Genomic DNA, 54,646 nt, shown 5'->3' with positions numbered 1-54,646 from the left:
TTGAGTTCTCAAGGAACGGACGCTTCCTTTGTACTCACCCTCTCGGGCTTTCCTCCGGGCGCTTCCCTTCGGTCTTGCGTTTCCGACTCTATCAGTGTTTCCCACTCCCTCTGACCACCGTCTTGCAGACATGCAAAAGGTGACCCCGAGATAGGATCCTGACGAGTTGGGTGCTGCCAGGTCAGGACACTTGTCGCGTCGCATCTCCCTGAGCAGGGGTACGACTGTACATGCGGCCGCGGAGCCCGTGCAAATCCATTACCGTGGTGGTCTAGACCACCAACGTGAGCTGGCGTAAGCTCACGCTCGTTACCTGTACTTACCGTGACATCCTGCTGCGCAGCGCCGTCCGGGACAGGCAGTGACGGCCCATAGATCTCCACCCCTGGGAGGCTTCCCATGACCACCGTGACGTCCCCGCTCGCAGGACGCGCCATCGGGCTGGCGGCTGTGCCGGACCCCGTCTTCTCGGGAGCCATGGTCGGCCCCGGTACCGCGATCGACCCGGTGCGTGAGCCGTCCGAGGCCGTCGCACCGGTCGACGGGGTCATCGTCTCGCTCCACCCGCACGCTTTCGTCGTGGTGGACCCCCAGGGACACGGGGTGCTCGTCCATCTCGGGATCGACACGGTGCAGCTCAACGGCGCGGGCTTCGAACTGCTCGTCGCCAAGGGCGACACGGTGGCGCGCGGACAGGCCGTGGTGCGATGGAACCCCGCCGCCGTCGAGGCCGCGGGCAAGTCTCCGGTGTGCCCGGTCGTGGCGCTCGAGGCCACCGCCGAGTCTCTCTCCGATCTTCATGACGACCGTGACGTGAAGGCCGGCGACACCCTCTTCATCTGGAAGTGACACCAGTGCTGTCCTGAGAGGGACGGCCGACAGGAAGACCATCGCGGCGGCGGGACCCGCCGCACTATCGGGGACGGGTGAGATGGAGACAACGCTGCGAGGCGTCGGCGTGAGCCACGGAGTGGCGATCGGCGAGGTTCGGCACATGGGAACGGCGGTGCTCGAACCTCCTGCCAAGCGGATCCCGGCGGACGAGGCGGAGCGCGAGCAGGGGCGCGCCCGTAAGGCCGTGGAGGCCGTGGCGGCCGATCTGATGGCGCGCGGCAATCTGGCCGGGGGCGAGGCCCAGGCGGTGCTCGAGGCGCAGGCCCTGATGGCACAGGACCCGGAGCTGATCGCGGATGTCGACCGGCGGATCGCCGTCGGAAGCACGGCGGAGCGCGCGGTCTACGACGCGTTCGCCGCCTACCGGGACCTGCTGGCCGGCGCCGGTGAGTACCTCGCGGGTCGTGTGGCCGACCTCGACGACGTGCGGAATCGTATCGTCGCCCGACTTCTCGGTGTCCCCATGCCGGGTGTGCCGGACAGCGACCAGCCCTACGTGCTGGTCGCCCGTGATCTGGCGCCGGCCGACACGGCGCTGCTGGACCCGACCCTGGTCCTCGGCTTCGTCACCGAGGAGGGCGGTCCGACCAGCCACAGCGCGATCCTGGCCCGGGCGCTCGGTGTGCCGGCCGTCGTGGCGCTGTCCGGCGCCGGCGAGCTGGCCGAGGGCACGGTCATCGCCGTGGACGGCAGCACCGGCGAGATTTTTGTGAGCCCCGGTGAGGAGAAGAAGGCACAGCTTGAGGCCGCGGCAGCCGCGCGCAGGGCGGCGCTGGCCGCCTCGAACGGGCCGGGCGCCACCTCCGACGGTCACAAGGTGCCGTTGCTCGCCAACATCGGCGGCCCCTCGGACGTGGCGGCGGCCGTGGAGGCCGGTGCCGAGGGCGTCGGCCTGTTCCGTACCGAGTTCCTCTTCCTGGACGACCACAAGAAGGCGCCCTCCGCCGAGAAGCAGGTCGAGGCCTATCGGCAGGTGCTGGAGGCCTTCCCCGAGGGTCGTGTCGTCGTGCGGGTGCTGGACGCTGGTGCGGACAAACCGCTCGAGTTCCTGACGCCTGCCGACGAGCCCAACCCGGCGCTCGGTGTGCGGGGTCTGCGGACGCTGCTCGACCACCCGGAGGTGCTGCGCACCCAGCTGACTGCGCTCGCCGAGGCCGCCGAGGGCCTGCCTGTCTACCTCGAGGTCATGGCCCCGATGGTCGCGGACCGGATCGACGCGAAGGCGTTCGCGGAGGCGTGCCGCGAGGCGGGGCTTCGGGCGAAGTTCGGCGCGATGGTCGAGATCCCGTCGGCCGCGCTGCGGGCGCGTTCGATCCTGCGGGAGGTGGAGTTCCTGTCGCTGGGGACCAACGACCTCGCTCAGTACACCTTCGCGGCCGACCGGCAGGTGGGCGCGGTGGCTCGCCTGCAGGACCCGTGGCAGCCCGCGCTGCTCGACTTGGTGGCGCTGGCCGCCGAGGCGGCGAAGGCCGAGGGGAAGAGCTGTGGTGTGTGCGGTGAGGCCGCGTCCGATCCGCTGCTCGCCTGTGTGCTGACCGGTCTGGGGGTCACCTCCCTCTCGATGGGGGCCGCGTCGATTCCTTATGTCCGGACGACGCTGGCCAAGTACACGCTGGCGCAGTGCGAGCGTGCGGCCGCTGCCGCGCGTGCCGCGGACGGCGCCGACGAGGCGCGCCACGCCGCCCAGGCGGTGCTGTCCGGCGAGTGACCGGTCCGGTCCGTTCGCCGGCCGTTTCCGAGGGGCGTCCCACCCGTGTGCGGGTGGGACGCCCCTCTCGCGTTCAGTGCCGGTGTCCGGGTGTCGGTCCCTCCTCTCCGAGGTCGGGGGGTGTGCCGTAGTCGACGCCCGGCTCCGGTGAGATGAGGTCGCCGGATTCGATGTCGGTGCAGTAGGCGTCGAAGACCTCGCCCGCGGTGAGGGGTTCCAATGCGTCGCCGCGCAGGCGCCAGCCGTAGACGCGGTCGGGGGTGCCGGGGGCGCTGGTGCGCATGACGAGCCCGCCCGGGCTGCGGGTGGCGAGGCCGAGGGCGAGGACGGTGGTGAATTCGAGTGCTTCGGCCTCGTCGAGCTGTGCGGTCCGGGTGTCGTCCTTGTCCGCGTGGAGGACGGCGAGCAGGGTCTCCGGCGTGCCCCGGACGCTGCACACCAGGTGCCGGTTGCCCGGCGGGGCCGTGGCCAGGATGCGGGCGAGGAGGTCGGCGGCACGGGTGAAGGCGGCCCGGCCGATGTCCTCGCCGCAGGAGGCGCAGGGGCCGAGCCGCGTGAGGAGGGTGGAGGCGTACTCCCAGGTGGCTTGGCGGACGGCCTCGTCGACCAGTTCGGGGACGAGTTCGGCGAGGGGGCGGCCGTCGTAGGGAAGGGCGGGGCCGGTGATCGCGAGCTCGGCGGTGTAGCGGGTGCGGGTGGACGCGGCGTCGGGGTCGAGTCCGTGGTCGGCGCAGAACTCCGCGTATTCCGCGGGGTCGAAGAGGGCCACCGTGGTGTGGCCGCCCTGGGCGGAGCGGGTCCGAAGGAGCGCCTCGACCTGTTGGAGGTAGTCGGTGTGGTCGTCGAAGACGAAGCTGCGGTAGCGCCGCATGGCGCGGAAGTCGTGTTCGTCGGTCAGCAGGCCGATGGTGCCCGCGATCTCCCGGCGCAGGACGCTTCGCGTGGTCCGGTGGTCGGTGTGCGCCATGTTTCCCCCATGTGTGCGCAGTCGATCAATGCTCACTCACAGTAACCGGTGGCACTGACAACGCGGTCCGGTGGAGGCGGGCGCGGACCAGGCGGTGCTGGATCAGGCAGGTCGCGGCTATGACTGTCCCGAATGCCGTCCAGCCGCCGGGGCCGGTGGCGATGGCGCCGGTGACCGCGAGGGGGCCGAGGCTGCGCTGGGCCGACTGGGCGAGTCCGTGGACGCCGAGGTAGGCGCCCTGTGCGGTGTCGGGGGCGAGGGCGACGGAGAGTTCCCAGGAGACCGTGGCGTGCAAGATCTCCGCGAGCGTGAAGAGTCCGGCGGAGAAGATGAGGAGCAGGGTGGCGCTCACGGTGCCGCCGGTGGACGAGAGCGCCATGGCGGCGCCGCCGAGGGCGAAGGCGGCGGAGAGTGGGAGCAGCAGGGCGCGGGCGGCCCGGGTGGTGGCGCCGAACCGGGCCAGGGGGACCTGGAGGGTCACCACCATCATGTTGTTGAGCACCATCAGCAGCGGGGCGAGTCCGTGCGGCGCGCTGCTCGCGTGCGCGATCCAGAGGGGCAGGCCGATCTTGAAGACGGCATCGTCGAGGAAGAGGACGCTCTCGCTGGCGACGTAGGCGAGGTAGATGCGGTCGCGCCAGGGGTTCGCGGGCGGCCTGCGACGCCACCACACTGGCCCGGCACGACGGCCGGCTGCTGCTGACCTCCGGCTGGGTCAGCCACCTGCTCCAGGAGGCGGTGTACGGGCTGCTGACCGACGAGGGCACGCGCACGCTGGTGTCGCGCGCGCGGGAGACCTACGCCCTGCGCCGGACCGCCCTTCTACGGGAGCTGGGCGCACGGGGTTTCGAGGCGCACGGGGCGAGCGGGATGAACGTCTGGGTGCCGGTGGCGGACGAGTCCGCCGTGGTCAACGGATTGCGGTCGTACGGCTGGTGGGTCGCCGCGGGAGCCAGGTTCCGGCTGTCGTCGGGGCCGGGCGTACGGATCTCCGTCGCCGAGCTGGAACCGGCCGACGCGGCGCGGCTGGCCTCGGACTTCGCCGCCGTGCTCGGCGAGTCCGAGGCCACCTATGGCGGGTGAGTCGGTTCCTCAGGCGCGCTTGCGGGCCAGGTCCTCGTAGAACCGCAGCAGGTCGAGGTCGTCGATGGATCCCGGGTTGACCGCCTTCTCCAGCGGGGTTCCCTGGAGGAGGCGCTTGACCGGGACCTCGATGCGCTTGCCGGTGAGGGTGTGCGGCACGCCGGGCACCTCGATGACCTCGTCCGGGACGTGGCGCGGGGAGAGCTGCTCACGGATGGTCCGCTTGATCCGGTCGAGGAGACCGTCGTCCAGGACGGCTCCGGGGATCAGGTGCACGAAGAGGGGCATCCAGTAACCGCCGTCGGGCTGTTCGATGCCGACGACCAGGGACTCCTTGATCTCGGGCAGGCGTTCGACCGCTTCGTAGATGTCGGCGGAGCCCATCCGCACGCCCTGCCGGTTGAGCGTGGAGTCGGAGCGGCCGTGGATGACCACCGAGCCGCGGGAGGTGAGCGTGATCCAGTCGCCGTGGCGCCACACGCCCGGGTACATGGCGAAGTAGCTGTCGTGGTAGCGGCTGCCGTCGGGGTCGTTCCAGAAGTGGATGGGCATCGACGGCATGGGATTGGTGACCACGAGCTCGCCGACCTCGTCGACCAGCGGACGGCCGCTGGGGTCCCAGGACTGCAGGTCGGTGCCCAGCGAGGGTGCCTGCAGTTCGCCGATGTGGACCGGCAGCGTCGGCACCGCTCCCGCGAAGCAGGAGCACACGTCGGTGCCGCCGCTGACGGACGCGATCCACAGGTCGTCGCCGACCTCGTCGTGCAGCCACTGGAACCCGTCGGGCGGCAGCGGCGAGCCGGTGGTGGCGACGCACTGGACCCGGGAGAGGTCGAAGTCGCGGGACGGGTGCACGCCCGCCTTGCGGCAGGCCATGACATAGGCGGCCGACGTGCCGTAGAGGGTGGCCCCGGTGCGCTCGGCGACCCGCCACTGGGCGCCCGTGTCGGGGTACCCGGGGCTGCCGTCGTACAGGACGATCGTCGTGCCGGTGAGCAGGCCGGAGACGAGGAAGTTCCACATCATCCAGCCGGTCGAGGTGTACCAGAAGAAGCGGTCCTCGGGGCCGAGGTCGCAGTGCAGGCCGAGCTGCTTGAGGTGCTCGACGAGGATGCCGCCCTGCGACTGGACGATGGCCTTGGGCAGGCCCGTCGTGCCGGAGGAGTACAGCACCCACAGGGGGTGCTCGAAGGGCACCTCCTCGAAGACGGGCTCCACGTCCGCGGAGGTCAGGGCCGACCACTCCAGGGCCCCCTCCGGCGCCTCGGTCCCGAGGAGCGGGATGTGGACGACGGCGCGCAGGGTGGGCAGCTCGCGGCGCAGTTCGGCGACGACGTCGCGGCGGTCGTGCTCCTTGCCGCCGTAGCGGTAGCCGTCCACGGTGAACAGGACGACGGGCTCGACCTGCTGGAAGCGGTCGAGGACGCTGCGGGCGCCGAAGTCGGGCGCGCAGGAGGTCCACACGGCGCCCACGGCGGCCGTGGCGAGGAGGGCGACGACGGCCTGGGAGATGTTCGGCAGGTAGCCGCTGACCCGGTCGCCGGGGCGTACGCCGAGGGCGCGCAGTTCGGCGGCGAGGGAGCCGACCTGGCGGCGCAGGTCGGCCCAGGTCACCGGGCGCACTTCGTGTGTCTCGTCGACGTACAGCAGGGCCGGTTCGTCCGCGCGGGAGCCGGCCGCGCGCAGGGCGTGCTCGGCGTAGTTCAGGGTGGCGCCGGGGAACCACTGCGCCCCGGGCATCGATCGGTCACCCAGCACACGCGCGTAGGGGCTGGCGAACCGCACGTCGAACCACTCCGTGACGGCTTTCCAGAAGGTGTCCAGCTCGTCGACGGACCAGCGGTGCAGGGCCGCGTAGCCGCCGTCGGCGGGGGCTCCGTGGTGCTCGGCCGCCCAGGCCTGGAACCTGGTGATCCGGGCCCGGACGATGCGTTCGGAATCGGGCTCCCAGAGCGGCTGGGGGTTCTCGGTCGACATGGTGCGGCTCCCGGACTGTACGCGTCGTGTGCGTCGGTCGCGCACGGGCGGGGTGTGCGCGTGACGCGGCTGACACGGACGATGCCATGTGATCGACTTCCGCACCAGGGCGCACCCCACATAGTCGGTGTCGTGAAGATGTGGCCTTGGCACGGGTGAACGGCAGTTGAACGACACCCACGCGGAGGACTTTCGATGGCAGGCTGAGCAGCATGGAGGGTCGTGACCTGGTGCGTTCGGTGAGGGCGGTCGGTTCGGCAGGGGCGGCACAGGGGGTGCGCACCGTACGGGCCGCCTGGCGCAGGTGGCGTGCCGACGCCAAGGGCCTGCCGTCACGGGGGGCCGAGCGCGCGCGGGTGCCCGGCCCGGTGCGCGGCGTGGAGCCCGGGCCCGGGGGTGGGATCGTGCGCTTCACCCGCTCCGACCTGCGGATCACCGTGGCCGTGAACGGGGCGGTCTTCTGGGGCTGGGACGGAGCGGCACCGGAGCCGTCGTACGCGCTCGCGGGCCGCTGCCCCGAGCCGGATCCCCGCGCGGTGCTGGAGCCGGACAAGGACGGCGGCTGGCGGGTCGTGGCCGAGCGGGTGACCGTGACCGTCTCGCGGCACGGCGCGGTCGAGGTGTGCACGCCCGGTGGGGTGCCGCTGCGGCGCACTCTGCCACCCCGCTGGTGGGAGCCTGCGGGCGGCGGGGGCGCGGCGCGCTGGATGCAGCGTTCGGAGGTGGCGGCGGACGCCCGGTTCTTCGGTCTGGGCGGCCGGGCGTCCGGGCCCCGGCTGCGGGACGGCACGTACCGGCTGTGGAACACCGATCCCGGCCGGTCTTTCGGCCCCGGGGACGACCCGCTCTACATCACCATGCCGGTCGAGCTGGTGGTGGCCGACGCGGGCACGCACCTGGTGTTCCACGACAGCTCGTGGGACGGCTCCGTGACGCTGCGGGAGGGCGCGGAGGGGGCCGGCTCGGGCCACGACAGGGCGGGGACGGTCGAGCTCAGGATGGACGGGGGCCCGCTGCGCTGCTGGGTGGTCGTCGGCACTCCCGCGCGCGTGCTGCAGGTCTGGGCCTCGCTGACCGGGGCGGCCGCGCTGCCGCCCGCCTGGGCGCTGGGCCACCACCACGCACGGTGGGGCTTCGGCAGCGAGCAGGAGGTACGCCGGATCGTCACCGGGTACCACGAACACGGTCTGCCGCTGGACGCCGTCCACCTGGACATCGACCACTACGACGAGCACCAGGTGTTCACCGTCGACCACGACCGCTTCCCGAAGCTGCCCGTGCTCGCCGAGGAGCTGCGCCGGGACGGGATCCGGCTGGTGTCGATCGTCGACCCGGCAGTGAGGGCGGAGCGGGGCAACGCCGTGTACGACAGCGGGACTGCGGAGGACGTCTTCGTACGGGACGCGGCCGGGCGGGTCGTCCGGGGCGTGCTGTGGCCCGGTGAGACGGTCTTCCCGGACTTCACGGACGCGCGCGTGCGGCGGTGGTGGGGCGGGCTGTACGAGGAGCGGCTGGCCCACGGGTTCGCCGGCTTCTGGCACGACGTGAACGAGCCGACCTCCTTCACCGCCTTCGGCGAGTCGACACTGCCCCGGTCGGCCCGGCACGCCCTGGACGGCCGGGGCGGCGACCACCGTGAGGCGCACAACGTGTACGCCCTGTGCATGGCGAGGGCCGGGTACGAGGGGCTGCGCGGCCTGGCCCCCGAGGAGCGGCCGTTCGTGTTCTCGCGCTCGGGATGGGCCGGGATGCAGCGCTACGGCGGCACGTGGTCGGGGGACGTGGCCACCGGCTGGCCGGGGCTGCGGGCGTCGCTGTCGCTGGTGCTGGGCCTCGGGCTGTGCGGGGTGCCCTACTCGGGTCCGGACGTCGGCGGGTTCGACGGGAGCCCCTCGCCGGAGCTGTATCTGCGCTGGTTCCAGCTCGCGGCGTACCTGCCGCTGTTCCGCACGCACGCGAGCCTGCGGGCGGGGCGCAGGGAGCCGTGGGAGTTCGGGCCGGAGGTGCTGGAGCACGCGCGCGTGGCGCTCGTCGAACGCCGGCGTCTGCTGCCGTACTTCATGGCGCTGGCGCATCTGGCACGGCGCACGGGGGCGCCCTATGTGCGCCCGGTGTGGTGGGGAGCACCGGAGGACCGCGCGCTGCGGGACTGTGAGGACGCCTTCCTGCTCGGCGACAGCCTGTTGGTGGCACCGGTGCTCACCCCCGGCACGGAGCGGCGGGCGGTCCGTGTACCGCGGGGGCGCTGGTACGACACGGCGACGGGGCGTACGTACGAGGGGCCGGCGCGGGTGCTGGTCGACGCCCCGGCGTCGCGGATCCCGGTTCTCGCGCGCGCGGGCGCGGTCATCCCGGTGCGGGGCGCGGACGGCGGGCTGGAGCTGGAGGTCTGGGCGCCCGCGCGCGGGCGTACGGGTGGCGGGCTGGTGGTGCCGGACACGGGCGAAGGCTGGGACGAGCCGGAGATCGAACGCTACGGCGTCCGCTGGGAGGGGCGGCGGGTGGTCGTGGAGCGCGAGCGGGAGGACGGCGCGGGTGTGCCGCCCTACCCGGTGCGCATACGTGGGCTCGAGGAGCACTGACATCCGCCGGGGCCCGGCTGGAGGCCGGGCCCCGCTGGAGGCCGGGGCCCGGCGGAGCACCGGGCTCAGCCACTGCCCGGTTGCCCCGGGGAGCGCAGGCGCTCAGCCGCTGCCCGGTGGCCCCGGCGGGCCTCAGAAGAGCAGGGGCTCAGATGTACCGGCCCTCGAACCAGGCGCGGGCGGCCAGCGTGTGCAGCGGGAAGGCGAGTTCCTCCGCCCTGCGCAGCAGGTGCCAGCCCTCGGTCTCGTCCGTGGCGGCGGACTGCGGCAGGCCCTCGGCCGGGCGCTCGGGCAGCAGCCCGAAGAGCAGCAGATGGCCGTCGGGCGAGCTCATCGCGTCGGCGAGGCGCACGTCGCGGCTCGCCGCGTCGATGCCCGTCTCCTCCTTGAGCTCGCGCACGACGGCCTGCCGCCAGTCCTCCCGGTCGTCGATGTAGCCGCCCGGCAGGGCCGTGCCCCCGCGCGCGGGGGCCACGGTGCGGGTGATGACGACCAGGGCGGTGCCCCGGGTGTCGTACACGGGCTGGAGGGCCACCGCGACCGGGAGGGGGTTGCGGTAGGCGACGGCCCCGCAGGCCGGGCAGGTGCGGGGCCAGCCCGAGACGCCCTCTCCATAGGGCGCTCCGCAGCTCGAACAGTGGGAGTCCGGCACGGAGTTGACGATGGGGTGTTGGTTTTCGGACACGCGCGGACTGTATCCGATCGGAAGGCGTCCGTCCTCCGTCAGGATGCCGGGCGGCTGTCAGTGAGCCGGGCACCTGTCAGGACGCCGGGCAGCGCCTCCGGTGGCTCAGCGCCCGGCCGTCAGGGACTTGCTGGAGACCGGGAAGTCGAAGTAGGTGTCGGGGTACGGCTCGGGCTTGTAGGTGTAGTGCCACCACTCCTCGGCCAGGTTCACGAACCCGAGGTTCTCCAGGGTGTTCTTGAGGAGGAGCCGGTTGGCGCGCTGGGGTCCCTGGATGCGCGGGTCGAGGGTGTGGGCGAGGGTGTCGAAGCAGTCGAACCCGGTCCCCATGTCGACGGAGTTGTCCGGAAAACGCTGGTCCTTGGGCGCGTAGCAGGGCACCAGGGGCCGGCCGGGGACGTAGGGGTGGGTGGGCTTCACGGGGAGCTTCACGATCGTCAGGTCCATGGTCGACCCGCGGCTGTGCCCGGACTTCTGCGCGATGTAGCCGTCCTCGAAGAGCCGGGTTTTGTCGACGTTCGGGTAGAACTCGGCCTTCATGGCCTGGTCGTCGAGGTCCTCGGCCCAGCGCACGAAGTGGTCGACGGCGCGCTGTGGCCGATAGCAGTCGTAGACCTTGAGCGTGTAGCCCTGGCTGAGCAGCTTCTCCTGGGCCCGGTGGAGGGCCTGGGCGGCCGGCCGGGTGAGGAGGCAGAGGGGCTGCTCGTAGCCGTCGATGCGCTCACCGACGAAGTTGTGCGGCGTGAAGTAGCGCATCTCCTGGACGATCGTGGGATCCACGCTGCGCAGCGCCACGAAGTCCTTCGGCGCCCTGGGCTCGGGCGTCGCCCGCGCGGTGGCGGAGGCCGTGGTGACGGTCAGCAGGGCGGTGAGGGCGGGGACGAGTCCGCGCAGGGCACGGGAGAGTCGTGTCATGTCCCCTGCATCTATCAGGAGCGGGCGCGGTTACGGAAGCGATGACGCATCGGATCCCCCGTGGGGTGGCACGGCGACAGGCGGTACCGCCCCCAGCGTCACCGCATGCGAGCGACCGTGAACACGGCTCGGCGGTGACAGCGGCGGTGACGGGCCGACCGCCCGAAAGCCCTTTCCCATACGCTGTGTGACCGGCCGGGAATGCTGCGTGAACGTCTCATGAACCGGGCCTCGGCGGGATCGGCCGGCGACATCATGCAACCGTGCACTCCTGGACGGATACTCTCCGCTTCGCCTTCCAGCCGGTGGTCAATCTGGCCACCGGCGGGGTCACGGCACTGGAGGTCCTCGCCCGGCCGGAGACCGGTGACGTGCTGGCCGAGGCCCGCCGCGACCCGGACCTCGACAGCCGGCTGGCCGTGCTGGCGCTCCGCGCGGCCACCCGCCAGGCGACACCGCTGCCGCTGCACCTCAACGTGTTCGCCGGCACCCTCGCCGACCTCGGCGGACTCGGCCCGCTGCACGAGGCCGTACGCGCGGTGGGGCGGATGCCGTGGGAAGTCACCCTCGATGTCGTCCCGCCGTACACGCACGTACCGCACCAGGCCCTGCTGGAGGCGGTCGGCGCGCTGCGCGGTCAGGGCTTCCGGATCAGCGCGGACGGTGTCGGCGACGGGGACGCGCCCCTGCGCCTGCTCGCCGACCTCTCCCCCGACCTGCTGAAACTCGACTGTTCGATGCTGGCGCACCCCGCCGCAGTACGAGCGATGCGGACGCTGTGCGAGGGTTCGGGGGCGCTGCTGGCAGTGGAGGGCGTGGAGACGGAACGGCAGTACGCGGTCGCACTGTCCGCGGGGGCCCAGCTGGCGCAGGGCGAGCTGTTCGCGCCGCCCGCCCGGCTGCCGGCCGCGGACGTGTACGTTCCGCCGCGTTCCCCCGCGGTCGTGGCCACCTCGCGCTCGGGGCCGTACGTACGCGAGTTCCTGCGGCCCGCGGCACTGCTGCCCGCGGACGCCTCCGCGGGCCAGGTGCGCGCGCTGCTGACCGGCTCGCCCGACGTTTCGGGGGTGCTGCTCGTGGACCGGTGCGGGGTACCGGTCCGCTCGGTGCACCGCTCCCGCTTCCTGCTGACGATGTCCGGGCGCTACGGCCATGCCCTCTACGCCGACCGTCCCGCCGCCAAGCTGGGTGATCCGCCGCGCACGGTCGGCGCGGACGCCACGGCCTGGGAGGTGCTGGACGTGGTGGCGGTCGGGAGCCGGGACCGGACTTCGGACGATGTGGCGGTCGTCGACCGGCGGGGGCGGTGCGTGGGTGTCGTCCGGCTGGCGGACCTCGTGCGGGCACTGGCCGAGTCCCGGGTCGAGGAGGCCGCGGGCCTCAATCCACTGACGCGGCTGCCCGGCTCGGACGCGATCACGGCCGAGGTGGACCGACGGATCGCGGACGGCCGCACGTTCACGCTGAGCTGGCTGGACGTGGACGACTTCAAGCGGGTCAACGACAGCGCCGGGTTCGCGGCGGGGGACGAGCTCATCCGGTCCGTCGGGCGGGCACTGCAGCGCGCGGCGACCGGATCCACACGTGTGGGACACATCGGCGGTGACGACTTCCTCGTACTCGCCGATCCGGACGGCCTGGATCAGACGGCCGCCGCCCTGCTGGACGCGCGCTGGTCGGCCGACGGGCTTCCGGTCACGCTGTCCCTGGCCACGGTCGTGTGCGCCCCCGCGAGCGTGACCGACCACCGGCAGGCGGCCGCCTGCCTCGCCCCGCTGAAGCGGGCCGCGAAGGCCCTGCACGGCGCCGCCTGGGTGCTCGGCAGGGCGGGCCTGCCCGGCCACGAGATCCGCCGGGGTCCGGCGGTGACGGCCGTCCAGGCGGGCTGAGGGAGGGATCGGGGCACTCGCGGCGTGCCGCCGGCCGCCATCGTTGCCGCCGGCGCCTCGGCGTGGCGCCCTCACCCCTGCCGTCGGCGACCTCGGCGTGGCGCTGTCACGGTTGCCGTCGGCGACCTTGACGCTCTCTGTGCACAGGAGAACACTTCCCGTGTCAGCCGACATCGCCGTACATTCTCGGCGCAATCCGGCATGGAACGGTGCGGTGCGGGCCCCGTCCGCACCCCCCGGCCCCTCCCCCCACGGGCGATTCGGCTGCGACCGCACGCTCCGACGGAGGCGCCCCGCCGGGCCGGCCGTCCGGTGCGGTTCACGACAAGCAGCTTCCTGACAATGTGGCCAAACTGGTACCAGATCTGCCAAAGATCCGCTTCCTCGTCGCCGACCCGACCACGGAGAACGCCGCTCCACGCCTCAGCTTCCAGACCCTCGCCACCAAGGGGTAGCCATGACGGACAACGCCGAGAAGTACGTGGCCGCAATCGACCAGGGCACCACCTCGAGCCGCTGCATCATCTTCGACCACAGCGGCTCCATCGTCGCCGTGGACCAGCGGGAGCACCGCCAGATCTTCCCCAAGCCGGGCTGGGTGGAGCACGACGCCACGGAGATCTGGTCCAAGGTGCAGGCCGTGGTCGCGGGCGCGGTCGCGAAGGCGGGACTGCGCGCGGACCAGCTCAGCGCGCTGGGCATCACCAACCAGCGCGAGACGACGGTCCTGTGGGACCGCGCCACCGGCAAGCCCGTGCACAACGCGATCGTCTGGCAGGACACCCGTACCTCGGCGCTGTGCAACGAGCTGGGCGGATCCGACGGCCAGGACCGGTTCCGTGAGCAGACCGGTCTGCCGCTGGCCAGCTACTTCTCCGGACCGAAGGCCGCATGGCTGCTGGACAACGTGCCCGGGTTGCGGGACCGGGCCGAACGCGGCGAGATCGCCTTCGGCACGATCGACTCGTGGCTCATCTGGAACCTCACCGGCGGAAGCTCCGGCGGACACCACGTCACGGACGTCACCAACGCCGGGCGCACCATGCTGATGAACCTGGAGACCCTCCAGTGGGACCGGTCCATCCTGTCCGCCATGAACGTCCCCGAGGCCGTCCTGCCCGAGATCCGGTCCTCGTCCGAGGTGTACGGGACCGCGGTCGGCCAGCTCGCCGGCGTGCCCGTGGCGTCGGCGCTGGGCGACCAGCAGGCGGCCATCTTCGGACAGACGTGCTACGAGGTGGGCGACGCCAAGAACACGTACGGCACCGGCAGTTTCCTGCTCCTCAACACCGGCAACCGGCCGGTGCCGTCGAAGAGCGGGCTGCTCACCACCATGGGCTACAAGATCGGTGACGAGCCCCCGGTCTACTGCCTGGAGGGCGCCATCGCCATCACGGGCGCGCTGGTGCAGTGGTTCCGCGACCAGCTCGGCATCATCCGGACGGCGGACGAGATCGAGTCGCTGGCGTCGAGCGTCGAGGACAACGGCGGCGCGTACATCGTGCCCGCGTTCTCCGGTCTGTTCGCGCCGTACTGGCGCTCGGACGCGCGCGGAGTGATCACCGGTCTGACGCGGTACGTCACCAAGGCGCACCTGGCGCGGGCGGTACTGGAGGCCACCAGCTGGCAGACGCGCGAGGTCGTCGACGCCATGTACCAGGACTCCGGGGTGCAGCTGACCACTCTCAAGGTCGACGGCGGCATGACCACGAACAACCTGCTCATGCAGCACCAGGCGGACGTGCTCGACGTGCCGGTGATCCGGCCGAGGGTCTCCGAGACCACCTGCCTGGGCGCCGCGTACGCGGCCGGCCTCGCCACCGGCGTGTGGAACGACCTCGACGAGCTGAAGTCGCACTGGCAGAAGGACGCCGAGTGGACGCCCTCCATGGAGGCGTCGGTCCGTGACCGCGAGTACCGCAACTGGAAGAAGGCCGTGGAGAAGAGCTTCGGCTGGCTGGAGGACGGCGAGGGCTAGCCCGCGCGGTCGTCGGTGGGCCGCACGCGCGCGTGGCCGCCGTCGGCACGCACGCGCGCGTGGCGTGGGGCGCGGCCCGTACCCCAGTCGGTGGGGGTGCGGGCCGTGCGCGGGTCAGGTGGCGACGGTCCGGCGGCGGCTCGCGCCGTACGCCATCGCGTGCTGGACCACTCCGACGAGAACCTCCTTGACCGCTTCCCGGTCGCGGGCGTCGCACAGCAGCAGGGGCACGTCGTCGTCGAGGTCGAGGGCCTGGCGTACGGCCTCCACCGGATACCGGGCGGCCCCCTCGAAGCAGTTGACGCCGACCACGAAGGGGATGGACCGCCGCTCGAAGTAGTCGACGGCCGCGAAACAGTCCTCCAGTCGGCGGGTGTCGGCCAGTACCACCGCGCCGAGCGCCCCCTCGGACAGCTCGTCCCACATGAACCAGAACCGCTCCTGCCCGGGCGTCCCGAAGAGGTACAGCACCAGGTCCTCGCGCAGCGTGATCCGGCCGAAGTCCATGGCCACGGTCGTGGTGTGCTTGCCCTCGACACCGGTGACGTCGTCGACCGGGCGCCCGGCCTCGGTGAGCAGTTCCTCGGTGCGCAGCGGCCTGATCTCGCTGACCGCGCCGACGAGGGTCGTCTTGCCCACGCCGAAGCCGCCGGCCACCAGGATCTTGAGCGTGACGGGCTCGACCGGGGGCTTGCCGCGCTCAGAACGCCCGAAGATCATCGCTTTCTTCTCCTGCTCGATGGGGTTCGGGCGACGGTGGGCCGTAGCCTCCGCCGCCGGGGGTTTCGATGACGAGGACGTCACCCGGGGCGACGTCCGCCGAGTCGCTTCCGCCGAGTTCCACGACCGTGCCGTCCGCGCGCTCCACCCGGTTGGCGCCGAGCGCGCCGGGCTCGCCGCCCGCCAGGCCGTACGGCGGGACCCTGCGGTGCTGGGACAGGGTGGAGACGGTCATGGGTTCGAGGAAGCGGATGCGGCGCACCGCGCCGTCCCCGCCGCGCCACCGTCCGGTGCCGCCGCTGCCGCGCCGGACCGCGAACTCCTCCAGCCGGACGGGCAGCCGCCATTCGAGGACTTCGGGGTCGGTGAGGCGGGAGTTGGTCATGTGGGTCTGGACGACGCTCGCGCCGGGGAAGCCGTCGCCCGCGCCGGAGCCGGAGGCGACGGTCTCGTAGTACTGGTGGCGCTCGTTGCCGAAGGTGACGTTGTTCATCGTCCCGGAGCCCTCGGCCTGGACGCCGAGCGCCGCGTACAGGGCGCCGGTGACGGCCTGCGAGGTCTCCACGTTGCCGGCCACTACGGCGGCCGGCGGCTCGGGGCTGAGCATCGAGGCGGGCGGCACCACGATCCGCAGGGGCCGCAGACAGCCGTCGTTGAGCGGGATGTCGGCGGCGACCAGGGTGCGGAAGACGTACAGGACGGCGGCGTTCACCACGGAGAACGGGGCGTTGAAGTTGGTCGCGAGCTGCGGCGAGGTGCCGGTGAAGTCGATCGCCGCCGACCGGTCGACGCGGTCCACGCTCACGCGGACCCGGATGACCGCGCCCGCGTCGGTCTCGTAGGCGTACTCGCCGTCGTCGAGGGCGTCGATCACACGGCGGACCGCCTCTTCCGCGTTGTCCTGGACGTGCCGCATGTAGGCCTGGACGACGTCGAGGCCGAAGTCCTCGATCATGCGGGCGACCTCGTCGACTCCCTTGCGGTTGGCGGCGATCTGGGCGCGCAGGTCGGCGAGGTTGGTCCGCGGATTGCGGGAGGGGTACGTCGCCTCGGTCAGCAGACGATGGGTCTCCTCCTCGCGGAAGCGGCCGTTCTCGGCGAGCAGCCAGTTGTCGAAGAGGACGCCCTCCTCCTCGATGGTGCGGCTGTGGGCGGGCATGGAGCCCGGCGCTACGCCGCCGATCTCGGCGTGGTGGCCCCGCGAGGCGACGTAGAACAGGATCCGGTCACCCTCCGTGCCGAAGACCGGGGTGATGACGGTGACGTCCGGCAGGTGCGTGCCGCCGTGGTACGGGTCGTTGACGGCGTAGGTGTCGCCCGGCCGCATCCGGGGGCCGCGGCGCCGGATGACCTCCTTGACGCTGGTGCCCATCGAGCCCAGGTGGACGGGGATGTGCGGGGCGTTGGCCACCAGGTTTCCGTCCGGGTCGAACAGGGCGCAGGAGAAGTCGAGGCGCTCCTTGATGTTGACCGACTGGGCCGTGGACTCCAGCCGGGCGCCCATCTGCTCTGCGATGGACATGAAGAGGTTGTTGAACACCTCGAGGAGAACCGGGTCTGCTTCCGTGTCCAGATCGGAACTCTGCGTGACCGCCGCGCGTTCCATGACCAGATGCCCCTCGCCGGAGGCCGCGGCCCGCCAGCCGTCGTCGACGACGGTGGTCGCGCCGGCCTCGGTGATGATCGCCGGGCCGGTGACGGTCTCGCCGGGAGGCAGGTCCTCACGGCGGTGGTGGGGTACGTCGCGCCAGGCGCCACCGGTGTGGAGACGGACGGTCTCCGCGCCGACGGAACGGCCGGCGGCGGCGCGGTAGGGGGCGAGGGCGGAGAGATCGGGGGGTTCGGTGATGCCGGTGGCTTCCACGGAGAGGGCTTCGACGACGACGGGCCGGTCGAGTGCGAAGGAGTACGTGGCGCGATGACGTTCTTCGAAGGCGTGTTTCATCGCGTCGGGCTCGGTGAGCTCGACGGTCAGGGTGGTGTCCGTGCCGTCGTAACGGAGCTGGGCGCGCCGGGTGACGCGGATGCGGTCCGGGGGCACGTCCTCGGCCAGGAGTTCGGCGCGGGCCGCGCCCTCCAGGTCGTCGGCGGTCTTCAGGACACCCGGCATCGAGGCGGGTTCCAGGGGTGCCTCGACGGACTGTTCACGCATGGCGGTGGTGTCGGCGAGGCCGATGCCGAGGGCGGACAGCACGCCGGCCATGGGCGGGACGAGGACGGTGCGGATGCCGAGCGAGTCGGCGACCATGCAGGCGTGCTGCCCGCCCGCGCCGCCGAAGGTGGTGAGGGCGTAGCGGGTGACGTCGTGGCCCTTCTGCACGGAGATCCGCTTCACCGCGTTGGCGATGTTGGCGACGGCGATCTGCAGGTAGCCCTCGGCGACCTGCTCCGGTGTGCGGTCGTCGCCGGTCCTCTCGCGGATCTCACGGGCGAGGGCGGTGAACCGCTCGCGCACGAGCGCCTCGTCCAGCGGCTGGTCTCCGCCGGGGCCGAACACCGTGGGGAAGTGCGCGGGCTGGATGCGGCCCAGCATGACGTTGGCGTCGGTGACGGCGAGCGGGCCGCCGCCGCGGTAGCAGGCGGGTCCCGGGACCGCGCCCGCCGAGTCGGGGCCGACCCGGTAGCGGGAGCCGTCGAAGTGCAGGACGGAGCCGCCGCCCGCGGCCACGGTGTGGATGTCCAGCATCGGCGACCGCAGCCGTACGCCGGCGATCTGCGTGGTGAAGACCCGTTCGTACTCGCCCGCGAAGTGGGAGACGTCGGTGGAGGTGCCGCCCATGTCGAAGCCGATGACGCGGTCGTAGCCGGCGAGCTGGGACATGCGCGCCATGCCGACGATGCCTCCCGCGGGTCCGGACAGGATGGCGTCCTTGCCGCGGAACTGCCCCGCCTCGGCGAGTCCCCCGTTGGACTGCATGAACATCAGCCGTACGCCTTCGAGTTCGTCGGCGACGTGCTGGACGTAGCGGCGCAGCACGGGCGACAGGTAGGCGTCGACGACGGCGGTGTCCCCGCGCGGGACGAGCTTCATCAGCGGACTGACCTCGCTGGAGAGCGAGATCTGCGGGAAGCCGATCCGGGCGGCCAGTTCCCCGACGGCCCGCTCGTGCGCGGGGTGCAGATGGCTGTGCAGGCAGACCACGGCGACGGCGCGGATCCCGTCGTCGTAGGCGGCCCGGAGCGGGGCGGCCAGGGCGTCCAGGTCGGGCGCGCGCAGGACGGTGCCGTCCGCCGCGATGCGCTCGTCGATCTCGATGACGCGTTCGTGGAGCAGTTCCGGCAGTTCGATGCGGCGGGCGAAGATGTGCGGGCGGTTCTGGTAGCCGATGCGCAGGGCGTCGCCGAACCCGCGGGTGACGAGGAGCAGGGTCCGCTCCCCGGTGCGCTCCAGCAGGGCGTTGGTGGCGACGGTGGTGCCCATGCGGACGGCGTCGACGTGCGCCGGGGAGCCGTCGAGGAGTTCGCGCACTCCGGCCACGGCCGCGTCGGCGTACCGCGCGGGGTCGTCGGACAGCAGCTTGTGCGTGATCAGGCGGCCGTCCGGGCGTCGCGCGACCACGTCGGTGAAGGTGCCGCCTCGGTCGACCCAGAACTGCCAGCCTGTCACGTCACTACCCCGCTTCCGCGCCGCTCACAGCGCCCGCAGGCCGTTGATCACGTCGCGCAGAATACTCTCGTCCGGCAGTTCGGCCGGGGGTACCGGACGGTTCACGTGGACGTATTCCTCGTCCACGAGGTCACCGACGAGGACCCGTACGACGCCGACCGGGAGGTCCAGTTCCGCGGAGAGCTCGGCGACCGACTGCGGGGTGTCGCGGCACAGTTCGACGATGTCCACGTGCTCCGGGGACAGGGTGTGGTCGGCCTCCGGATCGTCCACGTGGGGTTCCGTGACGACCACCGCGATCAGGTCCAGGCGGTGCTGGGCCGCATGGCTGGTGCGGCCCCGTGTCATCGCGTACGGACGGACCACGGGTCCGGCCTCGTCGTCGAACCAGTGTCTTCTGACCTGACCGTCTCCGCTCATGTCATCTCACTACCCACCGGCGGGCAGATCGGTGCGCGGAGCGGCGCCCAGATGGACGCCGACCCGCTTGACGAGGAGGGTCATCTCGTAGGCGACCTGGCCCACGTCCGAGTCGGCGTCCGAGAGGACGGCCAGGCAGCTGCCGTCGCCGGCCGCGGTGACGAACAGGAAGGCGTCGTCCAGCTCCACGACCGTCTGCCGGACGCTGCCCGCCTCGAAGTGGCGGCCGACGCCCTTGGCCAGGCTGTGGAACCCGGAGGCCACGGCGGCCAGGTGTTCACTGTCCTCGCGGGTGAGGTCCTTGGACACGCCCGTGGCCAGTCCGTCCCCGGAGAGGACGATGGCCTTGCGGATGCTGGCGACACGGTCCACGAGGTCGTCCAGGAGCCAGTTCAGCTGCACCTTGTCGGTCGTGTTGTGGCCGGTGGCCTTCGGTGCGGTCATCGACCGTCCCCCTTTGTCGTTCCTTGTGCTGTGCCGTCCGGGGCGTCGTCGCCCCCGGCGTTCTCCTCACGCCCGCGCTGCCAGCCGCGCTGGAGCGAGGCCATACGGCTGCGCACCTCGTCGGCGTCGCGTTCGGCGGGTCCCGGCCGGTTCTCGCTGCGTCGCTCCGGGCCCTGCTTCAGTTGCGGGGCGAGATTCGCCTGCCGCACGCGCCGGGGCAGCGGCATGGCGCCGGACTCGCTCTCCTCAGGGGCGGTGGCGCGGCCCCGGCCCGGGCCGTCCGGGCCACCGGCCGCCAGGGCGGCGCGCCGATTGCGCTGCGGCAGCGCGGGAGGCTGCTCCGGGCGTTCTCCGCTGGGCGGGGAGGCCGGGATCTCATCGCGTCCGCCGAAGCGGTCGTCCGAGGCGGTCGGACGCCTCAGCGTGCTCTCGCCGCGCCGGCGGGCCGGCAGGGGCGCCACCTCCTGCTCCGGCCGCCCGAAGTCCGCCGGGGGCTTCTCGTCCGGCTCGCGCCGGGACCGGTGGTCGGTGACCGGGCGTCCATGGGAGCTGACCAGCTTCGGCGCCCGGCGCCGGGGCAGCGGGACCGGGACCGCCGGGTCCCGGTCGGCGCCGGCTCCGTCGGGGGCGCCGCGCCCACCGGGATCCGGGCGGTGCCCGGCGCCCTGGCGTACCGCCGGGTCGTCGGTCTCCGGCCGGCCGGAGGAGCGGCGCGGGCGGAACAACGCCCCGTGTTCGCCGTCCTCGTCGTCCAGGCCGTCCGGGAAGGCACCGAGGGCGCCCAGGCCGACGGGGGCCTCCAGCTCCACCGGCCCGTCCAGCAGCGAGGCCGGCAGCCCGGGAAGCTGTACCGGCGTCCGGGAGAGGGCGGTCCCGCGGCTGCTCTCGTGTTCGGCCGCGGGGCGGTCCCGGTCGAGGCGGAAGCCGACGCCGTTGGTGTCGGGGACGTCGTCCGTCAGCAGCACGTCGGGGAGGAAGACGACGGCGGTGGTGCCGCCGTACGGGGACGGCTGCAGGGAGACCCGGACGTTCTGCCGCTGGGCGAGCCGGCTGACGACGAACAGGCCGAGCCGGTCGGTGTCGGAGAGCTCGAACTCCGGGGTCTCCGCGAGCCGGAGGTTGGCGTCGAGCAGCGCTTCGGCGGGCATGCCGAGACCGCGGTCGTGGATCTCCAGGGTGAAACCGTTGGCGACGCGCTCTCCGAGCACCTGCACGGCGGTGTGCGGCGGGGAGAACATCGTGGCGTTCTCCAGGAGTTCGGCCACCAGGTGGGTGAGGTCGGCGACGGCGGGCCCCGTGACGGCGACGCGCGGCAGCCGGCGGACCTCGATGCGTTCGTAGTCCTCGACCTCGGCGACGGCGGCGCGTACGACGTCCATCAGCTGCACGGGCTTGCGCCACTGCCGGGACGGGGCGGCGCCGGAGAGGATGACCAGGCCCTCGGCGTGCCGGCGCATCCGGGTGGTGAGGTGGTCGAGGCGGAAGAGGTCGGCGAGTTCCTCGGTGTCCTCGGTCCGGCGTTCCATGGTGTCGAGGAGGGTGAGTTGCTTGTGGAGCAGGACCTGGCTGCGGCGGGCGAGGTTGACGAACACCTCGGAGACCCCGGCGCGGAGTTCGGACTGCTTGACGGCGGCCTCGACGGCGGCCCGCTGCAGGGTGTTGAGGGCCTGTCCGACCTCGCCGATCTCGTTCTTGTCGTACTCGAGCCGCGGTACCTCGGTCTCCACGTCGACCTGTTCGCCGGCCGACAGGCGGCGCATCACACTGGGCAGCCGGACGCCGGACGCCTCGTGGGCCTCCAGCCGCAGCTTCCTGAGATCGCGGACGAGGCTGCGGCCGATGCGTACGGACAGCACGAGGGAGACCAGTACGGCGGCCAGACCGAGGATGCCCGCGACGGCCGCCTGGAGGACGACGTCCATGGCGAGGGGGCGGACGCGTTCCTGGTAGCGGTCGCCCACCTGGTCGTCGAGGGCGCGCAGTTCGCCGAGCACGTTGCCCGCGGCGGTGTCCCAGTTCTTGGCGCTGACCTCCCGGGGGGTGCCGGGGCCGGAGGAGACGACGGCCCGCTCGGCGGAGCGCAGCGGGGCGGTCGAGGCGTCCTTCCAGAAGTGCTCGTAGCGGTCGCTCTCGGACGCGGGGATCAGCGGCAGGTTGATCTCGTACAGGAGGGTGCGCTGGGCGACGAGGTCGGAGATGTCGCGGACCTCGCCGCGGGAGAGCCTGCCGACCACCAGGGCGGAGCCGAGCAGGGCGTCCTCGCGGGAGAGGAGTTCCCGGGCGCGGGTGATGTTGACGAGGGCCCGGGCCTCCTTGTTCATGTCCACGTCGTCGATGCCGTCGAGGGTGGAGAGCAGCGTGAAGGACGGATCGACCAGGCGGTTGTAGAGGTCGAGGGCCTGGGCGCGGGAGAGGGTGCCGCCCTCCACGCTGCGCCGCAGGGAGCCGACGCCGTCGAGGGCGTCCAGGGCGGCGGTGAGGTGGTCGCCGTCGTCCCGGTCCATGCCGTCGCGCACGGCGGCGTTCCGCGCGTTCTTCCGGAGCCTGGCGATCACCCCGTCGGTGACGGCCCGGGTGCGGCGGAGCGCGGACAGCGCGTCGGAGGCCCGGGGATCGGCCAGGTAGACGAGGGTCTGGCGGCGTTCCTGCTGCAGGGCTCGCACGGTGTTCTCGGTCGGGTAGCCGATCTTCTCCACCAGGGAGGTCACATGGAACAGCTGGGTCGCCTCGCGTCCCGTGATCACGGTGGCGAAGGCCCAGATGGCGGTCAGCGACAGCAGCGGCACGAGAAGCAGCGCCACGATCTTCCGGCGGATGGACTTCCCGCGAAAGCGCATGGCCTCCCCCAGCTCGACCCCCATCGGAAGGGGGTACACATGTGCGTCAACAAACGGCGCGAGCCTACTACCGACGCACAGATAACTCGAAGAGCTGTCCGGAGCCTGAACTGCCGTACCGGGGGCGAGAGATGGCGAGTTGTCCGGGCATTGCGGGAGATGGCGCCCCGGAATCCGAAGTCGGCGGGCGTAACGGAACGGGTCGTCCGACTTGTTGAGTTGGCCGATATTTTTCCCACCCGGGAATCTTCGCGACGTCTCGTTCGTCCTACTCCATGGGAAATGGGGGCGGAATCGGCCACAGGAGCCGTGTCCCGCACCTGGGCGGCGTAAAGCAGCGCAAGCCGGGCAGCCAGAGGGAAGCCGGTTCTTCGGACACCGGGGCGAACGGTTTGCTGGCGGTGGGGAGTGACACGTTGATGGGCACGGCGGAGCGGTGCGATGCGGCCGCTGACGGCGAGGTGGCGCATGTGACGGCGGCGCGACGGGCGTCCGAGGCACGGGATCGCGACATTCCGGCGGCGCGGGCCGTCTCGGAGAGCGGACCCGGCCCGGCCGCGGAAGCGGCCGGTGCGGCGGCGTCCCGCGGCGGTACGGCGACGGACGACGACCAGGAGGTGGAGTTCACCACGGCGAACACGGCGTGGCGGCAGCCGGACCACAGGCCGCTGTGGGTGGAGGAGCCCGCGCGACGGCGCAGGCTGCCGGATCCGGTACGGGTGGCGGCCGTGCGCGCGGTTCTGATCATCTCCGTGACGCTCATACAGGCGGTGGTGGCGTTCCTGTGCACCATGGCCGAATCCTGGCTGGCATTCCCCATGGTGATCAGCAGCGTGGCCAGCACGGTGGTCGCCACCTGGGCGGCGCTCGACGTCTGGGTGACCCGCCAGGTGTGGAACCAGCGCTACGGCGTCGTCTCGATGCCGAGCAGCACCGCGCGGGCCCTGCGGCGCGAGCGGCACCGGACCCGGCGCCAGGAACGGGCGACCGAGCGGAACCAGCGGCGAATAGGCCGCCGGGGGCGTGGGGCGGCTGTCGCACCCCTGAGCGCCGGCCGGCTGTCGCACCGCTGAGAGTTCACGGCCGCGCCCGGAACCCGGTGCCCCGCCAGGGGGTGGGCTCCGGGCACGGCTCCCTCAGCCGGTGGCCGGTTGTGCCGATCCGGGCAGGGGGACGAGCGAGGGTCACCCGGGCCGTCTGAACATCCGGGTGGCCGTGATCTCGCTGCGCACCGTCTCTCCCGCGGGGGCTTGCTGCGGCAGCCCCGGCCGGAGGTGCTCCTCGACGCTGATGTACTTCAGCCCGGCCCTCAGGTCGGCGTCGTTGCGCAGCCTGATGACCAGCGGGAACTCCGCCAGCGCGGTCGTGTCGAACAGGCCGGTGGTGTAGAGGAGCTGGACGCCGAGTGCGTCGGACACGGCCCGCTGGAGCTCCAGCAGATAGGTGGCGTTGGCGCGGCCGATGGGGTTGTCGAGGAACAGCGTGCCCGCGTGCCGGTGCTTGTCGCGGCCGCGGTCGTTCGACCTCAGGGCCGCCATGGTGCAGTACAGGGCGATGGCGGCGGTGAGCAGCTGACCGCCGGAGAAGACGTCGCCCATCTGTCCGACGGGGACGCGCTCGGCGCGCAGCACGGCGTCCGGCTTGAGGATCTCGACGGCGACGCCTCTGGGCTGGAGGGCGGCGGCCACTCCGCGCAGCAGCAGTGACATCCCGTCGCGCCGCAGGTCGGAATTCTTCTTCACGGCGGCCCGGGTGGCCTCGTCGATCACCTCGCCGAGCCGCTCGGTCAGCGTGGCCTGGTCGGGCTCCTCGAAGCGGATGCGGAGGAACTCCTGCCCGGACCACTCGCCCAGTCCCTCGGGCAGGCGGGACAGCCGCTGGGCGGAGCGCAGGGTGGCGAGGGCGGACTCGACGAGCCCGCGCAGCCGGTCGACGATCGAGTCGCGGTTGCGCTCCAGCTGGGCCAGCTCGTCGGTCAGGACGCGCAGGCGGGGCGCGAAGGCCTCGGCCCACTTCTGGGCGTGTTCTGGCAGCGCGGCGGCGGGCAGTTCGCGGATCTGCTGCCGGGCGGGGGTGCGGACCTGTTCGTAGCGGGTGGCGTTGGCGTGCCGGACGAGGATGTCGCTCGTCTCGCGCACCGCGGCTTCCGCGGCGGACAGGTCGGCGGCGCAGCCGCGCAGCGAACGGCGGGTCTCGGCGGCGCTCTGCCGGGCCTCCTCCAGGCTGCCCGGGTACGGCTCCTGCTCCTCCCGCTCCTCCTCGGCGGTGTGCTCGCGCAGCAGGTCGCGGAGCAGGGCGGCGACCTCGTCGAAGCCGCTCGCCGCTTCCTCGGCGGACCGGTGGGCCTCCAGGAGTTCGGCGTGCGCCACGCGGGCCTGCACCAACGCCTCGGTGCGGGAGGCGAGTTCGGCGGTGGCCGTGCGCAGCAGGGCCTGCGCGTGCTCGGCGTCGCGCGGGAGGAGCTCCTCGGGCAGCTCGGTGTGCGTCTCGGCGTCCTCGGCGGGTGCCAGCCGCTCGGCCTCGCCGCGCAGCCGGCCGAGCTGCTCGCTGGCGGTCGACATACGGGTCTCCAGGAGCTGCACCAGCTCCTCGGCCCGGGCGGCGGCGGCCTGCCGGGACGGGCCGTCGGATCCGTCGGGCGACTGCAGGAGCTGCTCCGCGCGGGTGCGGACCTTGTTGCTCAGCCGGTCCAGTTCGGCGCGGGCCGCGCTCTCGTCGCTCTCCGCCCGGGCCTGCTCGGCGCGCAGGTCGGCACCGACGCCGACCTTCTCGTAGACCTGGGAGGCGGCGCGGTAGGCCTCGCGGAGGGCGGGCAGGGACGCCTTGGGGGCGGTTTCGTCGTCGGTCTCGGGGACGTCGTCGGGGGCGCCGGCGATCTCGGAGCGCTCGGCGCGCAGCGCGCGGGCGGTGCGCCGGGCGTCGTCGGCGGCTCGCTGGGCGGCGCGCCGGTCCTCGTCGGCGGCCCGGGCGCGGTCCAGGCAGGTCTGGGCGCGGGCCTCCGACTCGGCGGCCTCGTCGGCGAGTTCGCGCAGTCTGACCTGCCAGCCGGCGCGCTCGCGCAGCCGGAACGCGAGCCCGGCGAGGGCGTCGGCGGCGCGCCGTGCCTTCTGCGCGGCCTCCTGCCGCACGTCGCGCACCTGGGCCGCCTCGGCGGCGGTCTCGTCGGACTCGGCGCGCGCGGTCCGCGCCTCGGCCAGCTCGGCCTCGGCCTCCTCGGCGAACGCGCGCGCGTCGCGGGCGGTCTGCGCCAGTTCGGTGAGCCGTCCGGCCGGGCAGCCGGTGCGCCAGGAGGCGAGCCGGGCCGCGAGTTCGCGGTCCTTGCCGAGCCGGGCGGCGAGCCGCCGGATCTCCTCGTCGCGGTCGGTCGCCCGCGCGCGCAGCGCCTGCCGCTCCTCGTCGGCCGCGTGCTCGTCGTGCATGGCCGGGTTCGGCGGTACGAGGAAGACGTCACCGGGCGCCGGGTCACCGGCCGGGGCAGGGGCGAGCAGGGCGGCCGCGGTGCCGACGGCCACGGCGGACCGGGGCAGCAGCGCGGCGTCGGCGAGGGCCTCGCGGGCCCGCGCGTGGGTGTCCGGGTCGGTGATGATCACACCGTCGACGAGTTCGGGCCGGGCGGCCAGCACGCGCGCGTGGTCGACGGGGTCGACGGCCTGGGCGAGGTAGCGCCAGCCGGGGAGGGCGGGAATGCCGTGCTCGCCGAGGAACTCGACCGTGGCCAGCACGTCCGGTCCGGGGGGCAGCAGTCCGCCGTCACCGAGCGCGCCGAGGATGCGGGAGTCGTCGGCGGCGGCGGTGCGCAGTTCGAAGAGGTGCCGTTCGGCGGAGGAGACGGCGTCGTCGAGCAGTTCCCGCAGCTCGTCGGCGAAGCGGTCCAGGTCCTCGGGGGTGAGGGAACCGGTCCGGCTCGCCGCCGCGGCCGGGTCGCCGTCGTCCTCGGCGGGGTTCACGGCCGGTTCCTGCTCCTGGGCCGTGCCCTGGCGCCCGGGGGCGCCGTCGGGCCCGGTCCGGGGTCCGGGCACTCCGGCCCGGCGCGCCCCCGCGGTCCCCGGCAGGCTCAGCAGTTCCGCCAGCCGCTCCTCCGCGGCCAGCGCCTCGGCGATGCGCCGCTCGGCCTCGTGACCGCGCTCCGCCGCCGTCGCCGCGTCGGCCGCGCGGGCCGCCGTCAGTTCGGCGCGGGACTCGGCGGAGGCCGTCTCCCGCGCCTGGTCTGCGGCCTTGCGGGCGGTGTCGCGGGCCGCGTCCCAGGCGGCGACCGCCGTCTTCTCCGCGTCGCTGGCGGCGAGGGCCGCGCGCGCGGGGTCCGCGTCGGGGGCGCTGTCGTCGAGCCAGCCCGCGCGCACCGCCTCGGCGGTCTCCTGTTCGACCTCGGCGAGGCGCTGGCGCAGGTGCCCGGTCTCGCTGCGGGCGCGCTGTGCCTCGGTGGCGGCGGCGGTCGAGTCCCGGTGGGCGGACTCGCCGGCCTCCTGGAGCCACGCGGAGCGCTCCTCCTCCTCGTTGGCGAGGGCCTCGGCGCGCTCCGCGGCCGCGTGCAGGGCCCGTACGAGGTCGACGGCGGCCTTGGCGCGGGCGGCGAGCGCCGGGGCCGCGTCCCGCTCGGCCTCCTGGATAGCGGCGGAGACGCGGGCCACGCGGTCGGCGGCGGCGCGGTGGCGCAGCACGGCCTCGGCGGCTTGCCAGGCGGAGTGCAGGGTGCGCGCGTCGGCGAGTTCCCGCTTCTGCGCGGCGGCGGACTTCTCGGCGGCGGCGAGCGCCAGGGAGGCGTGCCGGTAGGCGATTTCGGCGGCGATCAGCGAGCTGCGCTCCCGGGCGCCCTCGCTGTGCGTGACGGCGTACGCGGCGGCCGTGACCCGCTGGGCGAGGTCGGCCGCCCGCACCCGCTCGCGCACGGCCCGGGCGGTCAGCCGCCGGGCCAGGCCGCGCGTGCGCCGCTCGGCCCCGGTGTGGATGTCCCGCGCGCGGGCGCGGGCCTCGGCGGCCTCGACGATCCGTCCGAGCAGGTCCACCGAACCGGCGGTGAAGTCGCGTTCGGCGATGAGCTCGGCGCGCCGGCCGAGCTTGTTGCCGAAGCCGCTGACGAGGTCGGCGAGCCCGTCGGTGTCCCGGGTGTCGGTGACGGCGCGCAGCAGCAGATCGGTGAAGTCGGAGTCCTTCTTGACCGCGAAGAGACCGGCGGCCTCGCCCTCGTCGGCGTTCATCTCCCTCTGGTAGCGGAAGAGTTCGGGGTCCAGGCCGAGCTCGCCGAGGTGCTCGGTCCAGCGCTCGTGGATCTCCTCCCAGTGCGCCTCCAGGTGCGGATAGGCCTTGCCCGCCTCGGTGAGGGCGTCGCGGAAGCCCTTCATGGTGCGGCGGCGGCCCTGCGCGCCCGACTGGCCCTCGGCGGACGGCCGTACGGCGGTGGCCTCGGCGACGGGGAGGTTGTCCAGGGTGAGTCCGGGGCCGGGCCGGAAGGAGTACCAGGCCTCGGCGAACTTGCGCGGGTCGTTGGACACCTGGCGGCCGCGCCACTCGCTCACCTTGCCGACGACGACGCACTCGCCGGTCTGCACGTGCTGCCACTCCAGGGCCACGTGCCCGCAGTCGTCGGCGAGCAGGAACTTGCGCAGCACGCCGGAGCTGGCGCCGCCCAGGGTGTTGCGGTGGCCGGGCAGCATCACCGAGAAGATCAGCTTGAGCAGGACCGACTTGCCTCCGCCGTTCTCCAGGAAGAGCACGCCGGCGGGCGCGGGCCGGCGCGGCGGGCCGACCGGCTCCTCCTCGAAGAACTCCGCCTGGGTGGGCGCGGGGTCGGGCACGGGCTCCCCCACGCCCCGCAGGTCAAGCACGGTGTCGGCGTAGCGCGCACCGGCGGGCCCGATGGAGTAGAGGCGGACCCGGGACAGCTCGTACATGGCGGACTCTCGTCAGTCTTCTTGCAGATCGGCGGAACGGGGGATCAGGGGATCGGGGGATCAGGAGTGGAACGGCAGCCCGGCGTCGGCCACCAGGTCCAGGTCGTCGGTGTCCTCGGCGGGCAGCAGGGTCGGGGTGCCGTCCGTGACGGGGACGATGCCCAGGTCGAGGAGCTCGGCCAGGGCGGCGCTGCCCGCCATGTCGCGCACCTGGAGCTGGTAGCGGGCCGTCGTGCGGTAGGTGCCGCCGTGGTCGTCGCCGGTGCGCTGGAGGAATCCGGAGTCGGTGAGGAAGCCGACGGCCTTCGCGACGATGCCGGTGGTGGAGGCGGCGGGGCGGCGGGCGTCCTTGGTGGCGCCCGTCGCGCTGCGTCTGGCCCAGATCCGCCAGGCGGCCTCCAGTCCGGGGGCGTCGGTGGCCGGGTCGGTGTTCTCGCCCTGTTCCTCGGCCCGCTCCTCCAGGCGGCGGCAGGCCTGCCGGACGAAGGCGTCGACGCCGTTGACGGTGACGCGGCCGATGTAGCCGTCGTCGGCGAGGTCCTCGGGGCGCGGGAACGCCAGCGCGGCGACCGCGAGATGGGCGAGGCCGTGCAGGAACCGGTCCGCGGAGTCGGTGGCGGCGCGACGCGCGTAGTCGCCCATGCGGACGGCGAAGACGGAGTCCTCGGCGGCGGTCACCGCCATGCCCGCACGCGGGGACACCTCCAGCACCACGAGCCCGAGTCCGGCGGCCACGGCGTCCGCGAGCCGCGCGAACGCCGGGTCCTCCCGGTGGCGGCGCAGCAGTTGCGCGTACTCCTGGTCGCGCGCGGGCTGCAGCTTGGGCTGCAGGCCGAAGGCGACGAGCCGCGCCGCGTCGGCGGCGTCGGCGGGCGTGACGGCGGACCCCGCCGCCGGCGCGGCGGCGGGCTCGGGCTCGCTCCAGTCGACGTGCTCGGTCACGGTCGGGGCTCCTCGCTGCGGTGGTGCTCGCTGGGGCGGCACCGGGGGGTGCGGTGGTACCGGGTGCCGTGGTGATCTCGGGGGTTGCCGCGGTCCTGCCCGGCATGGTGGCGGCGGCTGCTGGGGTCGTGCCGGACACGGTCGTGGCTGACGCGGTCCTGCCCGACACGGTCGCGCGGGCCGACGTCGCGCCCGCCGAGATCACGCGGACCGACGTCACGGCCACCGAGGTCGCGCGAACCGACGTCACGCCCGCCGAGGTCACGCGAACCGACATCGCGCCCGTCCAGGTCACGCGAACCGACATCGCGCCGTTCGAGGTCGTGCCGGTCCGGGTCACGCGAACCGGGGTCGTGCGGGCCGGGGTGGTCGTGCGCGTGCGGGTGGTTCCCGGTCCGGCTCACGCCGCCTCCGTCCGGTCCGCCGCCATCCCCGCCGCGTCCAGCAGGGCGGTCCCGACGATGAGGTCCGCGCCGCCGAACTCCGGGTCGTCCAGCTCGGTTCCGTCGTCCACGGCGAACAGCAGCTTCTCCTCGCCCTGCCGGTAGGCCGTGCCGACCGGCGGACTGGCCGCGTGCACGGCCAGCAGGGCGACCAGGTACGGCAGTTCGCGGTCCTTGCGCCGAGCCTGGGCGAGCAGCCCCGACAGCCGCCGCGGCGCGTCCGCCGGCAGGTCCAGCAGCTCCATCGCGGCCGCCAGCTGCTCCTCGCTGAAACGGCTGTCGTCCGGCGTGGCGATCAGGTCGGGCTCCGGCATCTCCGCGCCGAGGTGCTCCCGCTCCACGGGCGGGGTGAGCAGGAGGTCGACGAGATCCCCGACCCGGACGGACACCGGGGTGCGCAGCCCGGTCCCGCGCGCGAAGAAGGCGTCCGTGACCCGGATCGCCCGCTCCACCGGGAGCGGGAGGGTGGGGGCGAGGAGATGGCCGTAGAGGTCCGTGCCCGAGGCGGTCAGGGGGGTGGCGAAGGCCTGCCGGTCCTGCTCGGCGCGGAACAGCGGGCCCGCCTCGAGCAGCCGGGACTGAAGCTGCGTGTGCCGCCGGATGCAGTCCTTGACGATGTCGACCAGCTCCGCGGCACGGCGCTTGTTCTCCGGGTCCTCGGACTCGTCGCGGGCGCGGCGGATGTTGGTGAGGATCGCGTTCTCGTGCCGGTAGCGGTCGGCGACGTGGTCCAGGGCCTCGGCGATCATGTCGGGCACGGCGCCCAGCCAGTCCACCGCCCGGACGTTGCGCCGGGTCGCGTCCAGGGCCCGGCGGAGGGTTTCCGAGTACTGCACGGTCCGGTACCGCGCCTGCTCGGCGGCGAGCTGGGCGTCGGCGAGGCGGCCGCGGCTGATCAGGACCTCCAGCTTGACCTCGGCGGCGATCTGGGCGCTGGTGACATCGGTGTCGAGGGCGCCCACGAGGACGTTGACCGCCTCGTCCGTCGTGCGCAGGTAGACGCTCCCGCCGGGGCCGGGCACCTCCTCGATCAGCTTGAAGTCGTAGTCCCGCCGCACGTACGTGCCGTCCGGGTCGAAGGTGCCGTACACGGCGCGGAAGCCGCGGTCGACGCTGCCGACGTTGATCAGGTTCTCCAGGACCCAGCGGGCCACGCGCTCGTGCTCGGCGACGGGCCGGCGCGGAGCCTGGGCGGCGACCCGCGGGACGAGCCGGGCCACGATCTGGTCGTGGTCGGCGCCGGTGTCGAAGTCCATGTTGAGCGTGACGAGGTCGATGGAGGCGAGGGCGATCTCCGCCATGCCGTACACCGAGTACTCACCGGAGAGGTTGGCCTTGCGCGCGTCGAGGTCGTGCAGCGGCGCCGTGCAGGCGAGCGCGCGCAGCCGCCGCGCCAGCCCCTCGTCGGCGGCCGGCCCCGGGGCGGGGCGCGGCCCCGCGCTGAGCTGGGGCGGAACACGGTCCGTCGATGCAGGCGAAGTCACGGTGCACAGACTAGGTCCTCGGTCCGACAACGACCCAAACGACGCAGATGGGCCCCGGCGCCCCAAAGCCCCACCCGCCCTCGCCGACCGGGCACCGGTGCCACCGCGACGCCGACCGTCCTCCCCGACCCGCCGCCGCCAACCCGTCCCCATCGGTGAGCCGACGGCCCCACCCGCCGTCACCGACGCGCCGCCGGTGAGCCGGCGGCCCCACCCGCCCTCGCCGACCCGCCGCCGGTGACCCGGCGGCGCTACCCGTCCTCGCCGACCCGCCGCCGGTACACCTCGACGACCCGGGCGAGCGAGTCGTCGAGGTAGACCGCGAGAACCCGCTCGGCCGCGCCGCGGTCGCCGGCCTGGAGGGCCTGCAGGAGCTGCTGGTTGCGGGCGAGGTACGGCTCGTGCAGCCGCCGCGGGTCGTCCACCACGTGGAAGGCGAGGCGGAGTTCGGCGAAGACGCTGCGCATCAGCTCGTCGGTGCGCTCGCTGCCGGCCAGCGCCACCAGCTCCCGGTGGAAGTGGATGTTGGCCGTGCCCAGCTCTTTCCAGTCACCTTCACGCACCGCCCGCTGCCCCTCGGCCACGGCCCCGGCGAGGCCGTCCAGCGCGTAGGGCGGCTCGCCCAGCTCCCGTACGACGGCGCACTCCACGAGGCGGCGGGTGCGGTAGATGTCCTCGACGTCCTCGACGGTCAGCACCCGTACGAAGACCCCGCGGTTCAGCTCGTGGACGAGCAGCCGCTCGTGCGTGAGCAGCCGGAACGCCTCGCGCAGCGTGTTGCGGGACACGCCGAGCGCCCCGCCGATGCTGTCCTCCGACAGCCGGGTGCCGGGCGGGAAGTACCCCTCGGCGATACGGCTCCTGAGGATGTCCGAAACACGCTCGGCGGTGCTGGTGCGGCCCAGCAGGGCCCGGTCGCCGGCCAGTCCCGTCAGCTGCTCTGCCATGCCCGGAATTCAACCGCAGACCCGGGAACGAAACAACAGGGGTATTGAAGGATCGTTCAACGATCCTCTACCTTGCTGCGCACGGCACCGCGCCGCTCTCCCGTCGCGGCGCCGTGAACTCCCGTACCGCCCGGCTCTTTCCAGCACCCTCCCGTCCCTCAACCGCGAGGTGGCCCATGAGCACGACCCCTCCACCGCAGGCAATGACCTCCGAGACCCGCTCCGCGGCGGGTGAACACGGCTCCGATGACGGCACGTTGGGCTGGCTGCGGGCCCTGGACCCGCGCGGCCGCCGCGCCTTCGCCGGCGCGTTCGGCGGCTACGCCCTCGACTCCTACGACTACTTCACCCTGCCGCTGAGCATGGTCGCGCTGGCGGCCTACTTCGGCCTGGACAGCGGCCAGACCGGCCTGTTCACCACGGTCACGCTGGTCGTCTCGGCGATCGGCGGCGCCGTCGCCGGTGTGTTCGCGGACCGGGTCGGCCGGGTCAAGGCGCTGATGATCACAGTGATCACGTACGCGGTGTTCACCGTGGCCTGCGGTTTCGCCCCCAACTACGAGACGCTGCTGGTCTTCCGCGCTCTCCAGGGTCTCGGCTTCGGCGGCGAGTGGGCGGTGGGCGCGATCCTCGTCGCCGAGTACGCGAGCGCCAGGCACCGCGGCCGTACCCTCGGCGCCGTCCAGAGCTCGTGGGCGGTCGGCTGGGCGCTGGCGGCGATCGTCTACACGCTGGTGTTCTCCTTCGCCGGCGACGACCTGGCCTGGCGGGTGATGTTCTGGACCGGCGCGCTGCCCGCGTTGCTCGTGGTGTGGCTGCGCCGCCGGGTGCACGACGCGCCGGAGGCGGCGGCCGCGCGGGAACGCAGCGTGCGCAAGGGCTCCTTCACGGCCATCTTCCAGCCGGCCGGGGCCGGGTCTCCGGGCCTGCTGCGGACGACCGTCTTCGCCGTGCTGCTCTCCACCGGCGTCCAGGGCGGCTACTACACGCTGGCCACATGGGTGCCGACGTACCTGAAGACCGAGCGGGGCCTGTCGGTGGTGGGCACCGGCTCCTACCTGGCCTTCCTGATCTCCGGCGCCTTCGTCGGCTACCTGACCGGCGGCTACCTCACCGACCGGCTGGGCCGGCGCCGCACCATCTGGCTCTTCGCGCTGCTGTCGGCTATCTGCGTCCTGGCGTACGCCGACATCCCGAGCGGCGCCAACACCCTGCTGCTGATACTCGGTTTCCCGCTCGGGTTCTGCATGTCCGCGATCTTCAGCGGCTTCGGCTCCTACCTGAGCGAGCTGTACCCGACGGAGGTGCGCGGCACGGGGCAGGGCTTCACGTACAACACCGGCCGCGCCGTGGGCGCCGTCTTCCCGACGCTGGTCGGCTTCCTGGCCGACAGCTGGGGTGTGGGCGGCGCGCTGGTGTTCGGCGCGGTCGGCTACGGTCTGGCGGCCCTCGCGCTGCTGGGACTGCCGGAGACGCGCGGGAAGGAACTGGTGTGAACTCCGCGGACGACCGCCTGCTGACGGTGGCGGACGACCTCGCCCCGGCCGTGTTGGAGGAGCGGGCCCCGACCACAGTTCACCATCCGACCCCGACCCCGGCCCCGGCCCCGGCCCCGGCCCCGGCCCACGGTCCGGCCCCGGCCGTGGCGGTCGGCCAGACCCGGGCCCCGGCGGAGGACCGCCCCGTCGTCCTCGTCGACGAGCACGCGCGCGCGTGGAGCCCGAGAGCCGCCCGGGCCCGCTTCCGCAACGGGCTGACGGGCCCCACCGCCGGGGTCGCCGCCGGCCACACCCAGGTGAACCTCATCTCGGTCCCCGCCGACTGGGCGTACGACATGCTGCTGTTCTGCCAGCGAAACCCGAAGCCCTGCCCGGTCCTCGACGTCACGGACGCCGGTTCCTGGACGACTCCCCTCGCCGCCGGCGCGGACCTGCGCACCGACCTGCCGCGCTACCGGGTGTGGCGGGACGGCGAGCTGGTGGACGAGCCGACGGACGCGCGCGGCCACTGGCGCGACGACCTGGTGTCGTTCCTGATCGGCTGCAGTTTCACCTTCGAGTGGGCGCTGGCCGGGGCGGGCGTGCCGATCCGCCACGTCGAGCAGGGCCGCAACGTCCCGATGTACGTGACGAGCCGTCAGTGCCGCCCGGCCGGGCGGCTGCACGGACCGATGGTCGTGTCGATGCGCCCGGTGCCCCCGGAGCACCTCTCGGCGGCGATCCGGGAGAGCAGTCTGCTTCCGGCGGTGCACGGCAGCCCGGTGCACTGCGGCGAACCGTCGGGCCTCGGCATCGAGGACCTCGGCCGTCCCGACTTCGGCGACCCGGTGGACGCCGCGCCGGACGACATCCCGGTGTTCTGGGCCTGCGGAGTCACCCCGCAGGCGGCGGTGATGGCCTCCCGGCCGCCGTTCGCCCTCACCCACGCACCGGGCCAGATGTTCCTGACCGACGCCCGCGACGAGCAGTACCGCGTGGCCTGAGGAGAGACGCGAAGGACCATGACCTCGATCGATCTGAACGCCGATCTCGGCGAGGGTTTCGGCCGCTGGCGGCTGACCGACGACGAGCGGCTGCTGTCCGTCGTCACCAGCGCCAACGTGGCCTGCGGCTTCCACGCCGGGGACGCGGTCACCATGCGGCGGGTGTGCGAGCTGGCGGCCGAGCGCGGCGTGCGGATCGGCGCCCAGGTCTCCTACCGGGACCTCGCCGGGTTCGGGCGGCGCGCGATGGACGTGCCGCCCGCCGAGCTCGCGGCCGAGGTCGCGTACCAGATCGGTGCCCTGGAGGTCTTCGCGCGGGCGGCGGGCACGCGGGTGTCGTACGTCAAGCCGCACGGCGCCCTCTACAACCGGGTCGTGCACGACGAGGAACAGGCCGGCGCGGTCGTCGAGGGGGTGCTGCTCGCGGACGGCGCGCTGCCGGTGCTCGGGCTGCCCGGCTCCCGGCTGCTGGAACAGGCCGGGAAGGCCGGACTCCCGGCCGTCACCGAGGCGTTCGCCGACCGCGCGTACACCGACGAGGGCACGCTCGTGCCGCGCGGCCGGGACGGCGCGGTGGTCACCGACCCGGACACCGTCGTGGAGCGCTCGGTGGGCCTGGCCCGTGCCGGGAGGGTCGCCTCGCACTCCGGGGCGCCCGTGGCGGTGCGGGCCCGCTCGCTGTGCCTGCACGGCGACACCCCGGGGGCGGTCGAGCTGGCGCGGCGGGTCCGGGAGCGGCTGGTGGCGTCGGGCGTGGTGGTGGAGGCGTTCGCATGAGGGCGCTGCCCGTCGGCGAGCGGGCGCTGCTCGTCGAGGTGTCCTCGGGCGAGGAGGCCGAGGCCCTGCACGCGGAGTTGCTGCGGCGCCGCGCGGCGGGCCTGCTGACGGTGGCCGAGATCGTGCCCGCGGCCCGCACGGTCCTGCTCGACGGCCTCGACGAACCGGACCGCCTGGCCCGTGAGCTGACGGCCGCCGAAGTGCCGCCCGTGCTCCCGCGCGCGGAGCGGGTGGTCGAGCTGCCCGTGCGCTACGACGGCCCGGACCTCGCCGCGGTCGCCGCCCACTGGAACGTCTCCGAACGCGAAGTGGCCCGCGTCCACGCCGCCGGCGACTTCCGTGTCGCCTTCTGCGGGTTCGCCCCCGGTTTCGGCTACCTCACCGGTCTGCCCGCCCGCTGCGACGTGCCGCGCCGCGCCACCCCGCGCACGGCCGTCCCGGCCGGTTCGGTGGCGCTGGCGGGGCCGTACACCGGGGTGTACCCGCGCTCCTCGCCGGGCGGCTGGCAGCTGATCGGCACGACCGACGCGGTGCTGTGGGATCCCGCGCGGGTGCCGGCGGCGCTGCTGTCGCCGGGCACACGTGTGCGCTTCGTCCCGGTGGGCGCCGTATGACGGACCGCGCGCTCGTCGTCGTACGCGCCGGGGCGCTCACCACGGTGCAGGACGAGGGGCGTCCCGGCCACGCGCACCTCGGCGTGCCCCGCTCCGGGGCACTGGACGCGCCGGCCGCCGCGCTGGTCAACCGCCTGGTCGGCAACCGGCCCGGCGCGGCCGTCCTGGAGACCACGCTCAACGGCTGTGCGCTGCGCCCCCGTTCGGCGGTCACCGTGGCGGTCGGCGGCGCGCCCTGCCCGGTGGCGGTGGACGGCCGGCCGGTGGCGTGGGGGGCGCCGGTGCGGGTCCCGGCCGGTGCGCTCCTGGACGTGGGCGCGGCCGTGGCGGGGGTACGCAGTTATGTCGCCGTCCGCGGCGGCGTCGCCGTCGAGCCGGTCCTCGGCAGCCGCTCCACCGACCTGCTCTCCGGGCTCGGCCCGGCCCCCCTCACGGACGGCGCGGTGCTCCCCCTGGGGCGGCCGGCCGGTGTCCCCGCGCGCGTGGACGTCGCCCCGCAGCCGCGCCCTCCGGCCGAGTTGCTCCTGCGGGTGACCCTCGGGCCGCGCGACGACTGGTTCGGCCCGGCGGCGCTGCGCGCCCTCACCTCGCGCACGTACCGCGTGTCGGCGGCGAGCAACCGCATCGGCCTGCGCACCGACGGACCGGCCCTGGACCGCGCCCGTGCGGGCGAACTCCCCAGCGAGGGCATGGTGCTGGGGGCGGTCCAGGTCCCGCCCGACGGCCGGCCGGTGGTCTTCCTGGCCGACCATCCGACGACCGGGGGCTACCCGGTGATCGCGGTCGTGCGCGATGCCGACCTCCCGGCCGCCGCCCAGGCGGTCCCGGGAACGCCGGTCCGGTTCGTCACGGCGGGCCGCCGCTGAGCGCCACGGCGTCCCAGGCCCGCCCCCGGGCCCTCCCCTTTTCGCCCCTCCCCTCCCCCTTGGTCCGCTGCTCCCCACTCCTGGTCCGCCGCGCTCCTCGGACCGCCCCTCGCCTTCGAACCCGCCTCCGCTTCAGGCCCTTCAGGTCACTTCCCCCTCGGGTCCTTCAGGTCACTCCTCTCCCTCAGGCCGCCCCGGGCTCCGCTGCCTCCGCGATCGACAGCGCGGCCAGCGCCGCGGACACCGCGGCGGACGCGCGCAGGTCGAGGCGCGCGCTGGTGCCGCGGGCGTGGTGACGCAGCTCGTCCGCGGCGAGGGTGAGCAGCTGCGGGAGCAGGTCGGTGCACCGCCGGGCCATCCAGCCCGTGCCCGCCGTGGCCAGCCACCACAGGCTCGCCGCCCGGGTGGGCGCGGGCAGTTCGGGCTCGGGCGAGGGCGCGGTGCCCGTCGCGAGCCCGGCTCCGGCGAGCAACGCGTGAAAGCGCACCGCCAGTTGGCGGTGCCCGCGCTCACCGGGGTGCAGCCGGTCCGCGCTCCACATCGCCCGGTCGCCGAGCCACTCCCCCTCGGCGGCGTGCAGATGCACCGCCCCGTACCGGTCGGACAGGGCGTGCACGACGGCGTTGACCGCCCGCTGCCGCCGGGCCAGCGGGCGGCCCAGCGCGCCCGGCAGGCCGAGCATCGCGCCGGGGTCCGGCAGGCAGGCGGTGAGCAGGACCGCGCCCCGGGCGGTGAAGGCCGCGTACACCTGGTCGAGCCGGGCGGCCACGGCGTGGATGTCGAAGGTGCACCGCAGGGTGTCGTTGACGCCGACGACGACGGACACGAGGTCCGGCCGCAGGGCGAGACCGGCCGGCAGCTGCCGCTCGCGCACGTCACGGGTCTGGGCCCCGCTGCGCGCGAGGTTGGTGAACTCCACCGGCGTCCGGGCGAGTCCGCCGGCCAGCAGCGCGGCCCAGCCGCGCCACCCGTCGCCGGCGGGGTCGCCCACGCCCTCGGTCAGCGAGTCGCCGAGGGCGACGAAGCGCACAGGTCTCATGCCACGCCCTCCGGCAGCACACGGCGGGCGGCCGCCGGGACGTCGTGGGCGGTGAGGAACGCCTCCACCGAGGCGGCCCAGCCGAAGCACTCCGCACGCGCGCGTGCCGCCTCGCGCCGCTCCCGCTCGGGCCGGTGCAGCAGCGACTCCACGGCGTCCGCGAAGGCCTCCCCGCGGTCCGCCGCGGCCACCCCGGCCGCGCCGATCACCTCCGGCAGCGCGGAGGACGCGCTCGCCACCACGGGCGTGCCGCACGCCATCGCCTCCAGCGCGGCGAGCCCGAACGTCTCGGCGGGCCCGGGCGCCAGGCACACGTCGGCGGAGGCCTGCAACGCGCCGAGCAGGGCGCGGTCGGAGACGTGCCCCAGGAAGGCGACCGGCAGTCCGCGCTCGCGCGCCCGCTGCTCCAGCCGGGCCCGCAGCGGCCCGTCCCCGGCGACCACCAGCACCGCCCTCCGCCCCCGCCGCAGCAGTGTCCGCAGCGCGTCGAGCGCGGTGCCGGGCCGCTTCTCCACGGACAGCCGGGAGCACATCATCAGCAGTGTCTCGTCGCCATGCGCGTACCGGGCGCGCAGGTCCTCGTCCCGCAGCGCCGGGTGACGTCCGGTCAGGTCCACGCCGAGGGGGGCGCGTACGACATTGCGCGCGCCGATGCGCACGAACTCGCGCTCGGCGAACTCGGTGGTGCACACCACGCGCGCGTAGGTGTGCGCGGTGCGGACGTTGAGGGCGTCGGCGGCGCGCCGGGACAGGTTCTCCGGCAGGCCCCAGGTGCGCAGCACCCCGTCGGCGGTCTCGTGGGACACCATCACGGCGGGGACGCGGGCCCGCCTGGCCCACCGGCCGGTCCACCGCAGGGTCGTGCGGTCGGAGACCTCCAGCCGGTCCGGGGCCAGTTCCTCCAGGAGGGCGGCCACGCGCCGCCGGCCGGTGAGGACGCGGTAGCCGCCGGTCCCCGGCAGCAGCGGCCCGGGGAGGGTGATCACGCGGCCCTGCTCGGTCTCGCGGTCGGTGTGGCGCTCGCCCGGGACGACGAGCACCGGTTCGTGCCCGGCCGCCCGGTAGCCCGTGCCGAGTTCGCGCAGCGCGGTGCGCAGTCCGCCGGAGGCGGGGGCGACGAAGTTCGCCAGCCGGACGATGCGCAGGGAGCCGCTCATGCCGCCACCACCGTTCGGCGCGCGGCGAGCACGTCCTCGTAGTGGGCGATGAGTTCGTCGCCCACGGCCGCCCAGGTGCGCCCCTCGACGGCGGCGCGGGCGGCGGTCCCGAAGGCGGTCCGCAGCGCGGGGTCGGCGGCCAGGGCCGCCACGGCTGCCCGTACGGCGGCCGGGTCGTGGGGCGGCACGAGCAGTCCCGTGCGGCCGTGGTCGACCAGGTCGAGCGGTCCGCCCGCGGCCGGGGCCACCACGGGCACCCCGCTGGCCATGGCCTCCTGGACGGTCTGGCAGAAGGTCTCGAAGGGGCCGGTGTGCGCGAAGACGTCGAGGGAGGCGAAAATGCGGGCCAGGTCGTCGCCGGTGCGCCGGCCCGGGAACACCGCGCCGGGCAGTGCCTCGCTCAGGGCGGGGCGGCTCGGCCCGTCGCCCACCACCACGACCCGCACGCCCGGCAGGCCGCAGACGCCGGCGAGGAGTTCGACGTGCTTCTCGGGGGCGAGCCGTCCGACGTAGCCGACGATCAGCTCCCCGTTCGGGGCGAGCGCGCGGCGCAGCGCCTCGTCGCGGTGGCCGGGGCGGAAGCGGACGGTGTCCACGCCGCGCCGCCACAGTCCGACCCGTGGCACGCCGTGCGCCTCCAGGTCGCGCCGGGCGGCGCTGGAGGGGGCCAGGGTGCGGTCGGCCGCCGCGTGGACGGAGCGCAGGCGCCGCCAGGCGGCCGCCTCGCCCGCGCCGACGTAGGTGCGGGCGTAGCCGGCCAGGTCGGTCTGGTAGACGGCCACGGCGGGGATGCCGAGCCGGGTGGCGGCGGCCATCCCGCGGACGCCGAGGACGAAGGGGCCGGCCAGGTGCACCACGTCGGCGCGGTGCCCGGTGATCGCCGCGGCGACGCGCCGGCTGGGGAGGGCGACGCGGACCTGGGGGTAGCCGGGGAGCGGAAGGGACGGGATCCGGACGACCGGGCACGGGGCCGCGGCGTCGGGCCCGGCCCCGGGGACGGGGGCGCCGCCCTGTCCGGACGGTGCCGGGGCCTTGGGCGGGGCCGGGGCGACGACGAGGGGAGCGTGACCGCGATCGACGAGGTGCCGGGCGGTCTGGAGCGCGCAGTGGGCCACGCCGTTCACATCGGGGGGAAAGGATTCGGTCACGATGACGACACGCATACCGGTGTTGTCGCCGGGCAGGACGTGGACGCGTCAACGTCGATCTTTCCGGGCGAGGAACGTCCTGTGAGCGTTGGGCTGCGCGACCGAGCAGGTCAGCCGCTGTCCATACGCTCCTGACGCCGGGGTCGCCGAACGTTCACGCGGTCGGCGTTTCGGGGCCGATCCGGCTGCGGACGGCTGTCTGGACTTCGGCCTCCTCGGCCGGATCGGCGGCGAGCCGGCGCAGTTGCTCGACGACGCGCAGGTCGCCGGTCTCGGCGTGCCGGGCGGCGAGTTCGCGGGTGGTCTCCTCGCAGTCCCACAGGCATTCCACGGCGAATCCGGTGGCGAAGGAGGGGTCGGTGGCGGCCAGGGCGCGGGCGGCCCGGCCGCGCAGATGGGAGGAGGCGGTCTCGCGGTAGATGTGCCGCAGGACCGGGGCGGCGCAGGTGATGCCGAGCCGTCCGGTGCCGTCGACGAGGGTCCACAGGGTGGGCGCGTCGGGGCCCTCGCCGCGCACCGCCTCCCGGAGGGCGGCGAGGACGAGGTCGCGGTCCCGGGTCCCGCCCCGGCAGGCGAGGACGCGCCCGGCGGCGGCGCCCAGCCGGTCGGGCCGCCGGGCCCAGCCGCGCGCCCGGTCCACGGCGGCGACACTGCGCATCCGTTCGAAGGCGTCGACGGCGGCCTCCACGACGGCGGCCGAGCCGTCGGCGACCGCCGACTCGATCAGGTCCAGAGCGTGGGGGTCGTTGCTGTCGGCGAGGTAGCGCAGCGCGGTACAGCGGGCGCCGTCGCTGCCGTGCCGGGCGGCCCGGACGATCTCGGGCCGGTCCTCCGGACCCGCGACGGCGGTGAGGCAGCGGGCGGCCGGGACGTGCAGGACGGCGCCCCGTTCGATGCCCTGCTGGGCCCACTCGAACACGGCCGCCACGCTCCACCCCGGGCGCGGCCCGGAGGGGCGCATCTGCCGCTGCCAGCGGTCGAAGCAGCCGGCCTCCTGGGCGGCCCGAACGCGTGTGGCGACGGTCTCCCGCGGGTCCTCGGCCCACAGCCGCCACGGCCGGGGCTCGAAGGCGTCGCGCACGGTGGCGGCCAGCTCGGCCTCTCCCTCCGCGTCCGCCGGGAATCGCGCCAGGACGGGTGCGGCGAGGGCGCGCAGCCCCGCGTCGTCGTCCCGCAGCGCCAGCTCGTCCAGGGCCCAGGCCCAGTTCGAGCCGACGGCCGCGTACCGGCGCAGCAGGGCGAGGGCGTCGCGCCTGCCGTAGGAGGCGAGGTGGCCGAGCACCGCCAGGGCGAGGCCGGTGCGGGACTCGTCGGAGTCGAGGACGTCCTCGGGGTCGAAGAGGTGCGCCTCGACGGCGTCCAGCTCGCCGTTCAGGTCGAGGTAGAGCCGGGCGTAGTACAGGGAGCGGTTCTCCAGCTGCCAGTCGTGGCGGGGGTCGCGCAGCACGCAGTGGTTCAGTGCCGCGAGCGCCTCGGCGCGGGGGGCGGTGAGCGCGTGCAGCGTGCCGTCGCCGCGGCCCCGCTGGAGCAGGCCGAGCAGCGTACCGCTGGGCGCTATGACCGGATCGAACATGGGAAACAGCCTCACATCAAGCGTCGACGCAACCGGGAAACACGCACTACCTGGCCGCGTGACAACACGTCGGAGCGCCCGCCGTCTCTTGCTTGCTGTAGACCATCTTCCTCTGCCTCTCGTCGGTGGCCCATGCGGACCGCATCACGGCCCGCGCGGTGCGGCAACCCCTGCCCAGCCATCGCGTCCGTGAATCACGACGTCATGATGACCCCGGCGTGCGAGCTGCCGCGACCGAAATTTCCGGCGGCCCCGTACCGCCTCCCCCGTTTTCCTTGCCGTGCCTGGTCGACAGGGCCGTCTCAGCTGCTCACGGCCCGTGGGTTCACTGCTCGCCGAACAGTTCCAGCAGCTGCGTCCGGCCGAACATCCGGGCCGTGTCCGCGGCCGACGGCGTGCCCAGGGAGGGGTCCGCGCCGCCTTCCAGCAGGGCCTCGATCACTTCCTGCTCCCCCTTGAAGACCGCTCCTGCGAGGGGCGTCTGACCCCGGTCGTTGACGCGGTCGGCGTCGGCGCCGCGGGCCAGCAGGGCACGGACCGCGTCGGCGTGGCCGTGGTAGGCGGCGAGCATCACCAGGGAGTCGCCGCGGTCGTTGGTGAGGTCGGCCGGGACGCCCGCGTCGACGTACGCGACGAGCGCCTCGGTCCGCCCGCGCCGGGCCAGATCGAAGATCTTGGTCGCCAGCTCCACGACCTCGGGGTCGGGGGCTTCGGTCATCGGCCGGACCGCCTCTCACTGCGAACGATGGGACTGCGGGGAGCAAGCGTACGGCGGCGAGCGGTGCCGTCCGTACGGGTGAATCGCCAGCGTACTGGCTCGCGCGGCCACAGGACCGGACGGCCCGGAGGCGAAGATCACCACGGCCGTGACCGGACGCGACGGCGCCGGTCCCCGGGCCGTCGGGCTCCGCCAACGGGTGGAAATCAACCGAAATTCACCCGCTTGCACCTTTTGTCATATAGATACATGCTGTGATGCTGGAAGGACTCAGGGTGACTGTCCCCCTCGACACCAGGAGTACCGACATGATCCTCTCCGTCTCAGGCGTCGTCCTGTTCGGCACCATCGTCTTCGTGTTCTTCCGCAAGGACGGACTCAAGCCCTCGCACGCGTGCGTGTCGACCATGTTCGGCTTCTACCTGGCCAGCACGGCTGTCGCCCCGGGCATCAAGGCCGGCGGCGAGAGTCTGGCGAGCCTGCTGGGCGGCATGAGGTTCTGACGCCGTCCTACCCCGAGGACCGCGCCAAGCTCCGTCCAGGGGTCGACCCATCGCCCGTACGCACGTCCAGGAGGCAGAAGTGGCCCGGCGCCCCCTCCCCCGCATTCTGAGCACAGGCAGCGCGCAGATCGCCCGGAGCCGGGAGCTGGCCCGGACGGCGGCCGACAGTGCCACCGACGTCCTCCACCCGCTGATCGCCATCACCCGTGGTCTGGGCCGGCTGGCCTCGGCCGGGCGGCGCAAGTGGGCGGACACCCCGAAGGACCGGCGAGGGCCACTGCTGTTCCTGGTGGCCTCGCTGATCCTGGTGGTGGCCCTCGTGCCGTACGGGCCCCTGCTCGCCGCCGTCACCCTGATGACGGCGGCGGCCTGGCAGGGCCGCGACCGCGCCCCGTCGGAGCCCGAGGGGCCCGACGAGTCCCACGTCCAGCGGCTGCAGTCGCTGTACGAGGCCCTGGTCCCGTACTTCTCCGCCGCCGAGGACCCGGCGCCGCTGTACGCCCACGGCGGCGAGTGGGAGAAGGCCTTCCCCTCCTACGAGTTCGACGGCTCCAGCCGGATCTCCCACCTGCTGATCCGCTACCCCGCCTACTTCACCGACGGGGAGCCGGAGGCGCGCGCCCGCATCGAGCACCTGCTGACCGCCAAGTCCGGCCGCGGCCGCGAGTACCTCTTCGCCTGGAACGAGGAGGGCAACGAGCTCGCGGTCACCGCCCTGGCACCGCTGCCCACCGACATCGCCGCCCAGCGCTTCGTCACCGCGCCGGGCGAGACGGTGCTCGGCTTCACCGACCCCGGCGAGGTCCAGCGCACGCTCCCCCTCACCTACGGCGAGGAGAAGCGGGACGTTCCGCCGGTCGTCTGGCGCACCGGCCTGCGCTCCACCGAGCCGCACCTGCTGGCCATGGGGCAGCCCGGCAGCGGCACCTCCACGCTGCTGCGCTCCCTCGCGCTCCAGGCCCTCCGGCACGGCGACGTGCTGATCGTGGACGGCGGCGGCACCGGCGAGTACGCCTGCCTCACGGGCCGGGACGGGGTGCTGGCCGTCGAATGCGGGCTGACCGGGGTCCTGGCCAGCCTGGAGTGGGCCGCCACCGAGACCGAGCGCCGGCTGATCGCCGTCAACCGCGCGCGCCAGGCGGGCCAGCCGCCGCCGGACGACACCAAGCGGCCCCTGTGGCTGCTGCTCGACCGGCCGACCGCGTTCACGCACCTGGCCGCCGCCGACGGCCGCAGGGATCCGCAGGCCCTGCTCCAGGTCCCGCTGCGGCACGGCCGCGCGGTCAACGTCACGACCGTCGTGGCCGACCAGTTCGACAGCGCCGACGCGCTGAGCGAGGCGGTGCGGCAGCACACCCGCGCGCGCGTGGTGCTCGGACCGGCCACGGCCGAGCAGCTCAAGGCGGTGCTGGGCGCACCGGCGCACACGACACCGCCGTCCGCCGTCCCGCCCGGCCGCGGCTACGCCCGGCTGGGCACCGGGGCGGTCCACCGGCTGCAGGTCCCGGCGACCCCCGACCCGTACGACGACAGCGCGAGCGAGGCGCACCGGCAGGCGGTGCTGGACCTCCTGCCCCCGAAGACCACGCCGGCGGACGGTGAGACGGTCCCGGAGCCGACGGAGGCCGTACCCCCGGAGCCGGCGGAGGCCGCGACCCCGGAACCGGCGGACGTCATGACGAAGGCGGCGGTGGCGGAGCCCTCGTAGCGGCAGGACACGCGACGGGCCCGCCGGGCGCGGGGCCCGCCAGGGCGCGCAACGGGCCCCGGGCCCGGGATCCGCCGAGCCCGGGACCCGCCGGGCTTCCGGGAGAGGTCAGGCCACGAAGGTCCGCGGGGATTCGGAGCCGCCGGACGCCCCCGTCTCCACCAGCCGTGCCGCAGCCGCAAGCCGCGTCGCGGCCTCCTCGGCCACCGCGCCCCCGACCGTGAACGGCAGCCGCACATAGCCCTCGAAGGCGCCGTCGACCCCGAAGCGCGGGCCGGACGGGACGCGCACGCCGACCCGCTCGCCCGCCTCGGCGAGGCGGGAGCCCGACAGCCCGCCCGTGCGCACCCACAGCGTGAGCCCGCCGCCCGGCACCTCGAACTCCCACTCCGGCAGCTCCCGCCGGACCGCCGCGACCAGCGCGTCCCGGTTGCCGCGGGCCTGCTCGCGCCGGACCTCCACGGCCTGCTCCCAGCCCCCGGTGCTGAACAGCCAGTTCACGGCGAGCTGCTCCAGGACGGGGGTGCCGAGGTCGGCGTAGGCGCGCGCGGCGACCAGGCTGCGGACCACGTCCGGGGCCGCCCGGACCCAGCCGATGCGCATCCCGGCCCAGAAGGCCTTGCTGGCCGAGCCGACGGTGATCACCGTGGATCCGGCCGGGTCGAAGCCGCAGACCGGCCGCGGCATGTCCAGGCCGGTCTCCAGGTACAGCTCACTCATGGTCTCGTCGACGACGAGCACCGTCCCCGCCGACCGCGCCGCCTCCACCAGCCTGCGCCGCTGGTCCTCGTCGGCGAGCGCGCCGGTCGGGTTGTGGAAGTCGGCGACCACGTAGGCGAGGCGCGGCGCGGCCTCCCGGAGCACCTGGCGCCAGCGGTCCATGTCCCACCCGGCGAGCCCCTCGGCCATCGCCACCGGCACCAGCCGGGCGCCCGCCTCCCGCATCAGCTGCAGGATGTTCGCGTAGCTCGGCGACTCGACGGCGATGCGTTCGCCGCGGCCCCCGAAAAGGTGGCAGATGGCGTCGATGGCGCCCATGGCACCCGTCGTCACCATGATCTGCTCGGGCATGGTCGGAATACCTCGCGCGGTGTACCGCTCGGCGATCATCGAGCGCAGCGCGGGCAGCCCGGCCGGGTAGTCGCCGTGCGTGTGGGCGTACGGCGGCAGCTCCTCCAGCGCGCCCTGCACGGCCCGGGTCAGCCACGGCTCGGGGGCGGGCAGGGCCGCGCAGCCGAGGTCGATCATCGAGCCCAGCGCCTCGGGCGGCAGCGGTTCCAGCCCCCGCGCGGGCAGCGGGTTCCCGGCCGGGACCGCGGTCCAGCTGCCCGCCCCGCGCCGGGACTCCAGGAAGCCCTCGGTGCGCAGCGCCTCGTAGGCGGCGGCCACCGTGGTGCGGCTCACCGACAGGGACAGGGCCAGCTCCCGCTCGGCGGGCAGCCGGGCGGCCACCGGGACGCGGCCCTCCAGTACCAGCAGCCGGATGCCGTCGGCGAGCGCGCGGTAGGCGGGCGGGCGGCGCACGCCGGGGCCCGCCGGACGGTCCTGCTGGGAGATGAGCAGCCGGGCGAGCTGCGCGGCACCCACCGCCGAGGTCCACTGCGCCATGATTTCCAGTCCACCTTCCCCGAATTGGCCATGGATGGCTTCTCTTCCCAAGCCACAGAGTGTCACGCGTCAGGCCACTGCCACCACCCAGGGGGGTTCACTGTGTCCACACCGGGCCGAATCGGACGACGGCTGATCCAGCTCTACGCGGGCCTCGCGCTGTACGGCGCCAGCTCCGCGCTCCTGGTCGAGGCGGGCCTGGGGCTGGAGCCCTGGAACGTGCTGCACCAGGGACTTTCCGAGCTGACCGGTCTGACCATCGGCGTGGTGTCGATCGTCGTGGGGGCCGCGGTGCTGCTGCTGTGGATCCCGCTGCGCCAGCGCCCCGGCCTGGGCACGGTCTCCAACGTCTTCGTGGTCGGTCTCGCCATGGACGGCACCCTGGCGCTGGTCCCCGAAGCGCACTCCCTTCTCGTCCGGGTGCCCCTGCTCCTCGCGGGCGTCCTGCTCAACGGCGCCGCCACCGGCCTGTACATCGTGGCCGGCTTCGGGCCGGGCCCCCGGGACGGGCTGATGACCGGGCTGCACCGGCGCACGGGCCGCTCGATCCGCCTGACGCGCACGGTCGTCGAGGTGGCGGTCGTCGTCACCGGCTTCGCCCTCGGCGGCACCGCCGGCCCCGGCACCCTGTTGTACGCGCTCGCCATCGGCCCACTGGCCCAGCTCTTCCTGCGCGTGTTCGCCGCCCCGGCGGCATCCCCGGGCAGCACGGTCGTTGCCACCGGGACACCCGAAGGGGCGATACTGCGACCGTGACCACGCTCGTACGCCACCCGTATCTGGACCACCCGGGCCCCCTCGCCTTCGCGCACCGCGGCGGGGCGGCCGACGGCCTGGAGAACACCGTGGCGCAGTTCCGGCGCGCGGTCGCACTGGGCTACCGCTACATCGAGACCGATGTGCACGCCACGGCGGACGGCCGGCTAGTCGCCTTCCACGACGCGACCCTGGACCGGGTGACCGACGGCGCGGGCCGCATCGCGGACCTGCCGTGGCGGGATGTGGCGCGGGCGCGCGTGGCGGGCCGTGAGCCGGTACCGCTCTTCGAGGAACTCCTGGAGACCTTCCCCGAGGTGCGCTGGAACGTCGACGTGAAGGCCGAGCCGGCGCTGCGCCCGCTGCTGGACCTGATCGAGCGGGCGAACGCCTGGGAGCGCGTCTGTGTCGGCTCCTTCTCCGAGGCGCGCGTGGTCCGGGCCCAGCGGCTGGCCGGGCCGCGCCTGGCCACGTCGTACGGCACCCGCGGGGTGCTGGGGCTGCGGCTGCGCTCCTGGGGGCTGCCGGCCGCGCCGCGCCGCTCGGCGGTCGCCGCGCAGGTGCCGGTCGCGCAGTCGGGCGTCCCGGTGGTGGACCCGCGCTTCCTGCGCGCCGCCCACGCGCGCGGGCTGCAGGTGCACGTGTGGACGGTCAACGAGCCCGCGTGGATGCACCGGCTCCTGGACCTCGGCGTCGATGGCATCATGACCGATCACATCGACACGTTGCGCAAGGTCATGGAGGACCGGGGCGTCTGGGTCTGAGCCCCGGCCCGTCCCGTCCGAAAAGCCCGCGCGGGATCTTCGGCGGGGAAGCGAGGGCACGGGTGGACACCGGCACCGTGCGGGCAGAGGCGGCCGACGAGGCCGCCGAACGGCGGCGCGAGCAGCGCGGCTGGTATTTCTACGACTGGGCGTGCTCCGTCTACTCCACGAGCGTGCTCACGGTGTTCCTCGGCCCCTACCTCACCTCGGTGGCCGAGTCGGCGGCGGACGCGGACGGGTTCGTGCACCCGCTGGGTGTCCCGGTGCGGGCCGGATCGTTCTTCGCGTACTGCGTGTCGGCGTCCGTGATCCTCGCCGTCCTCCTGATGCCGATGGCGGGCGCCGCGGCCGACCGGACGGGCCGGAAGAAGCCACTGCTGGCGGCCGCCGCCTATGTGGGCGCCGCCGCGACCACGGGCCTGTTCCTGCTGGACGGCGACCGCTATCTGCTCGGCGGGGTCCTGCTGATCGTCGCCAACGCCTCGCTGGCCGTCTCGATGGTCCTGTACAACTCCTATCTGCCGCAGATCGCCCCGCCCGAGGAGCGGGACGCGGTCTCGTCGCGCGGCTGGGCCTTCGGCTACGCCTCCGGCTCCCTGGTGCTGATCGCGAACCTGGTGCTCTTCACCGCGCACGGCTCCTTCGGCGTCTCCGAGACCGCGGCGGTCCGGATCTGCCTGGCCTCGGCGGGCCTGTGGTGGGGCGCCTTCACCCTCGTACCGCTGCGGCGGCTGCGGGACCGCCGCGCGCCGACGGACGCCGCGGCGCCGGCGGCGCGGGCGCACGGCTGGCGGCAACTCGCGGCCACGGTCCGGGACATGCGGCACCGGCCGCTCACCCTGGCCTTCCTGCTCGCCTACCTCATCTACAACGACGGCATCCAGACGGTGATCTCCCAGGCCTCCGTCTACGGCTCCGAGGAACTGGGCCTGAGCCAGTCGACGCTGATCACGGCGGTGCTGATGGTCCAGGTGCTCGCGGTGGCGGGGGCGCTCGGCATGGGGCGGCTGGCCCGCAGGTACGGGGCCAAGCGGACGATCCTCGGTTCGCTGATCGCGTGGGCGGTGACGCTCGGCGCCGGATACTTCCTGCCCGCCGGGGCGCCGGTGGGGTTCTTCGTGCTGGCCGGCGGCATCGGGCTGGTCCTCGGCGGCAGCCAGGCGCTGTCCCGGTCGCTGTTCTCGCACCTGGTTCCGCCGGGCAAGGAGGCCGAGTACTTCTCGGCGTACGAGATGAGCGACCGCGGCATGAGCTGGCTGGGCCCGCTGCTGTTCGGCCTCACCTATCAGCTGACCGGCAGCTACCGGGACGCGATCGTCTCGCTGGTGGTCTTCTTCGCACTCGGGTTCGTGCTGCTCGCGCGGGTTCCGGTGCGGCGGGCGATCAGTGCCGCGGGTAATCCGGTCCCTGATCGGATTTAGCACTCGAGCCGAAAGGGCGGTAGTGTACGCGTTTGGCCTGCCAGGCGTACCGTTACTGCGCGTCAAAGATGTCGAAACGCTGGGTGACATCTCCTAGCAGATGTGACAAACCGGGCGCCGGTGGGTACTGCACTGGTTGACAAGGCTGCGGCTACGACGGCGACGCATGACCCGGAACGGGACATCGGAACGGGAATCTTTACCGCCGACCGGACGTTGACCGGATGACGACGACAGCGACACCTGTCCTGTGGGCGACAAGCCCGGGAGGCACGATTCATGAGTGAGCGAGCTCTTCGCGGCACGCGCCTCGTGGTGACCAGCTACGAGACCGACCGCGGTATCGACCTGGCTCCGCGCCAGGCCGTGGAGTACGCATGCGAGAAGGGGCACCGGTTCGAGATGCCCTTCTCGGTCGAGGCGGAGATCCCGCCGGAGTGGGAGTGCAAGGTCTGTGGGGCCCAGGCACTCCTCGTCGACGGCGACGGCCCGGAGGAGAAGAAGGGCAAGCCCGCGCGTACGCACTGGGACATGCTGATGGAGCGGCGCACCCGCGAGGAACTCGAAGAGGTCCTCGAGGAGCGTCTGGCCGTTCTGCGGTCCGGAGCGATGAACATCGCGGTCCATCCGCGGGACAGCCGCAAGTCGGCCTGAGTCCCGTCGGCCGGGCTCTGGCCGGATCACCGCGCACGCACACATGACCGCGGGCGCCGTACGTGTGGTTGACGTACGGCGCCCGCGGTCATGCTTCTGCCCATGTCGTGCCGGAGTCCGCGCGTGCCGGAGGCGCGCCCGGGTCCGCTCGTGCCCGGGTCCGCTCGTACCGCTCAGCGGGTGAGTGGCGGGCGCTGCTCCCGGGGTCCGTCCGCCGGCTCCTCCCGGATCACCTCGCCCTGGACGACCCTGCCGTCCGGCCGGTGGATGCGCACCTGCTGGAAGGCGTCGCCCAGGCTGCCCGGCGTGGCCGTGCGCAGCGTGCGGTCCACCGTCCGCTCCGCCAGGCGGCTCACCGCCCGCTGGACCGGCGGGATCAGCAGCATCAGCCCCGCGACGTCCGAGATCAGGCCGGGGAGCATCAGGAGCAGGCCGCCCAGCATCACCAGCCCGTTGCCACCGCGACGGTCCGGGGTACCGCCGCTCTGCAGGGCCTCGTTCAGGTTCTGGAAGGCGCGCCGGCCGGCCCGCTTGATCACCGCCGCGCCGAGCACGAACCCGGCGAGCAGCAGCAAGAAGACCGTGAAGCCGCCCGCCACGCCCGCGACCACCGTCAGCAGCCAGATCTCCAGCACCAGCCACGCGACCACACCCAGCGGCAGGTACCGGAGGAGCCGGGAGCGCCGGGGCCGGGTGGAGAGCGGAGAGGTCGGAGCGCCTGTCGTCATGCCCCCAGTGTGCCTGGCCGCGGCTCAGCACGGGATAAGCGGGACGGGGGGCTCCCCCGCACGCTCCCGCTCGCCCGGTGCGCGCCCCGGCTACGACCGCTCCTGACCGCCGCGGCCGGTGAGCTTGGTCACCCGCTCCCCCACACCCCAGGACGTGACGCGCCACAGCGCCTCGACGACGATGTCCCGGCTCATCTTGGAGTCGCCGAGCTCCCGCTCCACGAACGTGATGGGCACCTCGACCACGTGGTAGCCGGCCCTGACGGCCCGCCGGGCCAGATCGACCTGGAAGCAGTAGCCCTGGGAGGCCACCTCTTCGAGGCCGAGGCCTTCCAGGGTGCCGCGGCGGAAGGCGCGGTAGCCGCCGGTGACGTCCCGGATCGGCACGTCGAGCATGAGCCGCGAGTAGGTGCTGCCGCCGCGCGAGAGGAACTCGCGGGACTTCGGCCAGTTCACCACCCGTCCGCCGGGCACCCAGCGGGAGCCGAGCACCAGGTCGGCGCCCTTGAGGGCGGTGAGCAGGCGGGGCAGTTCCTCGGGCTGGTGGGAGCCGTCGGCGTCCATCTCGACCAGCACGCCGTAGTCGCGCTTCAGGCCCCAGCGGAAGCCCGCGAGGTAGGCGGCGCCGAGGCCCTCCTTGCCCTTGCGGTGCAGCACGTGGACCTGTGCGTCGTCGGCCGCCAGCTCGTCGGCGAGCTTGCCGGTGCCGTCGGGGCTGTTGTCGTCGGCCACGAGCACGTGCGCCTCGGGCACGGCCTTGCGCACCCGGCCCACGATCGCCTTGATGTTCTCCGACTCGTTGTAGGTCGGGATGATCACCAAGGGGGTGCCGAGCGGGCCGTACCGTCTCTGCCGGGCCTGTGCCGCGCCGTTGCCGTCGTTCACTGCTGCCCCTTCATGTCCATACGCAGAGGTCCACCATAGTGGCCGCGGCCTGCGCAGACGTGACGGCACGTTCGTACGGTGGTGTCGGTTCGAAAAGAGCGGGGTAAGACCGCTCTTTTCAGGACCTTTTCCGGATCTTCCCGTCCTGCGAGTGGGGGCCCGGCGCCCTTCGGGCCGACCTCGGACCCGCTGGCTGCGGATCGGCCGAGAGCCGTTGTCTACTGAGCACCCGGGCCCCACCCGGGTCACACCTTGCCGACCGTCCGGAACATTCCCCCGCCGACGCGGGCGCTGAGCCTGGCTCCCAGTGACGGTGACCCGGTGCGGCACACCGTCCCTGACCCAGCGGCGCCGCGACGCGTGCACGGAAGTTCCCCGGTCGGGCGTCCGGTGGTGGACCCGGCAGAACCTACCGGCCTCCTGCCGCTGCCTGTCAACAGCCGTTTGAACTGCGCAAACGGTCGCCTTCCGGCCTCCGGCGCGGAGGATGCGCAGGTCGCGCGACGGGGCGGCGGACGGTGAGCACCGCCGCGCCGCCCCGGGAGATCACTCCCCCGGCCGTACGAAAACCGTTCGCCCGCCCACCACGGTGCGCAGGCAGACGGGCAGGTCACGGCCCGGCGTGAGGTCGGGCAGTCCGGGCGTGCCGGAGCGCGGATCGGTCGACCAGCGCGCGACCCGGTCGTCCGGGGCCTGCACCACGAGCTCGTCGGTGCGCCAGACGGCGTAGTCCGCGGGGGCGCCCGGCACCAGGACCCCCGCGTCGTCCCGGCCGGTCGCCCGCCAGCCGCCGCGCGTGTGCGCGGTGAACGCGGCGCGCACGGAGACCCGGTGCTCGGGGGTGCGGTGGAAGGCCGCCGCCCGGACCGTGCCCCACGGGTCGAGCGGGGTGACGGGGCTGTCGGAACCGAGCGCGAGCGGGACCCCGGCGCGCAGCAGGGCCGCGAACGGGTTCAGCGTGCGGGCCCGCTCGGCGCCGAGGCGCCGCGCGTACATGCCGTCCTCGCCGCCCCACAGGGCGTCGAAGGCGGGCTGCACGGAGGCGGTCAGGCCGAGTTCGGCGAACGCGGCGATCGTCTCCGGGGTCAGCATCTCGGCGTGCTCGACACGGTGGCGGGCGGCGCGGACGCGGGCCGTGCCCACCTTGTCGGCGGCGGCGCGCACGCCCTCCACGACCGCGGTCACGGCGGCGTCGCCGATGGCGTGGAAGCCGGCCTGGAGGCCCGCCTCGGTGCAGGCGACGACATGGGCGGCGACGTCCGCGGCGTCCAGGTAGGCGGTGCCGGTGTGGCCGGCGTCGGCGTACGGGCGGTGCAGGCAGGCGGTGTGCGAACCGATGGAGCCGTCGACGAAGAGGTCGCCGGCCGCGCCGGCCGCGCCCAGCGCGCGGGCCCGGGCGACGCCCTCCTCACCCGCCTCGGCCCAGTAGCCGGTCACTCGGGGGCCGGGCTCCTCGGCGGCGAGCCGCAGCAGGCCGGTGAAGTCGTCCTCGGAGGAGATGTCCGGTCCGGCGCACTCGTGCACGGAGCCGATGCCGAGGGCGGCGGCGCGGACCAGCGCGGCGCGCTGGGCCTCGGCGCGCTGGGCGGGGGTGACGGCGGCGAACGCGGCGGCGCGCATGGCGTGGTGGGCGTCGGCGGTGAGCGGGCCGTCCACCGGGCCGAGGCCCGGGACGAGGTCCAGCAGCGCGGTGGTGACGACCGCCGAGTGGACGTCGATCCGGGTCAGATAGAGGGGGCGGCCGCCGGTGGCCGCGTCGAGCTCGGCGCGGGTCGGGGGGCGGCCACCGGGCCAGCGCGCCGCGTCCCAGCCGTGGCCGAGCAGCACACGGTCGTCCGGGCGGGCGGCGGCGAAGTCCCGTACCGCAGCGAGCGCCGCCTCCAGGGTCGGGGCGCCGGACAGGTCGAGGCCGGTCAGCGCGAGGCCCGTGGCGGTGGTGTGCACATGGGCGTCGGTGAAGGCCGGGGTGACCAGGGCGCCGTCCAGGTCGACCACCTCGTCGACACCGTCCGCGAAGGCGTCGGCCGCGCCCTCGGAGCCGACCCAGGCCACGTGTCCCGCCTCGACGACCATCGCCGTGGCGAACGGGTCGGCGGGGCTGTGAACCTCGCCGCGGCGGAGGAGGACGGTCTGGGGCTCGGCGGTGCGCTCACTCATGGGGAACAGTCTCGCCCCTGGGGTGAGCGGCCCGGCAGGCAGGTCGATTCAGACGCGCGGCGGCCGCGCCTCGTACGGCGTCGACAGCACCACCGTCGTCCGCGTCGACACCCCCGCCAGCGACCGCAGGCGGGCCAGCAGCTCCTCCAGTTCGTGCGGGGTGGCGACGCGCACCTTGAGGATGTAGTTCTCGTCGCCGGCGACGCTGTGGCAGGCCTCGATCTCGGGAACCCCGGCCAGGCGGTCCGCGATGTCGTCGGGGGCGCTGGGGTCGAACGGTTTCACCGAGATGAACGCGGTCAGGGGCAGCCCCACGGACTCGGGGTCGACGACCGCGGCGTACCCGCGGATGACGCCGCGCTGCTCCAGCCGCCGCACCCGCTGGTGCACGGCGGACGTGGACAGGCCCGTGGCCTTGCCCAGGTCGGTGTAGCTCATCCGCCCGTCCTTGACGAGCAGCTGCACGATCTGTCGGTCCAGCTCCTCCATGGCGCAAGAACCTACAGTGCCCGTGATCTCCGCGGGCACTCCGGCCCCGCAGGTCATGCCCCGGTTCGCGCGGGACCCGGAAGCAACCGGTGCGCCACCTGGGGGACAACACGGGCGCGGCGGGCACCTGCGGGCGGCATGTGACGAACGCCACAGCCCTCGGGCGGTCTCCGTGACGGTCGCGTGGTT

The 54,646-nt window shown here is 73.8% G+C and carries 42 protein-coding genes and 1 pseudogene; 18 read left to right on the top strand and 25 right to left on the bottom strand.

Features of this window, described 5'->3' with window-relative positions:
- Positions 1 to 399: 399 nt before the first annotated feature.
- Positions 400 to 849, top strand: a complete 450-nt coding sequence (locus tag ACIQ9G_RS28150) for a PTS glucose transporter subunit IIA (protein ID WP_403614822.1) — start codon at positions 400 to 402, stop codon at positions 847 to 849.
- Positions 850 to 931: 82 nt separating this feature from the next.
- The gene (ptsP, locus tag ACIQ9G_RS28145) at positions 932 to 2,602 is read left to right on the top strand and encodes a phosphoenolpyruvate--protein phosphotransferase (protein WP_403614820.1); all 1,671 of its coding nucleotides are present in this window, start codon (positions 932 to 934) and stop codon (positions 2,600 to 2,602) included.
- A 73-nt stretch (positions 2,603 to 2,675) separates the two neighbouring features.
- On the opposite strand, the gene ACIQ9G_RS28140 is transcribed toward ptsP, so the two are convergent.
- Both ACIQ9G_RS28140 and ACIQ9G_RS28135 read right to left on the bottom strand, forming a co-directional pair.
- The gene (locus ACIQ9G_RS28140; protein WP_403614818.1) at positions 2,676 to 3,569 is read right to left on the bottom strand and encodes a hypothetical protein; all 894 of its coding nucleotides are present in this window, start codon (positions 3,567 to 3,569) and stop codon (positions 2,676 to 2,678) included.
- A 25-nt stretch (positions 3,570 to 3,594) separates the two neighbouring features.
- Complete coding sequence (locus ACIQ9G_RS28135) at positions 3,595 to 4,242, bottom strand: hypothetical protein (protein ID WP_403614815.1); 648 nt, start codon at positions 4,240 to 4,242, stop codon at positions 3,595 to 3,597.
- Between the two features lie 65 nt (positions 4,243 to 4,307).
- Between ACIQ9G_RS28135 and ACIQ9G_RS28130 the strand changes: the two genes are divergently transcribed.
- Entirely contained in the window at positions 4,308 to 4,652 is a 345-nt protein-coding gene (locus tag ACIQ9G_RS28130) for a hypothetical protein (RefSeq protein WP_403614812.1), read from the top strand.
- A 9-nt stretch (positions 4,653 to 4,661) separates the two neighbouring features.
- Here ACIQ9G_RS28130 and ACIQ9G_RS28125 read toward each other — a convergent pair whose 3' ends face one another.
- The gene (locus ACIQ9G_RS28125) at positions 4,662 to 6,629 is read right to left on the bottom strand and encodes an acetoacetate--CoA ligase (RefSeq protein ID WP_403614809.1); all 1,968 of its coding nucleotides are present in this window, start codon (positions 6,627 to 6,629) and stop codon (positions 4,662 to 4,664) included.
- A gap of 212 nt (positions 6,630 to 6,841) precedes the next feature.
- Between ACIQ9G_RS28125 and ACIQ9G_RS28120 the strand changes: the two genes are divergently transcribed.
- The gene (locus tag ACIQ9G_RS28120) at positions 6,842 to 9,211 is read left to right on the top strand and encodes a TIM-barrel domain-containing protein (RefSeq protein ID WP_403614805.1); all 2,370 of its coding nucleotides are present in this window, start codon (positions 6,842 to 6,844) and stop codon (positions 9,209 to 9,211) included.
- A 148-nt stretch (positions 9,212 to 9,359) separates the two neighbouring features.
- Here ACIQ9G_RS28120 and ACIQ9G_RS28115 read toward each other — a convergent pair whose 3' ends face one another.
- Both ACIQ9G_RS28115 and ACIQ9G_RS28110 read right to left on the bottom strand, forming a co-directional pair.
- Positions 9,360 to 9,896, bottom strand: coding sequence for an NUDIX domain-containing protein (locus ACIQ9G_RS28115; protein WP_403614803.1), 537 nt, complete (start codon positions 9,894 to 9,896; stop codon positions 9,360 to 9,362).
- A 105-nt stretch (positions 9,897 to 10,001) separates the two neighbouring features.
- The gene (locus tag ACIQ9G_RS28110) at positions 10,002 to 10,811 is read right to left on the bottom strand and encodes a M15 family metallopeptidase (protein ID WP_403614799.1); all 810 of its coding nucleotides are present in this window, start codon (positions 10,809 to 10,811) and stop codon (positions 10,002 to 10,004) included.
- Positions 10,812 to 11,074: 263 nt separating this feature from the next.
- Here ACIQ9G_RS28110 and ACIQ9G_RS28105 point away from each other — a divergent pair, with 263 nt between their 5' ends.
- Both ACIQ9G_RS28105 and glpK read left to right on the top strand, forming a co-directional pair.
- Positions 11,075 to 12,700 carry a GGDEF domain-containing protein gene (locus tag ACIQ9G_RS28105; RefSeq protein ID WP_403614796.1) on the top strand — a complete coding sequence of 542 codons (1,626 nt, stop codon included), beginning with the start codon at positions 11,075 to 11,077 and terminating at the stop codon, positions 12,698 to 12,700.
- A 457-nt stretch (positions 12,701 to 13,157) separates the two neighbouring features.
- On the top strand, positions 13,158 to 14,678 hold the full coding sequence (glpK, locus tag ACIQ9G_RS28100) for a glycerol kinase GlpK (protein WP_403614794.1): 1,521 nt from the start codon (positions 13,158 to 13,160) through the stop codon (positions 14,676 to 14,678).
- Positions 14,679 to 14,792: 114 nt separating this feature from the next.
- On the opposite strand, the gene ACIQ9G_RS28095 is transcribed toward glpK, so the two are convergent.
- Genes ACIQ9G_RS28095 through ACIQ9G_RS28075 form a run of 5 tightly spaced genes read right to left on the bottom strand, consistent with a single transcriptional unit; the run spans position 14,793 to position 22,706 of the window.
- Positions 14,793 to 15,398, bottom strand: coding sequence for a GTP-binding protein (locus ACIQ9G_RS28095; protein WP_403614792.1), 606 nt, complete (start codon positions 15,396 to 15,398; stop codon positions 14,793 to 14,795).
- The gene (locus tag ACIQ9G_RS28090) at positions 15,379 to 19,005 is read right to left on the bottom strand and encodes a hydantoinase B/oxoprolinase family protein (protein ID WP_403614789.1); all 3,627 of its coding nucleotides are present in this window, start codon (positions 19,003 to 19,005) and stop codon (positions 15,379 to 15,381) included. Before ACIQ9G_RS28090 ends, ACIQ9G_RS28095 begins: the two co-directional genes overlap by 20 nt.
- Before the next feature lie 24 nt (positions 19,006 to 19,029).
- Positions 19,030 to 19,425, bottom strand: a complete 396-nt coding sequence (locus ACIQ9G_RS28085) for a DUF742 domain-containing protein (protein WP_403614786.1) — start codon at positions 19,423 to 19,425, stop codon at positions 19,030 to 19,032.
- A 9-nt stretch (positions 19,426 to 19,434) separates the two neighbouring features.
- The gene (locus tag ACIQ9G_RS28080) at positions 19,435 to 19,869 is read right to left on the bottom strand and encodes a roadblock/LC7 domain-containing protein (protein WP_403614784.1); all 435 of its coding nucleotides are present in this window, start codon (positions 19,867 to 19,869) and stop codon (positions 19,435 to 19,437) included.
- Positions 19,866 to 22,706 carry a nitrate- and nitrite sensing domain-containing protein gene (locus ACIQ9G_RS28075; RefSeq protein ID WP_403614854.1) on the bottom strand — a complete coding sequence of 947 codons (2,841 nt, stop codon included), beginning with the start codon at positions 22,704 to 22,706 and terminating at the stop codon, positions 19,866 to 19,868. Before ACIQ9G_RS28075 ends, ACIQ9G_RS28080 begins: the two co-directional genes overlap by 4 nt.
- A gap of 419 nt (positions 22,707 to 23,125) precedes the next feature.
- Here ACIQ9G_RS28075 and ACIQ9G_RS28070 point away from each other — a divergent pair.
- Positions 23,126 to 23,753: pseudogene (locus ACIQ9G_RS28070) on the top strand (hypothetical protein).
- A gap of 137 nt (positions 23,754 to 23,890) precedes the next feature.
- Here ACIQ9G_RS28070 and ACIQ9G_RS28065 read toward each other — a convergent pair.
- From ACIQ9G_RS28065 to ACIQ9G_RS28045, 5 genes are all read right to left on the bottom strand, one after another.
- Positions 23,891 to 28,594 (bottom strand): hypothetical protein, encoded by a 4,704-nt coding sequence (locus ACIQ9G_RS28065; protein WP_403614782.1) that lies wholly within the window; start codon positions 28,592 to 28,594, stop codon positions 23,891 to 23,893.
- A gap of 60 nt (positions 28,595 to 28,654) precedes the next feature.
- Positions 28,655 to 29,536 carry a hypothetical protein gene (locus ACIQ9G_RS28060; RefSeq protein WP_403614779.1) on the bottom strand — a complete coding sequence of 294 codons (882 nt, stop codon included), beginning with the start codon at positions 29,534 to 29,536 and terminating at the stop codon, positions 28,655 to 28,657.
- Complete coding sequence (locus ACIQ9G_RS28055; RefSeq protein ID WP_403614776.1) at positions 29,533 to 29,940, bottom strand: hypothetical protein; 408 nt, start codon at positions 29,938 to 29,940, stop codon at positions 29,533 to 29,535. Before ACIQ9G_RS28055 ends, ACIQ9G_RS28060 begins: the two co-directional genes overlap by 4 nt.
- Positions 29,937 to 31,463, bottom strand: a complete 1,527-nt coding sequence (locus ACIQ9G_RS28050) for a hypothetical protein (protein WP_403614773.1) — start codon at positions 31,461 to 31,463, stop codon at positions 29,937 to 29,939. The genes ACIQ9G_RS28055 and ACIQ9G_RS28050 overlap by 4 nt, the downstream gene beginning before the upstream one ends.
- A 251-nt stretch (positions 31,464 to 31,714) precedes the next feature.
- On the bottom strand, positions 31,715 to 32,410 hold the full coding sequence (locus ACIQ9G_RS28045; protein WP_403614770.1) for a GntR family transcriptional regulator: 696 nt from the start codon (positions 32,408 to 32,410) through the stop codon (positions 31,715 to 31,717).
- A gap of 176 nt (positions 32,411 to 32,586) precedes the next feature.
- Between ACIQ9G_RS28045 and ACIQ9G_RS28040 the strand changes: the two genes are divergently transcribed.
- From ACIQ9G_RS28040 to ACIQ9G_RS28020, 5 genes are all read left to right on the top strand, one after another.
- Positions 32,587 to 33,906 (top strand): MFS transporter, encoded by a 1,320-nt coding sequence (locus tag ACIQ9G_RS28040; protein ID WP_403614768.1) that lies wholly within the window; start codon positions 32,587 to 32,589, stop codon positions 33,904 to 33,906.
- 146 nt (positions 33,907 to 34,052) lie between these two features.
- Positions 34,053 to 34,892 carry a putative hydro-lyase gene (locus ACIQ9G_RS28035; RefSeq protein ID WP_403614852.1) on the top strand — a complete coding sequence of 280 codons (840 nt, stop codon included), beginning with the start codon at positions 34,053 to 34,055 and terminating at the stop codon, positions 34,890 to 34,892.
- An 18-nt stretch (positions 34,893 to 34,910) separates the two neighbouring features.
- The gene (locus ACIQ9G_RS28030; protein WP_403614766.1) at positions 34,911 to 35,669 is read left to right on the top strand and encodes a LamB/YcsF family protein; all 759 of its coding nucleotides are present in this window, start codon (positions 34,911 to 34,913) and stop codon (positions 35,667 to 35,669) included.
- Positions 35,666 to 36,283: a 5-oxoprolinase subunit PxpB gene (gene pxpB / locus ACIQ9G_RS28025; RefSeq protein WP_403614764.1), complete on the top strand. Its 618-nt coding sequence runs from the start codon at positions 35,666 to 35,668 to the stop codon at positions 36,281 to 36,283. Before ACIQ9G_RS28030 ends, pxpB begins: the two co-directional genes overlap by 4 nt.
- Complete coding sequence (locus tag ACIQ9G_RS28020; RefSeq protein ID WP_403614761.1) at positions 36,280 to 37,149, top strand: biotin-dependent carboxyltransferase family protein; 870 nt, start codon at positions 36,280 to 36,282, stop codon at positions 37,147 to 37,149. The genes pxpB and ACIQ9G_RS28020 overlap by 4 nt, the downstream gene beginning before the upstream one ends.
- 184 nt (positions 37,150 to 37,333) lie before the next feature.
- Here the strand turns inward: ACIQ9G_RS28020 and ACIQ9G_RS28015 are convergent, their stop codons facing one another.
- From ACIQ9G_RS28015 to ACIQ9G_RS27995, 5 genes are all read right to left on the bottom strand, one after another.
- Positions 37,334 to 38,188 (bottom strand): SGNH/GDSL hydrolase family protein, encoded by an 855-nt coding sequence (locus ACIQ9G_RS28015; protein WP_403614758.1) that lies wholly within the window; start codon positions 38,186 to 38,188, stop codon positions 37,334 to 37,336.
- A complete protein-coding gene (locus tag ACIQ9G_RS28010; RefSeq protein WP_403614757.1) occupies positions 38,185 to 39,345 on the bottom strand; it encodes a glycosyltransferase in 1,161 nt (386 codons plus the stop codon). Before ACIQ9G_RS28010 ends, ACIQ9G_RS28015 begins: the two co-directional genes overlap by 4 nt.
- Positions 39,342 to 40,508, bottom strand: a complete 1,167-nt coding sequence (locus ACIQ9G_RS28005; protein ID WP_403614755.1) for a glycosyltransferase family 4 protein — start codon at positions 40,506 to 40,508, stop codon at positions 39,342 to 39,344. Before ACIQ9G_RS28005 ends, ACIQ9G_RS28010 begins: the two co-directional genes overlap by 4 nt.
- 139 nt (positions 40,509 to 40,647) lie before the next feature.
- Positions 40,648 to 42,066, bottom strand: coding sequence for a HEAT repeat domain-containing protein (locus ACIQ9G_RS28000; RefSeq protein ID WP_403614754.1), 1,419 nt, complete (start codon positions 42,064 to 42,066; stop codon positions 40,648 to 40,650).
- Between the two features lie 325 nt (positions 42,067 to 42,391).
- Positions 42,392 to 42,784: an ankyrin repeat domain-containing protein gene (locus ACIQ9G_RS27995; RefSeq protein WP_403614752.1), complete on the bottom strand. Its 393-nt coding sequence runs from the start codon at positions 42,782 to 42,784 to the stop codon at positions 42,392 to 42,394.
- 308 nt (positions 42,785 to 43,092) lie between these two features.
- Here ACIQ9G_RS27995 and ACIQ9G_RS27990 point away from each other — a divergent pair, with 308 nt between their 5' ends.
- Together ACIQ9G_RS27990 and ACIQ9G_RS27985 are read left to right on the top strand one after the other, a co-directional pair.
- Entirely contained in the window at positions 43,093 to 43,287 is a 195-nt protein-coding gene (locus ACIQ9G_RS27990) for a hypothetical protein (RefSeq protein WP_356185027.1), read from the top strand.
- A gap of 79 nt (positions 43,288 to 43,366) precedes the next feature.
- Complete coding sequence (locus ACIQ9G_RS27985; protein ID WP_403614750.1) at positions 43,367 to 44,995, top strand: hypothetical protein; 1,629 nt, start codon at positions 43,367 to 43,369, stop codon at positions 44,993 to 44,995.
- A 108-nt stretch (positions 44,996 to 45,103) separates the two neighbouring features.
- Here the strand turns inward: ACIQ9G_RS27985 and ACIQ9G_RS27980 are convergent, their stop codons facing one another.
- Positions 45,104 to 46,603: a PLP-dependent aminotransferase family protein gene (locus tag ACIQ9G_RS27980; RefSeq protein ID WP_403614748.1), complete on the bottom strand. Its 1,500-nt coding sequence runs from the start codon at positions 46,601 to 46,603 to the stop codon at positions 45,104 to 45,106.
- A 102-nt stretch (positions 46,604 to 46,705) separates the two neighbouring features.
- Between ACIQ9G_RS27980 and ACIQ9G_RS27975 the strand changes: the two genes are divergently transcribed.
- From ACIQ9G_RS27975 to ACIQ9G_RS27960, 4 genes are all read left to right on the top strand, one after another.
- Entirely contained in the window at positions 46,706 to 47,359 is a 654-nt protein-coding gene (locus tag ACIQ9G_RS27975) for a YitT family protein (protein ID WP_403614745.1), read from the top strand.
- Positions 47,356 to 48,123: a glycerophosphodiester phosphodiesterase gene (locus tag ACIQ9G_RS27970; RefSeq protein ID WP_403614744.1), complete on the top strand. Its 768-nt coding sequence runs from the start codon at positions 47,356 to 47,358 to the stop codon at positions 48,121 to 48,123. Before ACIQ9G_RS27975 ends, ACIQ9G_RS27970 begins: the two co-directional genes overlap by 4 nt.
- A gap of 62 nt (positions 48,124 to 48,185) precedes the next feature.
- Positions 48,186 to 49,544, top strand: coding sequence for an MFS transporter (locus tag ACIQ9G_RS27965; RefSeq protein WP_403614742.1), 1,359 nt, complete (start codon positions 48,186 to 48,188; stop codon positions 49,542 to 49,544).
- A 279-nt stretch (positions 49,545 to 49,823) separates the two neighbouring features.
- On the top strand, positions 49,824 to 50,198 hold the full coding sequence (locus tag ACIQ9G_RS27960; RefSeq protein WP_109379407.1) for an RNA polymerase-binding protein RbpA: 375 nt from the start codon (positions 49,824 to 49,826) through the stop codon (positions 50,196 to 50,198).
- A gap of 173 nt (positions 50,199 to 50,371) precedes the next feature.
- On the opposite strand, the gene fxsA is transcribed toward ACIQ9G_RS27960, so the two are convergent.
- The 4 genes from fxsA to ACIQ9G_RS27940 form a co-directional block, all read right to left on the bottom strand.
- Positions 50,372 to 50,926, bottom strand: a complete 555-nt coding sequence (fxsA, locus tag ACIQ9G_RS27955) for an FxsA family membrane protein (RefSeq protein ID WP_403614739.1) — start codon at positions 50,924 to 50,926, stop codon at positions 50,372 to 50,374.
- 90 nt (positions 50,927 to 51,016) lie between these two features.
- Positions 51,017 to 51,811 carry a polyprenol monophosphomannose synthase gene (locus ACIQ9G_RS27950; protein WP_403614737.1) on the bottom strand — a complete coding sequence of 265 codons (795 nt, stop codon included), beginning with the start codon at positions 51,809 to 51,811 and terminating at the stop codon, positions 51,017 to 51,019.
- A 546-nt stretch (positions 51,812 to 52,357) separates the two neighbouring features.
- Positions 52,358 to 53,968 carry an amidohydrolase gene (locus ACIQ9G_RS27945; protein WP_403614734.1) on the bottom strand — a complete coding sequence of 537 codons (1,611 nt, stop codon included), beginning with the start codon at positions 53,966 to 53,968 and terminating at the stop codon, positions 52,358 to 52,360.
- Positions 53,969 to 54,016: 48 nt separating this feature from the next.
- Positions 54,017 to 54,457 (bottom strand): Lrp/AsnC family transcriptional regulator, encoded by a 441-nt coding sequence (locus tag ACIQ9G_RS27940; protein ID WP_392196150.1) that lies wholly within the window; start codon positions 54,455 to 54,457, stop codon positions 54,017 to 54,019.
- Positions 54,458 to 54,646: the final 189 nt, after the last annotated feature.

It is taken from the genome of Streptomyces sp. NPDC096152, assembly GCF_044763235.1.
Taxonomy (GTDB): Bacteria; Actinomycetota; Actinomycetes; order Streptomycetales; family Streptomycetaceae; genus Streptomyces.
The sequence above is the reverse complement of the archived record's forward strand: the minus strand, read 5'-3'. Positions and strand labels throughout refer to the sequence as shown.

Bases quoted from the DNA above. Each gene is read 5' to 3' on its own strand.
- ACIQ9G_RS28150 (WP_403614822.1), top strand. From the start codon at position 400: ATGACCACCGTGACGTCCCCGCTCGCAGGACGCGCCATCGGGCTGGCG.
- ptsP (WP_403614820.1), top strand. From the start codon at position 932: ATGGAGACAACGCTGCGAGGCGTCGGCGTGAGCCACGGAGTGGCGATC.
- ACIQ9G_RS28140 (WP_403614818.1), bottom strand. From the start codon at position 3,569: ATGGCGCACACCGACCACCGGACCACGCGAAGCGTCCTGCGCCGGGAG.
- ACIQ9G_RS28125 (WP_403614809.1), bottom strand. From the start codon at position 6,629: ATGTCGACCGAGAACCCCCAGCCGCTCTGGGAGCCCGATTCCGAACGC.
- ACIQ9G_RS28120 (WP_403614805.1), top strand. From the start codon at position 6,842: ATGGAGGGTCGTGACCTGGTGCGTTCGGTGAGGGCGGTCGGTTCGGCA.
- ACIQ9G_RS28110 (WP_403614799.1), bottom strand. From the start codon at position 10,811: ATGACACGACTCTCCCGTGCCCTGCGCGGACTCGTCCCCGCCCTCACC.
- glpK (WP_403614794.1), top strand. From the start codon at position 13,158: ATGACGGACAACGCCGAGAAGTACGTGGCCGCAATCGACCAGGGCACC.
- ACIQ9G_RS28095 (WP_403614792.1), bottom strand. From the start codon at position 15,398: ATGATCTTCGGGCGTTCTGAGCGCGGCAAGCCCCCGGTCGAGCCCGTC.
- ACIQ9G_RS28085 (WP_403614786.1), bottom strand. From the start codon at position 19,425: ATGAGCGGAGACGGTCAGGTCAGAAGACACTGGTTCGACGACGAGGCC.
- ACIQ9G_RS28080 (WP_403614784.1), bottom strand. From the start codon at position 19,869: ATGACCGCACCGAAGGCCACCGGCCACAACACGACCGACAAGGTGCAG.
- ACIQ9G_RS28075 (WP_403614854.1), bottom strand. From the start codon at position 22,706: ATGCGCTTTCGCGGGAAGTCCATCCGCCGGAAGATCGTGGCGCTGCTT.
- ACIQ9G_RS28065 (WP_403614782.1), bottom strand. From the start codon at position 28,594: ATGTACGAGCTGTCCCGGGTCCGCCTCTACTCCATCGGGCCCGCCGGT.
- ACIQ9G_RS28045 (WP_403614770.1), bottom strand. From the start codon at position 32,410: ATGGCAGAGCAGCTGACGGGACTGGCCGGCGACCGGGCCCTGCTGGGC.
- ACIQ9G_RS28040 (WP_403614768.1), top strand. From the start codon at position 32,587: ATGAGCACGACCCCTCCACCGCAGGCAATGACCTCCGAGACCCGCTCC.
- ACIQ9G_RS28030 (WP_403614766.1), top strand. From the start codon at position 34,911: ATGACCTCGATCGATCTGAACGCCGATCTCGGCGAGGGTTTCGGCCGC.
- pxpB (WP_403614764.1), top strand. From the start codon at position 35,666: ATGAGGGCGCTGCCCGTCGGCGAGCGGGCGCTGCTCGTCGAGGTGTCC.
- ACIQ9G_RS28020 (WP_403614761.1), top strand. From the start codon at position 36,280: ATGACGGACCGCGCGCTCGTCGTCGTACGCGCCGGGGCGCTCACCACG.
- ACIQ9G_RS28015 (WP_403614758.1), bottom strand. From the start codon at position 38,188: ATGAGACCTGTGCGCTTCGTCGCCCTCGGCGACTCGCTGACCGAGGGC.
- ACIQ9G_RS28010 (WP_403614757.1), bottom strand. From the start codon at position 39,345: ATGAGCGGCTCCCTGCGCATCGTCCGGCTGGCGAACTTCGTCGCCCCC.
- ACIQ9G_RS28005 (WP_403614755.1), bottom strand. From the start codon at position 40,508: ATGCGTGTCGTCATCGTGACCGAATCCTTTCCCCCCGATGTGAACGGC.
- ACIQ9G_RS28000 (WP_403614754.1), bottom strand. From the start codon at position 42,066: ATGTTCGATCCGGTCATAGCGCCCAGCGGTACGCTGCTCGGCCTGCTC.
- ACIQ9G_RS27995 (WP_403614752.1), bottom strand. From the start codon at position 42,784: ATGACCGAAGCCCCCGACCCCGAGGTCGTGGAGCTGGCGACCAAGATC.
- ACIQ9G_RS27990 (WP_356185027.1), top strand. From the start codon at position 43,093: ATGATCCTCTCCGTCTCAGGCGTCGTCCTGTTCGGCACCATCGTCTTC.
- ACIQ9G_RS27980 (WP_403614748.1), bottom strand. From the start codon at position 46,603: ATGGCGCAGTGGACCTCGGCGGTGGGTGCCGCGCAGCTCGCCCGGCTG.
- ACIQ9G_RS27960 (WP_109379407.1), top strand. From the start codon at position 49,824: ATGAGTGAGCGAGCTCTTCGCGGCACGCGCCTCGTGGTGACCAGCTAC.
- fxsA (WP_403614739.1), bottom strand. From the start codon at position 50,926: ATGACGACAGGCGCTCCGACCTCTCCGCTCTCCACCCGGCCCCGGCGC.
- ACIQ9G_RS27945 (WP_403614734.1), bottom strand. From the start codon at position 53,968: ATGAGTGAGCGCACCGCCGAGCCCCAGACCGTCCTCCTCCGCCGCGGC.
- ACIQ9G_RS27940 (WP_392196150.1), bottom strand. From the start codon at position 54,457: ATGGAGGAGCTGGACCGACAGATCGTGCAGCTGCTCGTCAAGGACGGG.